This is a genomic window from Pseudomonas sp. FG47 (assembly GCF_057809115.1).
In genome coordinates this window covers 1-41,281 of sequence record NZ_JBMDJI010000038.1, presented here as the reverse complement: position 1 = coordinate 41,281, position 41,281 = coordinate 1, and the positions used below count along the sequence as shown (strand labels likewise).

The 41,281-nt window shown below is 63.8% G+C and carries 35 protein-coding genes, 2 tRNA genes and 1 pseudogene; 11 read left to right on the top strand and 27 right to left on the bottom strand.

The features are described from left to right. The 3 genes and pseudogenes from ACODS5_RS20920 to ACODS5_RS20910 all read left to right on the top strand — a co-directional run. A pseudogene (locus ACODS5_RS20920) lies at positions 1–83 on the top strand (phage infection protein); the annotation flags it as partial. 122 nt (positions 84–205) lie between these two features. Then, entirely contained in the window at positions 206–838 is a 633-nt protein-coding gene (locus ACODS5_RS20915) for a TetR family transcriptional regulator (protein WP_134690265.1), read from the top strand. An 86-nt stretch (positions 839–924) separates the two neighbouring features. Continuing rightward, a complete protein-coding gene (locus ACODS5_RS20910) occupies positions 925–2,013 on the top strand; it encodes an AGE family epimerase/isomerase (protein ID WP_489109570.1) in 1,089 nt (362 codons plus the stop codon). Between the two features lie 117 nt (positions 2,014–2,130). On the opposite strand, the gene ACODS5_RS20905 is transcribed toward ACODS5_RS20910, so the two are convergent. The 6 genes from ACODS5_RS20905 to ACODS5_RS20880 form a co-directional block, all read right to left on the bottom strand. Then, the gene (locus tag ACODS5_RS20905; RefSeq protein WP_094012220.1) at positions 2,131–2,898 is read right to left on the bottom strand and encodes an SDR family oxidoreductase; all 768 of its coding nucleotides are present in this window, start codon (positions 2,896–2,898) and stop codon (positions 2,131–2,133) included. A 654-nt stretch (positions 2,899–3,552) separates the two neighbouring features. Further along, complete coding sequence (locus tag ACODS5_RS20900; protein ID WP_134690268.1) at positions 3,553–4,269, bottom strand: ABC transporter ATP-binding protein; 717 nt, start codon at positions 4,267–4,269, stop codon at positions 3,553–3,555. After that, the gene (locus ACODS5_RS20895; protein ID WP_489109569.1) at positions 4,266–5,141 is read right to left on the bottom strand and encodes an ABC transporter ATP-binding protein; all 876 of its coding nucleotides are present in this window, start codon (positions 5,139–5,141) and stop codon (positions 4,266–4,268) included. The genes ACODS5_RS20900 and ACODS5_RS20895 overlap by 4 nt, the downstream gene beginning before the upstream one ends. Next, on the bottom strand, positions 5,138–6,439 hold the full coding sequence (livM, locus tag ACODS5_RS20890; protein WP_134690270.1) for a high-affinity branched-chain amino acid ABC transporter permease LivM: 1,302 nt from the start codon (positions 6,437–6,439) through the stop codon (positions 5,138–5,140). Before livM ends, ACODS5_RS20895 begins: the two co-directional genes overlap by 4 nt. A 2-nt stretch (positions 6,440–6,441) precedes the next feature. After that, a complete protein-coding gene (locus ACODS5_RS20885) occupies positions 6,442–7,356 on the bottom strand; it encodes an ABC transporter permease subunit (protein WP_134690271.1) in 915 nt (304 codons plus the stop codon). Positions 7,357–7,512: 156 nt separating this feature from the next. Beyond that, entirely contained in the window at positions 7,513–8,649 is a 1,137-nt protein-coding gene (locus tag ACODS5_RS20880) for a branched-chain amino acid ABC transporter substrate-binding protein (RefSeq protein WP_134690272.1), read from the bottom strand. A gap of 465 nt (positions 8,650–9,114) precedes the next feature. Here ACODS5_RS20880 and pncB point away from each other — a divergent pair, with 465 nt between their 5' ends. Beyond that, complete coding sequence (pncB, locus tag ACODS5_RS20875) at positions 9,115–10,320, top strand: nicotinate phosphoribosyltransferase (RefSeq protein WP_489109568.1); 1,206 nt, start codon at positions 9,115–9,117, stop codon at positions 10,318–10,320. A 3-nt stretch (positions 10,321–10,323) separates the two neighbouring features. After that, entirely contained in the window at positions 10,324–11,151 is an 828-nt protein-coding gene (nadE, locus tag ACODS5_RS20870; protein ID WP_489109567.1) for an NAD(+) synthase, read from the top strand. A 70-nt stretch (positions 11,152–11,221) separates the two neighbouring features. On the opposite strand, the gene azu is transcribed toward nadE, so the two are convergent. Next, a complete protein-coding gene (gene azu, locus ACODS5_RS20865) occupies positions 11,222–11,668 on the bottom strand; it encodes an azurin (protein WP_134690276.1) in 447 nt (148 codons plus the stop codon). A gap of 345 nt (positions 11,669–12,013) precedes the next feature. Between azu and ACODS5_RS20860 the strand changes: the two genes are divergently transcribed. Continuing rightward, complete coding sequence (locus ACODS5_RS20860) at positions 12,014–12,601, top strand: cytokinin riboside 5'-monophosphate phosphoribohydrolase (protein ID WP_134690277.1); 588 nt, start codon at positions 12,014–12,016, stop codon at positions 12,599–12,601. Between the two features lie 35 nt (positions 12,602–12,636). On the opposite strand, the gene ACODS5_RS20855 is transcribed toward ACODS5_RS20860, so the two are convergent. The 8 genes from ACODS5_RS20855 to rnr form a co-directional block, all read right to left on the bottom strand. Beyond that, positions 12,637–14,940 carry a YgiQ family radical SAM protein gene (locus ACODS5_RS20855; protein ID WP_134690278.1) on the bottom strand — a complete coding sequence of 768 codons (2,304 nt, stop codon included), beginning with the start codon at positions 14,938–14,940 and terminating at the stop codon, positions 12,637–12,639. A 176-nt stretch (positions 14,941–15,116) separates the two neighbouring features. Continuing rightward, a complete protein-coding gene (dnaB, locus tag ACODS5_RS20850; RefSeq protein ID WP_134690279.1) occupies positions 15,117–16,514 on the bottom strand; it encodes a replicative DNA helicase in 1,398 nt (465 codons plus the stop codon). A gap of 113 nt (positions 16,515–16,627) precedes the next feature. Continuing rightward, positions 16,628–17,074: a 50S ribosomal protein L9 gene (gene rplI, locus ACODS5_RS20845; RefSeq protein ID WP_134690280.1), complete on the bottom strand. Its 447-nt coding sequence runs from the start codon at positions 17,072–17,074 to the stop codon at positions 16,628–16,630. A gap of 20 nt (positions 17,075–17,094) precedes the next feature. Next, positions 17,095–17,961 carry a hypothetical protein gene (locus ACODS5_RS20840; protein ID WP_134690281.1) on the bottom strand — a complete coding sequence of 289 codons (867 nt, stop codon included), beginning with the start codon at positions 17,959–17,961 and terminating at the stop codon, positions 17,095–17,097. A gap of 34 nt (positions 17,962–17,995) precedes the next feature. Further along, a complete protein-coding gene (gene rpsR / locus ACODS5_RS20835) occupies positions 17,996–18,226 on the bottom strand; it encodes a 30S ribosomal protein S18 (protein ID WP_003249563.1) in 231 nt (76 codons plus the stop codon). A gap of 29 nt (positions 18,227–18,255) precedes the next feature. Beyond that, complete coding sequence (rpsF, locus tag ACODS5_RS20830) at positions 18,256–18,681, bottom strand: 30S ribosomal protein S6 (protein WP_134690282.1); 426 nt, start codon at positions 18,679–18,681, stop codon at positions 18,256–18,258. Positions 18,682–18,974: 293 nt separating this feature from the next. Then, the gene (gene rlmB / locus ACODS5_RS20825) at positions 18,975–19,718 is read right to left on the bottom strand and encodes a 23S rRNA (guanosine(2251)-2'-O)-methyltransferase RlmB (RefSeq protein ID WP_134690283.1); all 744 of its coding nucleotides are present in this window, start codon (positions 19,716–19,718) and stop codon (positions 18,975–18,977) included. After that, positions 19,715–22,294: a ribonuclease R gene (gene rnr / locus ACODS5_RS20820; RefSeq protein ID WP_489109566.1), complete on the bottom strand. Its 2,580-nt coding sequence runs from the start codon at positions 22,292–22,294 to the stop codon at positions 19,715–19,717. Before rnr ends, rlmB begins: the two co-directional genes overlap by 4 nt. A gap of 270 nt (positions 22,295–22,564) precedes the next feature. On the opposite strand from rnr, the gene ACODS5_RS20815 reads away from it, so the two are divergent. The 4 genes from ACODS5_RS20815 (at position 22,565) to ACODS5_RS20800 (ending at position 25,574) form a co-directional block, all read left to right on the top strand. Continuing rightward, a tRNA-Leu gene (locus ACODS5_RS20815) sits at positions 22,565–22,651 on the top strand. A gap of 88 nt (positions 22,652–22,739) precedes the next feature. Then, positions 22,740–22,826: transfer RNA gene (locus ACODS5_RS20810), tRNA-Leu, on the top strand. A gap of 169 nt (positions 22,827–22,995) precedes the next feature. Further along, on the top strand, positions 22,996–24,009 hold the full coding sequence (locus tag ACODS5_RS20805; protein WP_489109565.1) for an extracellular solute-binding protein: 1,014 nt from the start codon (positions 22,996–22,998) through the stop codon (positions 24,007–24,009). After that, a complete protein-coding gene (locus ACODS5_RS20800; RefSeq protein ID WP_489109564.1) occupies positions 24,009–25,574 on the top strand; it encodes an ABC transporter permease in 1,566 nt (521 codons plus the stop codon). The genes ACODS5_RS20805 and ACODS5_RS20800 overlap by 1 nt, the downstream gene beginning before the upstream one ends. Positions 25,575–25,638: 64 nt before the next feature. On the opposite strand, the gene ACODS5_RS20795 is transcribed toward ACODS5_RS20800, so the two are convergent. The 12 genes from ACODS5_RS20795 to ACODS5_RS20740 all read right to left on the bottom strand — a co-directional run bounded on the left by ACODS5_RS20795 (position 25,639) and on the right by ACODS5_RS20740 (position 40,056). After that, on the bottom strand, positions 25,639–27,573 hold the full coding sequence (locus ACODS5_RS20795; protein ID WP_489109563.1) for a methyl-accepting chemotaxis protein: 1,935 nt from the start codon (positions 27,571–27,573) through the stop codon (positions 25,639–25,641). Between the two features lie 205 nt (positions 27,574–27,778). Continuing rightward, on the bottom strand, positions 27,779–29,071 hold the full coding sequence (locus ACODS5_RS20790; RefSeq protein ID WP_134690288.1) for an adenylosuccinate synthase: 1,293 nt from the start codon (positions 29,069–29,071) through the stop codon (positions 27,779–27,781). Between the two features lie 56 nt (positions 29,072–29,127). Further along, the gene (locus ACODS5_RS20785) at positions 29,128–30,315 is read right to left on the bottom strand and encodes an ATP phosphoribosyltransferase regulatory subunit (protein ID WP_134690289.1); all 1,188 of its coding nucleotides are present in this window, start codon (positions 30,313–30,315) and stop codon (positions 29,128–29,130) included. A gap of 292 nt (positions 30,316–30,607) precedes the next feature. After that, positions 30,608–31,477: a protease modulator HflC gene (gene hflC / locus ACODS5_RS20780; protein WP_134690290.1), complete on the bottom strand. Its 870-nt coding sequence runs from the start codon at positions 31,475–31,477 to the stop codon at positions 30,608–30,610. Then, entirely contained in the window at positions 31,477–32,661 is a 1,185-nt protein-coding gene (gene hflK / locus ACODS5_RS20775) for an FtsH protease activity modulator HflK (protein WP_134690291.1), read from the bottom strand. Before hflK ends, hflC begins: the two co-directional genes overlap by 1 nt. A gap of 96 nt (positions 32,662–32,757) precedes the next feature. Next, positions 32,758–34,059, bottom strand: a complete 1,302-nt coding sequence (gene hflX / locus ACODS5_RS20770) for a ribosome rescue GTPase HflX (protein ID WP_134690292.1) — start codon at positions 34,057–34,059, stop codon at positions 32,758–32,760. Positions 34,060–34,074: 15 nt separating this feature from the next. After that, complete coding sequence (hfq, locus tag ACODS5_RS20765) at positions 34,075–34,335, bottom strand: RNA chaperone Hfq (RefSeq protein WP_134690293.1); 261 nt, start codon at positions 34,333–34,335, stop codon at positions 34,075–34,077. Positions 34,336–34,429: 94 nt separating this feature from the next. Then, entirely contained in the window at positions 34,430–35,401 is a 972-nt protein-coding gene (gene miaA, locus ACODS5_RS20760; RefSeq protein WP_134690294.1) for a tRNA (adenosine(37)-N6)-dimethylallyltransferase MiaA, read from the bottom strand. A 1-nt stretch (position 35,402) separates the two neighbouring features. Then, complete coding sequence (gene mutL, locus ACODS5_RS20755) at positions 35,403–37,304, bottom strand: DNA mismatch repair endonuclease MutL (protein WP_489109562.1); 1,902 nt, start codon at positions 37,302–37,304, stop codon at positions 35,403–35,405. After that, positions 37,304–38,731, bottom strand: coding sequence for an N-acetylmuramoyl-L-alanine amidase (locus tag ACODS5_RS20750; RefSeq protein WP_489109561.1), 1,428 nt, complete (start codon positions 38,729–38,731; stop codon positions 37,304–37,306). Before ACODS5_RS20750 ends, mutL begins: the two co-directional genes overlap by 1 nt. Before the next feature lie 12 nt (positions 38,732–38,743). Continuing rightward, complete coding sequence (tsaE, locus tag ACODS5_RS20745) at positions 38,744–39,217, bottom strand: tRNA (adenosine(37)-N6)-threonylcarbamoyltransferase complex ATPase subunit type 1 TsaE (RefSeq protein ID WP_134690297.1); 474 nt, start codon at positions 39,215–39,217, stop codon at positions 38,744–38,746. Beyond that, positions 39,205–40,056: an NAD(P)H-hydrate dehydratase gene (locus tag ACODS5_RS20740; RefSeq protein ID WP_134690298.1), complete on the bottom strand. Its 852-nt coding sequence runs from the start codon at positions 40,054–40,056 to the stop codon at positions 39,205–39,207. The genes tsaE and ACODS5_RS20740 overlap by 13 nt, the downstream gene beginning before the upstream one ends. 64 nt (positions 40,057–40,120) lie before the next feature. Between ACODS5_RS20740 and queG the strand changes: the two genes are divergently transcribed. Beyond that, positions 40,121–41,185 carry a tRNA epoxyqueuosine(34) reductase QueG gene (gene queG, locus ACODS5_RS20735; protein WP_134690299.1) on the top strand — a complete coding sequence of 355 codons (1,065 nt, stop codon included), beginning with the start codon at positions 40,121–40,123 and terminating at the stop codon, positions 41,183–41,185. Positions 41,186–41,281 lie beyond the last annotated feature (96 nt).

Below are 41,281 nucleotides of genomic sequence, written 5' to 3'. Positions count from 1 at the left end.
GCTCGGATCGCCTGATCGAACGCAACAACCGTGTCGCCGAAGGTGGCTCGGATCGTCTGGTCGAACTCAGCCGTGTGAGCTGATCGTCATGGCCGAAAACAACAGCCCTGCGCACAGCAACTGCTCCCCTCCAAGCCCGGTCCATTGACCGGGCTTCGTTTTTCTATCCAGAATGCCCAGCCGTACCGTCATAGAAGCCTGCCCCATGCTGCCGCGCGCCGAACAGAAGCTACAAACCCGCCAGGCCCTGCTGGATGCCGCCTGCCAGCTCATGGAGAGCGGCCGAGGCTTTGGCAGTATCAGCCTGCGTGAGGTGGCCAAGGCCGCCGGTATCGTGCCCACCGGTTTCTATCGCCACTTCCCCGACATGGACGCCTTGGGCCTGGCCCTGGTGGCCGAGGTCGATACCACGTTCCGCCAGACCATCCGCCTGGTGCGGCACAACGAATTCGAGCTGGGTGGCATCACCGACGCCTCGGTGCGCATCTTCCTCGATGTAGTCACCGCCCACCGCGCGCAGTTCCTGTTCCTCGCCCGCGAGCAATACGGCGGTTCGCAAGCGGTGCGCCAAGCCATCGCCCGCCTGCGCCAGGACATCAGCAGCGACCTGGCCACCGACCTTGCGCGCATGCCGCGCTGGCGACACCTGGACGGCGCCGCCCTGGCGGTGATGGCCGACCTGGTGGTCAAGACCGTGTTCGCCACGTTGCCCGAGCTGATCGACAGCCCCGAACCGGGCCATGCACAGGCGCTGACGGCACAGGAAAAGATCACCCAGCAACTGCGCTTCATATTCGTCGGTGCGCGGCACTGGCAGGGCCTGGGCAATCCTGGTTGACGCTTTTGCCCAAACCGGATCGTGGGAACGAACCCCTTGTCACTTCTGCTACCATGACGCCCTGCCCGACCGTCACGAGCGTCACCATGTCCAACCCCTGCCTTGCATTGACCCGTTTCCGCCAGCATTTCGCCGAGCGCATCGTGCCGCTGTGGCAGGGGCCTGGCTGGAACGCCGACATGGCCCTGCCGTACGAAGCCCTGGACACCCTGCACCGGCCACTGCCAGTGCAACGCTATCGGGCCATGGCCTGCGCCCGCCAGCTGTACCTGTTCAGCAGCCGCATCGAACAACCTGGCGCGGCCGAACGCGCCGCGGCATTGTTCCGTTCGTTGCAGAAGCATTTCCACGACGCCGAGCACGGCGGCTGGTTCTATAGCATCGACGCCCAAGGCAAGCCGCTGGATCGGCGTAAGGACCTCTACACCCATGCCTTCATCGTCTTCGCCTGCGCCCATTACCTGGGCAAGGTCGGCGAAGGGCTGGTGCAAGCCACGCTCAATGGCGCCCTCGAGGTGATCCACGAACAGTTCGCCCGCGACGATGGCCTGTACGAGGCCAGCCTGGGTGAGGATTGGTCGAACCTGGGCAGCGGCCCGCTGCAGAACCCGCAGATGCACCTGGCCGAAGCCTTCCTGCAGGTGCTGGCCGTCCGTGAGGACGAAGACGTTCGCGATTCGCTGCTGCGGCTGTGCGAAGCGCTGCAGGCGCAGTTCATCGAACCGGCCCATGGCCTGATGCTGGAGAAGCCGCGCGGGGCTGTGGATAACTGGTTCGAGCCGGGCCACCAGTTCGAGTGGTTCTACTTGCTGGACACCTCGCCGCTGCTGCGCGGGACAGCGCTGCACGCCTCCATCACCCGCGCCTTCGACTACGCCGAGCAGTGCGGAGTGAAGGATACGGCGGTGCTGGCAATGCTGGATGTGGACGGCAAGGTCATCGATGCCACTCAACGGATCTGGGCCCAGGCCGAGTACCTGCGGGCGCTGGCCTTGCGGCCAGGAAGCGAGGTGAGGTTGCTGGCGCAACTAGAGGCGCTGGAATCGCGATTCCTGCATGACGGTGGCTGGCATGAGTGCCGTGATGGCAATGGCGCGGTCAGCCGCCACGACATGCCATCGACGACGCCGTATCACCTGGCGACCTGCCTGGAAGGCTTGCAGCGCCTGAACTGACGCTTTCGCGGGTAAACCCGCTCCTACAGGGACCGCGTCACGTTCTAGATCGGCGCCATGCCTGTAGGAGCCGGCCTTGCCGGCGAATGGCCCGCAAAGCGGGCCCCATCACAAGATTCAGCCCTTGACCGAGCGGTCGATGGAGAACCCTGCCCAGTCCTGGCTCACCGGCATCAGCTCAAGGCTGTTGATATTGATGTGCGCCGGCTGGTTAAGGATCCAGAAGATGGTCTCGGCGATGTCCTGCGGCTGGATCGGCTCGGCACCGGCGTAGGTGGCGTCGTACTTGGCCTGGTCGCCGCCGAAGCGCACCAGCGAGAACTCGCTTTCGCACAACCCCGGCTCGATGTTGCTCACCCGTACCCCGGTGCCACGCAGGTCGCAGCGCAGGCTCAGCGAGAACTGACCGACGAAAGCCTTGGTGCCACCATAGACGTTGGCGCCCGGGTACGGATAGTTACCCGCCACCGAGCCGACGTTGAGGATCGACGCGCCGCGCCCATGGGCGATCAGCCGCGGCAGCAGCAGGCGGGTGGTGTACATCAGGCCCTTGATGTTGGTGTCGACCATGGTTTCCCAGTCGTCCAGGCTGCAGTTCTGCGCGGCATCCACGCCCAGCGCCAGGCCGGCGTTGTTGACCAGCCCCTGGAGCTTGTCGAAGCTTGGCGGCAGGCTGGCGATGGCGGCCTCCATCGCCTGGCGATCACGCACATCGACCACCAGGCCGTGCACTTCGGTCTTGGCCGACAATTCCTGGCACAGCGCATCCAGACGCTCCTTGCGTCGACCGGTGAGCACCAGTTTCCAGCCGGCGTCGGCGAACCGGCGGGCGGTGGCCTCACCGAAACCGGAAGTCGCGCCAGTGATGAATACGGTGGACGTCATGCTCTTCTCCTTTCCTTAGCGGTGGGTTGCCTTTTGCAGGCCTCGCAGCATGCCCAACGCGCGGCTTGCCGACAACCGTTTCCAGCACTGTGCAAAAAACCAACAGATGCACCAAGCCCCCGCAACAGATGGCTTTGCCAAGGCTATGCGCATCTTATCCACAAGGCTTTCCCCATGGATTGGGGGCAACTCGTCGGGTCAGGGGAACCCAGGGCTGCCGCGGAAATCCGCCCATGATGGCTCAAGGCTTTCAAGCATGCTGCCTGTGGCGGTCTGTCCAAGGTTTTTGCACAGAGTTATCCACAACATTGAGCAAGGCTGGGCAGCAATGCCGAATGGTCGAAAATACGCTGTGGAATCAGCCAGCAAGGGGGCTGATCAAAAAACAAACAACTCGCTACAGGCTTTGAGAATCAAGGGATAGCGAGAGATGCCACCATGTTTTCCACAGGCGGTTCCACATAATCCGTGGAAAGTTTTCCACCTGTGGAAACAAGGGCTTGCAGCGGGGTTGTGGAGTGCTTCAAGAAAGATATGCGACAAGTTGTCCACATTTGCCGTCTGGCATAAAACGCATCGCGGGGCAAGCCCGCTGCCACGTAGCCAATAGGCACCCGTGGCAGCGGGCTTGCCCCGCGATCTTTGCAAACTCGATCAGTGCCCGCCTAGATAGGCGCTGCGCACCTCCTCGTTGACCAACAGCTCCTGCCCGGTGCCCGTCATGCGGATCTGTCCGTTGACCATCACGTAGGCGCGGTCCGACAGCTTCAGCGCATGGTTGGCGTTCTGCTCGACCAGGAAGATGGTCATGCCGGTCTGCGCCAGCTCGCGCAGGGTCGCGAAGATCTGCTTGACCACGATCGGCGCCAGCCCCAGCGACGGCTCGTCAAGCAGCAGCAGCTTGGGCCGACTCATCAACGCCCGGGCAATCGCCAGCATCTGCTGCTCACCGCCGGACATGGTCATCGCGCGCTGGTTGCGCCGCTCCTTGAGCCGCGGGAACAGCTCGTACATGCGCTGCATGTCGGCATCGGCGTGCTTGTCGCCAATGGGAATGGTACCCATCATCAGGTTTTCCTCGACGGTCATGTCGGGGAACACCCGGCGCCCTTCCGGGGACTGGGCGATGCCGTTGGAGGCGATGTAGTGCGACGACTTGCGGGTGATGTCGGTGCCGCGGTAGACGATCTGCCCGGACGCCGCCCGCGGCTGGCCGAAGATCGACATCAGCAGCGTCGACTTGCCCGCGCCGTTGGCGCCGATCAGGCTCACCGTCTCGCCCTCGTCGATGTGCATCGAGACCTTTTTCAGCGCCTGGATCGGCCCGTAGAACACGTCCAGGTCCTTCAGCTCGAGAATGGGTGCACTCATACCAGTTCCTCTTCATCGGCACCCAGGTAGGCGGCGATCACCGTCGGGTTGTTGCGGATATCCTGCGGCGCGCCCTCGGCGATCACGTTGCCGTGATCGAGCACGACGATATGGTCGGAGATGCTCATGACCATGCCCATGTCGTGTTCGATCAGCACCACGGTGATGTCGTGCTCGTCGCGCAGCACGCGGATCATGCGGCTCAGCGCCTCGGTTTCCTGAGGGTTGAGGCCAGCGGCCGGTTCATCCAGGCAGATTATCTTCGGCCGCGTGCACATTGCCCGGGCGATTTCCAGACGCCGCTGCTGGCCGTACGACAGCTCGCCGGCCAGGCGGTTGGCGCAATCCACCAGGTCGACCACCTCCAGCCAGTAGAAGGCATGGTCCAGCGCGTCGCTCTCGGCCTTGCGATAACCGGGAGTGTTGAGCACCCCGGCCAGCAGGTTACGGTTGACCCACATGTGCTGGGCCACCAGCAGGTTTTCCACCACCGACATTTCCTTGAACAGGCGAATGTTCTGGAACGTTCGCGCCAGGCCTGCGCGGTTCACCAGATGGGTACCGCCGAACATCTTGTAGTACAGGCGGTTGGCGAAGCGCGCCGGGGAGACGAAGTCCGCCGCCTGGAAGCGTTCGCCCAGCAGCTGGATGACATTGGTGGTGCTGCCGCGCACGTTCAGCTCGATGCGCCCGCCACTGGCCTTGTAGAAGCCGGTCAGGCAGTTGAACACAGTGGTCTTGCCGGCACCGTTGGGGCCGATCAGGGCGAAGATCTGGTTGCGCCGGACCTTCAGGCTGACATCGCTGAGCGCCTTGATCCCACCGAACTGCATCATCAGGTTGTCGACCGACAGAATGATATCGTCGCTCATGGCGCCACTCCTTTACGCGGGACCACGCCGGTACGGCTGATGCGGATCAGCCCTCGCGGTCGCCAGATCATCATCAGCACCATCAGCACGCCAAACAGCAGCACCCGGTATTCCGAGAAGCTGCGCAGCAGCTCCGGCGCCACGGTCAGCACGAAGGCGGCGATTACCACGCCCACGGTCGACCCCATGCCGCCAAGCACGACGATGGCGAGGATCAGCGCCGACTCGAAGAAGGTGAACGACGACGGGTTGACGAAGCCCTGGTAGGTGGCGAAGAACACCCCGGCCAGGCCGGCGGTGGAAGCCCCCAGGGTGAACGCCGAGAGCTTGACCAACACATGGTTCAGGCCCATCGAGCGGCAGGCGATCTCGTCTTCGCGCAACGCTTCCCAGGCGCGCCCGACCGGCATGCGGGTCAACCGGTGCTTGATGTACAGCACCGCCAGCACCACCAGGAACAGCACCGCGTAGATGAACACGAACTTGAGGTTGGCGTTGTATTCGAAGCCGAAGAACTCATGGATCGGCACCCCGCCGTCCTTGGCCCGGCGGCCGAACTCCAGGCCCAGGAAGGTCGGCGCCGGCGCTGGCATGCCGTTGGGGCCGCCGGTGAACGACAGCCAGTTGTTCAGCACCAGGCGGATGATCTCGCCAAAGCCCAGGGTGACGATGGCCAGGTAGTCGCCGTGCATCCGTAGCACCGGGAAGCCGAGTATGCACCCGGCCAGCGCCGCGGCGATGGCCGCCAGTGGCAGCACGCTCCAGAAGCCCAGGCCCAGGTACTGGTAGCCCAGCGCCAGGCCGTAGGCGCCGATGGCGTAGAACGCCACGTAGCCGAGGTCGAGCAGGCCGGCCAGGCCCACCACGATGTTCAGCCCCAGGCCCAGCAGCACGTAGATCAGGCCGAGGATGACCACCGTCAGCAGGTACTTGTTGGCGAAGATAGGGAACACGATGGCGATCACGATCAACGCCGGGATGATGTAGCGCAGCCGCGTCTTGTAGTTGGGCGCCAGCACATGCACGCCGGAGCCGCCGCTGTCGAAGCCTTGCTGGATGCGCTGGCCGGCGGCGGTCTGCAGGAACAGGCTGAGCACGAAGCGCCCCAGCATCACCGCGCCGACCAGCCAGGCCACGCGGGAGGGTTGGGCATTGAAGCTATAGCCGTCGAGCACCACGCCGACCACCGGGCCGAACACGATCAGCGCCAGCAGGCCGGCGACCAGCGTTTCGATCAGGCTGCGCTTGAGGTCGAAACCTTTGCTTTGTATAGCTTGGGCAGTATTGGCAACAGACATGTTCACACCTTAGCCACGAGTGGGCGGCCCAGCAGGCCTTGTGGACGGAAGATGAGGATGATCACCAGCAGCGAGAAGCTGAACACGTCCTTGTAGTCGGAGTTGATCATGCCCGAGAACAGCGACTCGGAGATCCCCAGGATAATCCCGCCGAGCATGGCCCCCGGCAGCGAGCCGATACCGCCGAGCACCGCGGCGGTGAAGGCCTTGATGCCGATGATGAAGCCGGCGTAGAAGTCGAAGGTGCCGTAGTTCATGGTGATCAGCACGCCGGCCAGCGCGGCCATCACCGCACCGATGACGAACACGTAGGAAATCACCCGGTCGGTGTTGATGCCGAGGATCGAGGCCATCTTGCGGTCTTGCTGGGTGGCCCGGCACATGCGTCCGAGCTTGGTGTACTTGATCACGTAGGTGAGCAGGCCCATGCCGACGAAGGCGGCCACGAGAATGAAGATCTTGGTGTAGGTCAGTTGCACGAAGCCTGTGCCCACCTCCACGCGCATGGCCCCTTCGAGCAGGGTCGGCACGCCTTGCTGGCGGGCGCCCTGGCTGATCTGCGCGTAGTTCTGCAGGATCAGCGAAATACCGATGGCGCTGATCAAGGGCGCCAGCCGTGTGGAGTTGCGCAGGGGTTTGTAGGCGATGCGTTCGATGGTGAAACCATAGACCCCGGTGACCACGACGGTGAACAACAGCGTGCCGAGCATCAGCAGCGGGAACGACTCGATGCCGAAATAGGCCAGCAATGCCAGGCTGATCGCCGCCAGGTACGCGGAGATCATGTACACCTCGCCGTGCGCGAAGTTGATCATGCCGATGATGCCATAGACCATTGTGTAGCCGATGGCGATCAGGCCGTAGACCGACCCGAGGGTCAGGCCGTTGACCAGTTGCTGCAGGAAAATACCATCCATAACGCAATCTCACCTGATTGAGATTGCACGAGCGCCGACCACGCAGGGCCCGGATGCAGCGGCCCTCGCAGCGCAGAACTGTGCACATCTACTGACAATGACAGGTACCGCGGGGCAGCGGCCCGGGGCGTCGCGCGCCCGGGCCGGAGGCCGTTGTTATTGTTGTTTTTCCAGCTGGTGGTACTTGCCGTTGGCATCCCACTGGTAGACCACGTAGTCGGAGACGGTCAGGTCGCCCTTGCTGTCCCACTTCTTCTCGCCCATGACGGTCTTGACCGGGTTGGCCTTGAGCCACTTGGCGGCGTCCTCGCCCTTGTTCGACTTGGCGCCGTTGAACGCGGCGGCCAGGGCCTGGACCGAGGCGTAGGCATACAGGGTGTAGCCTTCTGGCTCGGTGCCGTTCTTGCGGAACTCCTCGACCACCGCCTTGCTGTCGGGCAGCAGGCGCGGGTCGGCGCCGAAGGTCATGTACACGCCGTTGGTGTACTGGGCGCCGCCGGCGGTGGCCACCAGTTCGTCGGTGACGATGCCATCGTCGGACATGAACGCCACGTCCTTCAGGCCCTGCTCGCGCAGCTGGCGTACCAGCGGGCCGGCCTCCGGGTGCAGGCCGCCGAAGTAGACGACATCGGCACCTGCGGCGCGGATCTTGGTGACCACGGCGCTGAAGTCTTTCTCGCCGCGGGTCAGGCCCTCGTACAGCACCGGGGTGACGCCGCGCTTGACCAGCTGCGCCTTGGTCGCGTCAGCCAGGCCCTGGCCATAGGTGTCCTTGTCGTGCAGCACCACCACCTTCTTGCCCTTGAGCACGTCGACGATGTAGTTGCCGGCGACGATGCCCTGCTGGTCGTCACGGCCGCACATGCGGAACATGGCGTTCAGGCCGCGCTCGGTGACCTGTGGGTTGGTTGAACCTGGAGTGATGGCGATCACCCCGGCCTCGTCGTAGACCTCGGAGGCCGGGATGGTGTTGGAGGAGCAGAAGTGGCCGACCACGCCGATCACCTTGTCCTGGTCGACCAGGCGGTTGGCCACGGCCACGGCCTGCTTGGGCTCGCAGGCGTCATCGCCCTTGACCAGGACGATCTTCTCGCCGTTGACGCCGCCGGCCTTGTTGATCACGTCGGCCGCGGCCTGCGCACCTTTCATGTACTGCTCGCCAAACGCTGCGTTGGCTCCGGTCATCGGGCCCGCGACGCCGATCTTGATGTCGGCCTGAACATACGAAGAAACACCCAGTGCGGTGGCTACAGCCAGTGCCAGGAAACCTTTCTTGTAAAACGTCTGCGACATGAGGTGGTGCTCCTAGAATATTTTTTTTGGTTGGCACTACAACTTCTCAGCCATCTGCTCCGAGCAAGGGCCGTGCCATTGGATTTGTCTTCTGGGAAAACACACTGTGAAGGGCGCGGGGATGCGACCGACGGCCTTTTCTTTATTGAGCGTGCAACCGTCTGCCATGAGGCAAGCGCCACCGACACGCCTAGACAAGGAGCAACCGTCGAGTGCCATCATTGCAACCCTGGCAAGTGTTAACGTGCAACCACGCTGTAACAGCGGACGTCACCGAACTGCACACCACTGGTGCGCGACTGCTACAGGGAGCACTGTTTGAAGGCTAGCTGGCGCACGGAAAATTACCTGCTCGGCCACCAGCTGTAGGTTGCCTGTAGGAGCCGGCTTGCCGGCGAAGAGGCACATCAAAGCCGCAAAGGCTGGCACAATACCCAGCATTGCCCGCCCTGGAGCTTCCCCCTGATGAGCGAGAGCGCATTCGCCGAGCGCATCGTGCACAACCTGCTCGACACCGACTTCTACAAACTGACGATGATGCAGGCCGTGCTGCACAACTACCCGGACGCCGATGTCGAATGGGAGTTTCGTTGCCGCAATGGCGAGGACCTGCGCCCCTACCTGGGCGAGATCCGCCACCAGCTCGATCTGCTCGCCGAGCTCACCCTGGATGACAGCCAGCTGGCCTTCCTCGAGCGCATCAGCTTCCTCAAGCCGGACTTCCTGCGCTTTCTGCGCCTGTTCCGCTTCAACCTGCGCTATGTGCGCATCGGCATCGACAACGACCAGCTGTTCCTGCGCCTGAAAGGCCCATGGCTGCACGTGATCCTGTTCGAGGTGCCGCTGTTGGCGATCATCAGCGAAGTGCGCAACCGCCACCTGCATCCGCGCATGCGCCTGAGCGAAGCCCGCGACCAGCTGCACCGCAAGTTCGACTGGCTGCGCGCCCACGCCAGCGCCGACGAGCTGGCCGAACTGCAGGTGGCCGACTTCGGCACCCGCCGGCGCTTCTCCAGCCGGGTGCAGGCCGAGGTGGTGCAGGTGTTGCGCGATGACTTCCCGGGGCGCTTCGTCGGCACCAGCAACGTCGACCTGGCCTGGAAACTGGACATCAAGCCGCTGGGCACCATGGCCCACGAATGGATCATGGCCCACCAGCAGCTCGGCCCACGGCTGATCGATAGCCAGATCGCCGCGCTGGACTGCTGGGTCCGCGAGTACCGCGGCCTGCTCGGCATCGCCCTGACCGACTGCATCACCATGGATGCCTTCCTGCGCGACTTCGACCTGTACTTCGCCAAGCTGTTCGACGGCCTGCGCCACGACTCGGGCGACCCAGTACAGTGGGCGGAAAAAGCCATCGCCCATTACCAGAAGCTCGGCATCGACCCGATGACCAAGACCCTGGTGTTCTCCGACGGCCTGAACCTGACCCGTTCGCTGGAAATCTTCCGCGCCTTGCGCGGGCGCATCAACGTCAGCTTCGGCATCGGCACCAACCTGACCTGCGATATTCCGGGCGTGGCGCCAATGAACATCGTGCTTAAAATGACCGACTGCAACGGCTCGCCGGTGGCGAAGATCTCCGACGAAGCCGCCAAGACCCAGTGCCGTGACGAAAACTTCGTCGCCTATATGCGCCACGTATTCAAAGTCCCCAGCAAGGAGTAACCCATGCAAGCCGTACAGCAAGAGATTGCCCAGGCACTGAAGGTGCAGCCGCCGTTCGCCGATGCCGCCGCGCTGGAGACGGAAGTCGCCCGGCGCGTGGCGTTCATCAAGGACTGTCTGGCCAATGCCCGGCTCAAGACCTTGGTGCTGGGCATCAGTGGCGGTGTCGACTCGCTGACCGCCGCCCTGCTCGCCCAGCGCGCCATCAACGAACTGCGCGCCGAAACCGGCGACAATGCCTATACCTTCATCGCCGTGCGTCTGCCGTACCATGTGCAGCACGACGAGCACGACGCCCAGGCCTGCCTGGACGTGATCAAGGCCGACGAGGTGCACACCATCGACATCGCCCCAGCCGTAAAGGCCTTGGCGGCGGAGGTCGAGGAACTGAAAAACGGCTCGCCGACCCTGGTCGACTTCGTCGTCGGCAACGTCAAGGCGCGCACGCGCATGGTCGCCCAGTACACCGTCGCCGGTGCCCGTGCTGGCCTGGTGATCGGCACGGACCATGCGGCCGAAGCGGTAATGGGCTTCTTTACCAAGTTTGGTGATGGTGCCTGCGACCTGGCGCCGCTGAGCGGGCTGGTGAAGAAGCAGGTGCGGGACATCGCGCGCAGCTTTGGCGCACCGGAATCGCTGGTGGAGAAAGTACCGACCGCAGACCTGGAAGATCTCGAACCGGGCAAGCCGGACGAAGCGTCCCACGGCGTGACCTACCAGCAGATCGACGCCTTCCTGCACGGTGAGTCGGTGAGCCAGGAGGCGTTCGACATCATCGTCGCCACCTATCGCAAGACCCAGCACAAGCGCGAACTGCCGTTCGCCCCTTGATCAGGTGTAGAAACAATTGTGGGAGCGGCGGTGCGCCGCCGCTCCCACAGGGCATTGCGTCAGGTTTTGATTACTTGACGACGACCTTGCCCTTCATCATCGAGATGTGGCCCGGGAAGGTGCAGAAGAAGCTGTAGTCGCCGCCGGCTTCCAGCTTGGCGGTGTCGAGCTTGATGGTGTCTTTTTCGCCGGCGCCGATCATCTTGGTGTGGCCGATGATCGCGGCGTTGTCGGCCTTGATGTAGTCCTTGTCCAGGCCTTGCGACATGCCTTCGGTCGCGATGGCCTGCATATCAGCGGTCTTGCTGATGACCAGGTTGTGGCCCATGACGTTCTTCGGCAGGCTGCCACCGTGGGTCAGTTCGATCTCGACGGTCTTGCAGCTCTTGTCGATGGTGAATTCCTTGGTGTTGAACGACATCTGGTCGGTCGAGTCGACAGTCACCTTGCAGTCGGCGGCAAAGACGGAGGCGCTGGCGAGGGTCAGCAGGGATACCGCTACAGCTTTCGCAAACATCATGAATCTCCTTGGCAGGGTTTTATCAATTGCGAGATTGCCTGAAACCGGAACGCCCGTCCCTGATATGGGTCAAGAGCCGTCAAGTGGCCAGGCAGTAAATTTGTTCAATAGATTGTATACAACCAATCAAAGTGCACATCATGCCCTCTTGATAGACGATGGGACAACCTCTCATTTAGGAGTTGAATGAAATGTCCTTTGCCAGTTTCATGAACAGCCTGCTCGCCGCCTATGCCCACGGTGCCAGTGGCGCCATCTGCGAGTTCGCCCGCCCCGAATGATCTGCTTGGAAGCGACAGGCATGCGCCTTACCCTGTGCGCGCATGTAAAGGGAGATAAGCAATGCCTGTACGTTCCGTTTGTGTCTTCTGTGGCGCCAGTATCGGTGCCAACCCTGCCTACCGTGAAGCGGCCATCGCTCTCGGCCAGGCCATCGCCCGCCGCGGCCTGACCCTGGTCTACGGCGGTGGCGCGGTCGGCCTGATGGGCACCGTCGCCGACGCCGCGCTGGCCGCCGGTGGCGAAGTCATCGGCATCATTCCGCAGAGCCTGATGAACGCCGAGATTGGCCACAAGGGCCTGACCCGCCTGGAAGTGGTGGACGGCATGCATGCGCGCAAGGCGCGCATGGCCGAGCTCAGCGACGCCTTCATCGCCCTGCCCGGTGGCCTGGGCACGCTGGAGGAATTGTTCGAGGTATGGACCTGGGGGCAACTGGGCTATCACGCCAAGCCGCTGGGGCTACTGGATGTGAATGGCTTCTATGAAAAGCTCAGTGGTTTCCTCGACCATATCGTCGAAGAGGGCTTCGTGCGCCCACAGCACCGGGCGATGCTGTTGCTCGGGGAGCAACCAAATGAACTGCTGGACGGGATGGAGCAATTCGTCGCGCCGGTGGCGCCGAAGTGGGTCGACAAGAAACCGGATTGAACGCTGAGGGGACCGCTTTGCGGCCCCGTGCATGATCAGCGCGGAATGACCGGCTGACGCGGCTTCTTGCCCTTGCCGCCACCACCCTTGGCCGCTTCCTTGCGCTCCTTGGCCGCCTGCTGGTTGCGGGCGAACGCCTCGGCCTTGGCCTTCTCGCGCTTGTCCCACGGCTTGCTGCCATCGCTGGCGCGTGGCGGCAGGCCGCTGTGCTGGGTGAGGATCTTCTGGTCCTTGCCCACCTTGTGGCTGCCGGCCGGGGTCGAGTTCTTGCGCCGGGCACTTTGGTAGCTATCGGTCTGCGGCTGGTGCAGCGGGATCAGCTGGTGCTTGCCCGGCCCGATCAGGTCGGCACGGCCCATGCGCTGTAGCGCTTCACGCAGCATCGGCCAACCTTTCGGGTCGTGGTAGCGCAGGAACGCCTTGTGCAGGCGACGCTGCTCCTCGCTCTTGACGATCTCAACCCCTTCGCTCTTGTAGGTGACCTTGCGCAGCGGGTTCTTGCCCGAGTGGTACATGGCCGTGGCCGAGGCCATGGGCGAGGGATAGAACGCCTGCACCTGGTCGGCGCGGAAGCCGTTGCCCTTGAGCCACAAGGCCAGGTTCATCATGTCTTCGTCGGTGGTGCCCGGGTGGGCGGCGATGAAGTACGGGATCAGGTACTGCTCCTTGCCCGCCTCTTTCGAGAACTTCTCGAACATGCGCTTGAAGCGGTCGTAGGTGCCGATCCCCGGCTTCATCATCTTGTCCAACGGACCACGCTCGGTATGCTCCGGGGCGATCTTCAGGTAGCCACCGACATGGTGGGTGACCAGCTCGCGCACGTACTCCGGCGATTCCACCGCCAGGTCGTAGCGCAGGCCCGAGGCGATCAGGATCTTCTTCACCCCCGGCAGTGCGCGAGCCTTGCGGTACAGCTCGATCAACGAGCTGTGGTCGGTGTTGAGGTTCTCGCAGATGCCCGGGAACACGCACGACGGCTTGCGGCAGTGCTTCTCGATGTCATGGCTCTTGCAGGCGATGCGGTACATGTTGGCGGTCGGCCCGCCAAGGTCGGAGACCACGCCGGTGAAGCCCGGCACCTTGTCGCGCATTTCCTCGATCTCGTGCAGGATCGACTCGTGCGAGCGGTTCTGGATGATCCGCCCTTCGTGCTCGGTGATCGAGCAGAAGGTGCAGCCACCGAAGCAGCCACGCATGATGTTGACCGAGAAGCGGATCATCTCGTAGGCCGGGATGCGCTCCTTGCCATAGGCCGGGTGCGGGATGCGCGCGTACGGCATGCCGAACACGTAGTCCATTTCCTCGGTGGTCATGGGAATGGGTGGCGGGTTGAACCACACATCCACCTCGCCATGCTTCTGCACCAGGGCGCGGGCGTTACCCGGGTTGGTCTCCAGGTGCAGCACGCGGTTGGCGTGGGCATAGAGCACCGGGTCATTGCGCACCTTCTCGAACGACGGCAGGCGGATGACCGATTTCTCGCGGGTCACGCTCGGGCTGTCGAGGATCTGCACCACCTTGGCTTCGTTCGGGTCTTGCTGGTCGCCCTTGGCCTGTTCGATGGCGCAGGCCTGGGTGTCCTGGGTGTTCACATAGGGGTTGATGATCTTGTCGACCCGGCCCGGGCGGTCGATGCGGGTGGAGTCGATCTCGAACCAACCCTCGGGGGTGTCACGGCGCACGAAGGCGGTGCCGCGAATATCGGTGATGCTTTCGATACGCTCGCCCTGGGACAGGCGCTGGGCCACCTCGACGATGGCGCGCTCGGCGTTGCCGTACAGCAAGATGTCGGCGCTGGCGTCGATCAGGATCGAATGGCGGACCTTGTCCTGCCAGTAGTCATAGTGGGCGATGCGGCGCAGCGAGGCCTCGATGCCGCCGAGCACGATCGGCACATGCTTGTAGGCTTCCTTGCAGCGCTGGCTGTACACCAGGCTGGCGCGGTCCGGGCGTTTGCCGGCCAGGCCGCCAGGGGTGTAGGCGTCGTCGGAGCGGATCTTCTTGTCCGCGGTGTAGCGGTTGATCATCGAGTCCATGTTGCCCGCGGCCACGCCGAAGAACAGGTTCGGCTCGCCGAGCTTCATGAAGTCGTCTTTGGACTGCCAGTTGGGCTGGGCGATGATGCCTACACGAAAGCCCTGGGCTTCGAGCAGGCGGCCGATGATGGCCATGCCGAACGAGGCATGGTCGACGTAGGCATCCCCGGTCACGATGATGATGTCGCAGGAATCCCAGCCGAGCTGATCCATCTCCTCCCTGCTCATGGGCAGGAAAGGCGCCGGCCCGAAGCATTCGGCCCAGTACTTGGGATAGTCGTAGAGTGGTTTGGCTGCTTGCATGTCAGTGACCGGTTCTGGTGTGCAGGAAAATCGCGGGCGCGGAATATAGCACAAATTTTGACCAAATCCGACGGTGATGGTCGGATTCATGGGCGAGCGATACCAGCCTGCTCGCCGGCAAGCCGGCTCCTGCATCCACCCATAGGAGCCGGCTTGCCGGCGAAGCGGCCAGTGGCTTATTCGTCGTCGTCGAAGTTGTACATGCCCGGCGCGAGATTCTCGAAGCGGGTGTACTTGCCGATGAACGCCAGGCGGATAAAGCCGATGGGGCCGTTACGCTGCTTGCCGATGATGATCTCGGCCACGCCCTTGTGCTCGGTCTCGGGGTGATACACCTCGTCGCGGTAGACGAACATGATCACGTCGGCGTCCTGCTCGATCGCACCGGATTCACGCAAGTCGGAGTTCACCGGGCGTTTGTTCGGGCGCTGCTCCAGGGAGCGGTTGAGCTGCGACAGGGCGATCACCGGGCAGTTGAATTCCTTGGCCAGGGCTTTCAACGAGCGGGAGATCTCGGAAATCTCGTTGGTCCGGTTGTCGCCGGCAGAGCCTGGAATCTGCATCAACTGCAGGTAGTCGACCATGATCATGGCGATCTCGCCGTGTTCACGGGCCAGGCGCCGGGTACGCGCGCGCATTTCCGACGGGCTGATGCCGGCGGTATCGTCGATGAACAACTTGCGATCGTTGAGCAGGTTCACCGCCGAGGTCAGGCGTGGCCAGTCGTCGTCGTCCAGCTGGCCGGAACGCACCTTGGTCTGGTCGATGCGCCCAAGCGAGGAGAGCATACGCATGACCAGCGACTCACCTGGCATCTCGAGGGAAAACACCAGCACCACCTTGTCGCTGCGCAGCACGGCGTTTTCCACCAGGTTCATGGCGAAGGTGGTCTTGCCCATCGACGGACGGCCGGCAACGATGATCAGGTCGGCCGGCTGCAGGCCGCTGGTCTTCTCGTCCAGGTCGGTGTAGCCGGTGGAGATGCCGGTAATGTCGCTGTCGGAGTTGAACAGCGTGTCGATGCGGTCGATGGCCATGGTCAACAGCTCGTTGACCCCCACCGGGCCGCCGGTCTTCGGCCGCGCTTCGGCGATCTGGAAGATCTGCCGCTCGGCGTCGTCGAGGATCTCCTCGGCATTGCGCCCTTGCGGGTTGAAGGCGTTGTCGGCGATGTCGGTACTGATGCTGATCAGCTGGCGCAGCGTGGCCCGCTCGCGAATGATCGCGGCGTAGGCCTTGATGTTGGCCACCGACGGGGTGTTCTTGGCCAGCTCGGCCAGGTAGGCCAACCCGCCGACCTGGGTCGACAGGCCTTCCTTGTCCAACTGCTCGTGCAACGTGACCACGTCGAACGGCTGGTTCTGGTCCGCCAGCTTGTGGATGGCGCGGAAGATCAGGCGATGGTCATGCCGGTAGAAGTCACCGTCCGAAACCTGGTCCAGCACCCGCTCCCAGGCGCTGTTCTCCAGCATCAGGCCACCGAGCACGGCCTGTTCGGCCTCGATGGAATGCGGCGGCACCTTCAGCGCAGCGGTTTGCAGGTCGAGCTGTTCGGAGGTAGTGATCTCGTTCATGGCCACGAAAAAATTCTGGAAGATGAAAAAGACAAAGGGCACGGCCTGTAGGAAACAGGACCGTGCCCGATGTTAACCGCCTGACCCACCAGGGGCCAGTCGATTAAAGCCGCTTAGGCAGCTACGACGACCACGCGTACGGTGGCTTCGACGTCGCTGTGCAGGTGCACGGCTACGTCGTATTCGCCAACCTGACGGATGGTGCCGTTCGGCAGACGAACTTCAGCCTTGGCCACTTCAACGCCGGAGGCGGTCAGGGCGTCAGCGATGTCGTGGGTGCCGATCGAACCGAACAGCTTGCCTTCGTCGCCAGCGGTGGCAGTGATGGTCACTTCCAGCTCGGCCAGTTGGGCAGCGCGGCTTTCAGCCGAAGCTTTCTTGTCTGCTGCAGCTTTTTCCAGCTCGGCGCGGCGCTCTTCGAACGCGGCCAGGTTGGCGGCGTTGGCAACGGTGGCCTTGCCGAACGGCAGCAGGTAGTTACGGCCGTAACCAGCCTTAACGTTTACTTTGTCGCCCAGGTTGCCCAGGTTGGCGACTTTTTCCAGCAGGATCAGTTCCATTTGGTAAAACCTCTTAACTTTTAACCTTCACCGTTCGCGGAGTCATCACCCTGTGAAGGGGACTTGCGACCGCGAAAATCAATCAGGCTGTCGACAATGGCCAGAACCACGAGCAACGGATAAATCAGCTGCATGAGCAGCGGTAGCGTCACGTACAGCCCCACCAGCCAGAAGCCGGCGAGTCGCCCCTGCGCCACCAACCCATGAACCAGGGCGATGGCTGCCAGCAGCAGCACCAGGCTGGAGGCCGATGCCAGCACGATGAACTGCGGCCCGAGAAACGGACCCAGTACCATCAGCGACACCAGTGCCAGCATGGGCACTTTCGGCAACCGCAGTTCGCGAAATTCGCGACCGAAGCCACCGGGGTTGTACAACGCCGCTTGCCAGTAACGCGCCAGCATCAACGCCAGCACACTGAACAACTGCAGCATTACCGCACTGGAGGCGATCAGCAACGGACTGATCAGCTCACCGGGCAGCACCGGCTTGCCTTCGAACTGCGGCAGGGCTTTTTCAAGCGCCTGGGCCAGCATTGCGAAGGTGTCACGCAGTACCACATCAAGGACCAGGCCATACAGCAATGCCAGCACGATGCTCGACAACAGTATCCGGGCCCAGCTGTGCTCGGCGCGCAATAGCGCGGCCAGCCCCAACGTTCCCAGAAACACCAGCAAGGTGCTTGGCTCGCCGAATACCCACATCGCCACGCCAGGCAAAAGGCCCCAGGCAATGACCGATGATGCATCCTTGAACCCGCGCCGCAGGAACACCAGGCTCCCGGCGGCGGCACTCAACCAGAACAGCAGCGGCAGTACCGCGCTGATGACCACCACGAGGGTGGCCTGCACACGACCGCGCATGATGAAACTAGCTAACGCTCGCATGCGTATCCCTTGCTACCTAGTCGACGACCCGGTCTCAGCGGCCGTGGCTGTCGGTGTAGGGCAGCAGGGCCAGGAAGCGGGCGCGCTTGATAGCGGTAGCCAGCTGACGCTGATAACGAGCTTTGGTACCGGTGATGCGGCTTGGAACGATCTTGCCGGTTTCGGATACGTAAGCTTTCAGGGTGTTGAGATCTTTGAAGTCGATCTCTTTCACGTCTTCAGCAGTGAAGCGGCAGAATTTACGACGACGGAAGAAACGTGCCATGTGATTGGCTCCTCAAGAAGGTCCGTGGATTACTCGTCAGCGTTGTCGCTGTTGTCGCTGTCATTGCTGTCGTCGCCATCGGCGCCATCAGCATTTTCAGGACGTTCACGACGCTCACGGCGCTCGCTGCGGTTCTCTTCGGCCTTGAGCATCTCGGACGGGCCGGTGACGGCTTCGTCGCGACGGATGACCAGGTTACGGATCACGGCATCGTTGTAGCGGAAGTTGTCTTCCAGCTCGGCCAGGGCCTTGCCGGTGCACTCAACGTTCAGCATCACGTAGTGAGCCTTGTGAACATTGTTGATTGCGTAGGCCAGCTGACGGCGGCCCCAGTCTTCCAGGCGGTGGATCTTGCCACCATCTTCTTCGATCAGCTTGGTGTAACGCTCAACCATGCCGCCGACTTGCTCGCTCTGGTCCGGGTGAACCAGGAAGATGATTTCGTAATGACGCATGAATGCTCCTTACGGGTTAGTAGTCTGCCAGCAACCTGGTCAGACAAGGAGTGAATGACACTGTATGTCTTGCCCTGAGCGAAGGCGCATGCGCGCCTGCCAACTCGGCAAGGGGCGCAATTGTAGAGAAGGCCGCAGGGACAAGCAAGGTGATTGGCGATTATTTGAACAACCCGGCATCGATCGTTCTTGTAGGAGCCAGCCTTGCTGGCGAAACAGGCACCACAGTGCATGGCACCGGCTACGCCGGTGTTCGCCGGCAAGCCCGGCTCCTACAGAGATAACGCCAGCTTTCAGGTTTTCTGACGCTGACGCACGGCCTCGAACAGACACACCCCGGTGGCCACCGAGACGTTCAGGCTGCTGACACTGCCGCCCATCGGCAGCTTCACCAGGAAGTCGCAGTGCTCGCGGGTCAGGCGGCGCATGCCCTTGCCTTCGGCGCCCATGATCATCACCAGCGGGCCGGTCAAGTCCTGCTGGTAGATCTCCTGCTCGGCCTCACCGGCGGTGCCGACCACCCACAACCCGCGCTGCTGGAGTTTCTCCAGGGTACGGGCGAGGTTGGTCACGGCCACCAGCGGCATCACCTCGGCAGCGCCGCAAGCGACCTTGCGCACCACGCCGGTGAGCGTGGCCGACTTGTCCTTGGGAATCACCACCGCGGTGGCGCCGGCAGCATCGGCGGTGCGCAGGCAGGCGCCAAGGTTGTGCGGATCGGTGACACCATCGAGCACCAGGATCAGCGGCGGGGTTTCGCTGCGCTCGAGCAACTCGTCAAGCATCGCTTCGCCCCACACCTGGCTCGGGCTCACCTCGGCGACCACGCCCTGGTGCACACCCTCGACCCAGGCATCGAGCTCGCGGCGCTCGGCCTGGCCGACCTGCACGCGGTTCTGCGCGGCCAGCTCCAGCAACGCCTGGATACGCGGTTCGCTACGCCCCTCGGAGAGCCAGATCTGCTTGACCCGCTTGGGGTGGTGTTGCAGCAGCGCCTGGACGGCGTGCACGCCGTAGATCTTTTCCAGCTGACTCATGGCTTGCTCTTGCCCTTACGTGGCGCGCCGGATTTCGACGGCCCCTTGCGATGCTTGGTCTTGCCCGACGCCTTGGCGCCCTTCTCCGGCTTGCTGCCGGCATGGCGCGCTTCGCCCATCAGGGCCTTTTTCATTTCGCGGCTCTTGCGCACTTCGGCGTTGCGCTGCACGGCGTCTTTCGGGAAGTACGCCTCGGCGGCCTCGCTCTTGCGGCTGCGCGGCTTGGGCGAAATCTTCGCCTCGGACGCTGGGGCAGGCTCGGACACAGCCTTGCCGGCTGCAGCAGCCTTGCCTGCGGCGGCGGGCTTGCGGCCGACCGGCGCGTTGACCGTGGCTTCGGACATTTCGAAGTCGATCTTGCGCTGCTCGAGGTCGACGCGCATGACCTTGACTTCCACGGTGTCGCCCAGGCGGAAGCTGCGGCCACTGCGCTCACCCGACAGGCGGTGGTGCACCGGGTCGAAGTGGTAGTAGTCGCCCGGCAAGGCGCTGACGTGGACCAGGCCCTCGACATAGATATCGGTCAGCTCGATGAACAGGCCAAAACCGGTCACCGCGGTGATCACCCCGGGGAAGGTCTCGCCCACGCGGTCGCGCATGTATTCGCACTTGAGCCAGTTGACCACGTCGCGGGTGGCCTCGTCGGCGCGACGCTCGGTCATCGAGCACTGCTCGCCCATCTGCTCCAGGCTGTTCTCGTCGTACGGGTAGATACGCGCCTTGGGGATGCTCATGGCGCCGGCACGCTTGACGTGCGGGGTGTCGACCTTGGAGCGGATCACGCTGCGAATGGCACGGTGCACCAACAGGTCCGGGTAGCGGCGGATCGGCGAGGTGAAGTGGGTGTAGGCCTCGTAGTTCAGGCCGAAGTGGCCGTTGTTCTCGACGCTGTACACCGCCTGGCTCAGCGAGCGCAGCATGACGGTCTGGATCAGGTGGAAGTCCGGGCGTCCGGCGATGCTCGCCAGCAGGGCCTGGTAATCCTTGGGCGACGGGTCCTTGCCCTTGTGCAGGGTCAGGCCCAGCTCGCCGAGGAAGGCGCGCAGTTTTTCCAGGCGCTCCGGCGGCGGGCCGTCGTGCACGCGGTACAGCGCTGGCACATTGTGCTTTTGCAGGAACTCGGCGGTGGCGACGTTGGCCGCCAGCATGCACTCCTCGATCAGCTTGTGGGCGTCGTTGCGCACGGTCGGACGAATTTCGTCGATCTTGCGGTCATCGCCGAAGATGATCCGGGTTTCCTGGGTTTCGAAATCGATCGCACCGCGGGTATGGCGGGCATCGACCAACACCTTGTAGAGGTTGTACAGGTTCTTCAGGTCCGGCAGGACCTCCTTGTACTCCTCGCGCAGCGCCTTGCCCTCACGGGTACGAGCATGCTCGAGCATGCTGCTGACCTTGTTGTAGGTCAGGCGCGCATGGGAGTGGATGACGCCTTCGTAGAACTGGTAGTCGACCATCTGACCGGCCTTGTTCATGGTCATTTCGCAAACCATGGCCAGACGATCGACGTGCGGGTTCAGCGAGCACAGGCCGTTGGACAGTTCCTCGGGCAACATCGGGATCACCCGCTCGGGGAAGTACACCGAGTTGCCGCGCTGCTGGGCCTCGACGTCCAGGGCCGAACCCAGGCGCACGTAGCTGGACACGTCGGCGATCGCCACGTACAGGCGCCAGCCACCGGAGAACAGGCGCAGCTTGCCCAGGGGTTCGCAGTAGACGGCGTCGTCGAAGTCGCGGGCGTCCTCGCCATCGATGGTGACGAACGGCAGGTGGCGCAGGTCGACGCGCCTCTCCTTGTCCTTCTCCTCGACCTCGGAGCGGAACTTGCGCGCTTCCTTGATCACGTCCTTGGGCCAGACATGCGGGATGTCGTAGCTGCGCAGGGCGATGTCGATCTCCATGCCCGGGGCCATGTAGTTGCCGATCACCTCGACCACGTCACCCTGCGGCTGGAAACGCGGGGTTGGCCAGTGGGTGATCTTGATCGAAACGAACTGACCGATCTTCGCCCCACCGTTGCGCCCGGCGGTGACCAGCACTTCCTGCTGGATCTTCGGGTTGTCCGGGGTCACGTAGCCGATACCGCCTTCTTCGAAGTAGCGGCCGACCACGCTTTCGTGGGCACGGGAGATGACTTCGACCAGCACGCCTTCGCGCCGGCCACGACGGTCGACGCCAGAGACGCGGGCCAGGCCACGGTCGCCGTCGAACACCAGGCGCATTTGCGCCGGGCTGAGGAACAGGTCCTCGCTGCCGTCGTCGGGGATCAGGAAGCCAAAGCCATCGCGGTGGCCGGAGACACGGCCGCAGATCAGGTCGAGCTTGTCCACCGGGGCATAGGTGCCGCGCCGGGTATAGATGAGCTGACCGTCACGCTCCATCGCGCGCAGGCGGCGACGCAGGGCTTCAATTTGGTCTTCTTCATAAAGACCGAATTCTTCGGCCAGCTGTTCGCGGGCTGCCGGTTCGCCGCGGTCGGCGAGGCGCTGCAGGATCAGCTCACGGCTAGGAATAGGATTGTCGTATTTTTCCGCTTCGCGAGCGGCCTCGGGATCGAGGGATTGCCAATCGGCCATCAGAAGGGGTTCACCTTGGGGTATATAGATAGGAATTCTGGCATAGGCGTATTGAAACCGGAAATCTCAGCCTTGGACAGCCCCGACACGGTGCTTGGCGAGCGACAATAGGCCTGCGGAATCAACAAGTTGAATTTTTTGAGATTTTTTTTGATCGGGGGCTTTACAGGCATCAGGAGCGTCCGTATAGTGCGCACCACAACGACGGACAACCCCGAAGTTGTAGTAGAGATCAACGACGCTGTAAAGCTTCTTTAATCTCGAATGTGTGCCCAGGTGGCGGAATTGGTAGACGCGCTGGTTTCAGGTATCAGTGGCTTAACGGCCGTGGAAGTTCGAGTCTTCTCCTGGGCACCAAAATTTTTCAAGTAACAGATGACCAAGGATCTGTTACTACTGTGTGAAAGCGTACGATAGTCGCCTTCGACAGATGATGCAAAGCTTTGCCCAGGTGGCGGAATTGGTAGACGCGCTGGTTTCAGGTATCAGTGACTTAACGGTCGTGGAAGTTCGAGTCTTCTCCTGGGCACCATACAAAAACCCACTAGCTTGCTAGTGGGTTTTTTCTTGCCTGCGTTTTTTTGCAGGCAACCAAAGCCCTCTCCTACAAACTCATGAATTTCCCGTCATGCGCCCATTTGAGAAACGATTTCGTTTACCATTGTTTCCAAATATGTAGCCGTAAGCGAGGAAGTACCCGCATGACGATCCGCCCGCAACCGCTGATGCGCACCCTGGCCGCTGCAGTTCTGAGCCTGGTGATCGGCACTCCGGCCGCCCTGGCAGACGACCCCGTCACGTTGACGATGTACAACGGCCAGCACAAGGAAATCGGCGAAGCCATCGCCAAGGCCTACGAGGCCAAGACCGGCATCCACATCAATATCCGCAAGGGCAGCAGCAACCAGCTGGCCAGCCAGATCATCGAGGAAGGCGCGCGCTCGCCGGCCGACATCATCTACACCGAGGAATCCCCGCCCCTGAACAACCTGGGCGAGCTGGGCCTGCTGGCGAAGATCGATGACGCCACCGCGAACATGATGCCCAAGGAATATGTAGGCGCCAACGGCACCTGGATGGGCATCACCGCCCGCACCCGCATCGTGGTGTTCAACCCGAAGAAGATCGACGAGAAAGACCTGCCGACGACGGTGATGGACTTCGCCGGCCCTGAATGGGACGGACGCGTCGGCTATGTCCCCACCAGCGGCGCCTTCCAGGAACAGGCCGTGGCCATCCTGAAGATGCACGGGCGCGAAGCCACCGAGGAATGGCTGACCGGCCTGAAAGCCTTCGGCAAGACCTACACCAACAATATGGTTGCCCTCAAGGCCGTGGAAAAAGGCGAAGTGGCCGCGGTACTGGTGAACAACTACTACTGGTATGCCCTTGAGCGCGAGCGCGGCAAGCTGGACTCCAAGCTTTACTACTTGGCCGATGGCGATGCCGGCAACCTGGTCACCGTTTCCGGCGCCGCGGTGGTCAAGGCCAGCAAACACCCCAAGCAAGCCCAGGCCCTGCTCAACTGGATGGCCAGTGAAGAAGGCCAGCGCGTGATCACCCAGACCACCGCCGAGTATCCACTGCACAAGGGCATGGTCTCCGATCGTGGCCTGAAGCCATTCGACGAACTGCGCCCACCGCAGATCTCGCCAGCCGACCTGGGCAACGCCGAGGAGGCCATCGAGCTCGAACGTGAGGTTGGCCTGCTCTGATGACCGCCGCCCTGCCCTCGCCCGCCCTGGCCCGCTTCGTTCCACGGCGCAAGCGCCCATCCGTCTGGGTGGTACTGCCCGTGCTGTTCCTGGTGGCCATGAGCGTGCTGCCCTTGCTGTACGTCGGGCTCAAGGCCTGGGATGCCGGCTGGCACGAGGCGCTGCGCCTACTGTGGCGCCCGTTCGTCTGGGGCCTGCTGCGCAATACCCTGCTGCTGATGGTCGGCGTCACCGCGCTGTGCCTGGTGGTCGGCGTGGCCCTGGCCTGGCTGCTGGAGCGCAGCGACCTGCCGGGCCGTCGCCTGTGGGGCGTGGTGCTGTGCCTGCCGTTCGCCGTGCCGTCGTTCGTCAGCAGCTTCACCTGGGTGTCGCTGAGCTCGGACTTCGAAGGCCTCGGCGGGGCGATCCTGGTGATGGCGCTGTCCAAGTACCCGCTGGTGTTCCTGCCGGTGGCCGCCACCCTGCGCAACCTCGACACCGCGCTGGAAGAGTCTGCGCGCACCCTGGGCTGCAGCCGCTGGGGCGTATTCCACAAGATCACCCTGCCGCTGCTGTGGCCATCGATGCTCGGCGGCGCGCTGCTGATCGCCCTGCACATGCTGGTGGAGTTCGGCGCGCTGTCGATCCTCGGCTTGCAGACCTTCACCACGGCGATCTACCAGCAGTTCGAGCTGGAGTTCAGCAACGCCAATGCCGCGATGCTTTCGGCCGTGCTGCTGGCGCTGTGCCTGGCGATGCTGTGGCTGGAGCTGCGGGTGCGCGGCAAGGCCCGCCACGTGCGCATCGGCCAGGGCGTGGCGCGCCGCGCCCAGCCGCTGCGCCTGCGTGGCTGGATGCCCCTGGGGCAGCTGTTCTGCCTGGCGCTGGCGGTACTGGGCAGCGGCATTCCGCTGGCGATGCTCGGCTACTGGCTGAGCGTCGGCTCGTCGGCGGCGTTCCCGATTGCGGCCATCAGCAAAGCCCTGGTCACTTCGTTGTCGGTGTCGCTGGGTGGCGCCGGCTTCTGCGTGCTGCTGGCATTGCCGATCAGCTTCCTGGTGGTGCGCTACAAGGGGCGCCTGGCGATCTGGGCCGAACGCCTGCCATACCTGTTGCACGCCCTGCCCGGGCTGGTGATCGCGCTAACCCTGGTGTTCTTCGCCTTGCACTATGTACCGGCGCTGTACCAGACCACCGCCTTGCTGATCCTGGCCTACGCGCTGCTATTCCTGCCGCTGGCCCAGTCGCCGGTGCGCACGGCGCTGAACAAGGCCTCGCCGACCCTGGAAGAGGCGGCGCGAACCCTGGGCGCGAGCAGCTTCGCGGCGTTCTGTCGGGTCACCCTGCCGATCATCTTCCCGGCGATGGCGGCGGCGTTCGCCTTGGTGTTCCTGGATGCGATGAAGGAACTGACCGCGACCTTGCTGCTCAGCCCCACCGGCATGACCACCTTGGCCACCGAGGTATGGGCGCATACCGCCAACGTCGAGTTCGCGGCGGCGGCGCCTTATGCGGCGTTGCTGATCGTGGTGTCGGGGCTGCCGGTGTACCTGCTGACTACGCGGATGTATCTGAACAAGGCGTGAGCCCCTGTTCGCCGGCAAGCCGGCTCCTACGGGTTTCGTGTAGGAGCCGGCTTGCCGGCGAACCTCAGGCCCTGAACTGCCCCAGGCTGGCGCGCAACTGCGCGGCCAGGTCATCCAGCACCTTGCTGCTGGCGGTGGTCTGCATCACCACCTCGGCCGAACGCTCGGCCTGAGCGTGGATGGTTTCCACTCGCCCGCGCACCGCCTGCGCGCCATTGGCCTGCTGCTCCGCCGCGCGGGTGGCCAGGCCGATCGCCGCATGCACCTGCTCCACCGCAGCCTGCACCGATTGCTGACGCCGCTCGTTGTCGCGCAGCACCAGCAAGCCTTCGCTGGCCTGGCGCCCTGCCTGGCTGATGGTCGCCACCGCCTCCTTGGCGCCCTGCTGCAGGGCAGCGATGTGCGACTGGATGTCCCCGGTCGAACTCTGCGTCTTGCTCGCCAAGGCACGTACCTCATCGGCCACCACGGCGAAGCCACGCCCGGTCTCCCCCGCCCGCGCCGCCTCGATGGCCGCATTGAGCGCCAGCAAGTTGGTCTGCTCGGCGATGCCGTGGATCACCGTCAGCACCACCTCGATCTGCTCGCTCTGCTGGGCCAGCCGCTCGATCACCTGGGAACCGGTCTGCACCTCGCCGGCCAGGTTCTCGATCAGCCGCGCCAGCTGCGTGGTCGCCTGGCTGTTCTCATCGGTGGCCTGGCGAATGTCCACCACCTGCTGCAATGCCGCCTGCATGGCATGGCTCTCGGCCTGGGCCTCGTCAGCCATGCTCGACAGGTCGCGCAGGCTGGCAGCCACTTCGTCGCGCTGCAACGCGGCGGCGGCATCGGCCCCGGCGTTGCGCTGGGCCATGCTGTCGATCTCCACGCCAGTACGCTGGGCCACCTCGCCAGCTTCGCGGACGATGGGCTGCAGCTTGTCGACGAAGCGGTTGACCGCCGAGGCCATGTCGCCGATCTCGTCGCGGCTGTCGAGCTTGACGCGCTTGGTCAGGTCGCCCTCGCCGGCGGCCAGGTCGTTCAACGCGGCGATCAGCAGGCCAAGCTTGCTGAGTACACGGCGCCCGAGCACCACGGCCACCACCAGCAACACACCCAACCCTACCAGCACCAGGCCCAGGCCGATGCGCCAGCGTAGCTCGGCGGCGGCATCACGCACGGTCTGCGCGGTATTGGCCTGCATCGCCGTGGCGCTGTGCTGTGCTGTCTCCAGGCGCGCACGCAAGGCCTTGCCGCTGTCGGCGGCGGCGGCCACCAGGCTGTCCCCGACCAGTTGCTCGCCACTGGCGATCAAGGCCGCGAAGCGCTGATCGAGGGCCTTCAGTTCCTGGTCGATGCCCGCAGTGGACACGCCCATCAGCACCTTGCCGATCTCTGCGCCGTTGGGGTTGATCGACGCTTCGACGAAGTACACCGACGGATCCTTGCGCGCGGCATCCAGCACCTTGTCCAACGCGCGCTCACCCTGGCCCTTTTCCATCAATGCCTGGTTGATCGGGTTCTGCCGGTTGAGGTAGCGGGTCAGGTGCTGGCCCTGGACATCGTCGTAGATCACGAACAGCACATTGGGATTGCGCTGGGCACGGCGAGCGAAGTCCGAGAGCATCGGCACGTCGTTGTCCCAGATCGCCCGTGGCGCGACCGAGGCCAACAGATCGGCCATTTCATGGGCCGAGTCCCTGAGATTTTCCTCCAGCGTTGCGCGCAGCTGCTGCTGCTCATCCTGCAGACGGCTGGACAGGCCCGCACTCAAACGCTGGCGCGTACTGACCGAAAGGCTGTCGAGCCCAGCCCGGACATCCTCCCCGGCCTGTTCCAGTTCGCCAGCCAGTTTCTGGCTGTCATTGCCCAGGCGCGCCCCCAAATCGGCCTCCAAGGCGGTGACCGTGCTCCGCGTCAGTGCGACGGCAACCAGCACCTGCACCAGAAGAGCGATACCAAGCGCAACAAACACAGGCCGCAACAGGCGGCTTCGTAACAGTGAAAGGATGGCGGACACGTTGTAACCCTCGTGTTTCTGGGGCCATTACTTTGATGGCATTTACAGAAACTTCTTACAGCAAGGGTTGTGCCGGAGGCAGCAGGCATAAACGCCAAAGGGAAGCGCGAGGCAAGGCATTTGTGCGCGCACGCGGGCTGCCCACATGAAAACGCCGCGCCTCCTTGCGGGGGCGCGGCGTTCAGTCGGCTAGCGGGGTAGCTGATCAGGCGAACGGATGACGCAGCACGATGGTCTCGTTGCGATCCGGGCCGGTCGAGATGATATCGATCGGCGCACCCACCAGTTCCTCGATGCGCTTGATGTAAGCGCGCGCGGCGGCTGGCAGTTGCTCCAGGGTTTTCACGCCCAGGGTCGACTCGCTCCAGCCTGGCATCTCTTCGTACACCGGCTCCAGGCCGATGTAGCTGTCGGCGTCGGAAGGCGCGTCGATGACGGTACCGTTCTCGTTCTTGTAGCCCACGCAGATGTTGATGGTCTCCAGGCCGTCCAGCACGTCCAGCTTGGTCAGGCAGATGCCCGAGATGCTGTTGACGTCGATGGCGCGACGCAGGATCACGGCATCGAACCAGCCGCAGCGACGGGCACGGCCGGTGGTCGAACCGAACTCGTGGCCACGCTTGGCCAGGGTGGCGCCGGTCTCGTCGAACAGTTCGGTCGGGAACGGGCCGGAACCGACGCGGGTGGTGTAGGCCTTGGTGATGCCGAGGATGTAGTCCAGGTACATCGGGCCAACGCCGGAACCGGTGGAGATGCCGCCGGCGGTGGTGTTGGAGCTGGTGACGTACGGGTAGGTGCCGTGGTCGATGTCCAGCAGCGAGCCCTGGGCGCCTTCGAACATGATGTCCTTGCCGGCGCGGCGCAGGTTGTGCAGCTCGGCGGTGACGTCGAGCATCATCGGCTTGAGCTGCTCGGCGTAGGCCATGCACTCGTCCAGGGTCTGCTGGAAGTCGATGGCCGGCTCTTTGTAATAATTGACCAGCTGGAAGTTGTGGTAGTCCAGCAGCTCACCGAGCTTGGCGGCGAAACGTTCGCGGTGGAACAGATCGCCGACGCGCAGGCCACGGCGAGCGACCTTGTCTTCGTAGGCTGGGCCGATGCCACGGCCGGTGGTGCCGATCTTGGCTTCGCCACGGGCCTTCTCACGGGCCTGGTCCAGCGCCACGTGGTAGGACAGGATCAGCGGCGCGGCCGGGCTGATGCGCAGGCGCTCACGCACCGGTACGCCCTTCTCTTCGAGCTTGGTGATTTCACGCATCAGGGCGTCCGGTGCAACGACCACGCCGTTGCCGATCAGGCACTGTACGCCTTCACGCAAGATGCCCGAAGGAATCAGGTGCAGAACGGTCTTCTCACCGTTGATCACCAGGGTGTGACCCGCGTTGTGGCCACCTTGGTAGCGCACTACGGCGGCAGCATGTTCGGTCAGCAGATCGACGATCTTGCCTTTGCCCTCATCACCCCACTGGGTGCCCAGGACGACGACATTCTTACCCATAACACTTGTCCTCATTCACGCAAACTTGGTTGCCGGCCCATTGCCGGCGCAGAATCTCAATGGGTCAGCGGCAGAACCTGCCAGCGCCCGTCTTGCTGAATCAATTGCCGATCACAATCCGCCTCGAGAGCAGCACTCAGCGGCTGGCCAGGCAGAGCCTGGACCACACGCTGGCCCTCGTTGCGCAACTGGCAGACCATCTGCCAGAGGGCCGCATCGCTGCTGTCGGGCATCCAGATGCCGCCAGTTGGCAATACGACCTCCGCTCGCCCCAGTGTGACCAGGGTCTTCAAATCCGTGGAGAAACCGGTGGCCGGGCGGGCCCGGCCGAAATCGGCGCCGATGTCGTCGTAGCGCCCGCCCTGGGCGATCGATTGACCCTCGCCCGGGACGAACACGGCGAACACCACGCCGGTGTGGTAGTGGTAACCGCGCAACTCGCCGAGGTCAAAGTACAGCGGCAACTGCGGGTAGCGCGCGGCCAGGCGGTCGGCGATCGCCAACAGGTCGTCCAGCGCCGCCAGCACGCTGGCTGGGGCGCGGCCCAGACGCACGCGGGCCTCGGCCAGCACTTCACGGCCACCACACAGCTCGCACAGGGCGCGCAGCATGTTGCCCAGGTCCTTGGGCAGGTCGGCGGTCAGCGCCTGCACTTCATCGACGGCCTTGCGCTGCAAGGCGTCGAACAGCTGCTGCTCGACCGCGCCGGACAGGTTGGCGGCACGGGCCAGGCCACGGTAGATACCGACGTGGCCGAGGTCCATGTGCACATCCGCCACGTCGGTCAGCTGCAGCGTGGCGAGCATCAGGCTGATGATCTCGACATCGCTGGTCGGGCTGGCGTCGCCGTACAGCTCGGCGCCCAGCTGGATCGGGCTGCGCGAGGTGGACAAAGCACGTGGCTGGGCGTGCAGCACGCTGCCGGCGTAGCACAGGCGGCTCGGGCCTTCACGGCGCAGGGTGTGGGCGTCGATGCGCGCCACCTGCGGGGTGAAGTCGGCGCGGAAGCCCATCAGGCGGCCCGATTGCGGGTCGACCACCTTGAAGGTGCGCTGGTCCAGGTCCTGGCCGGCGCCGGTAAGCAGCGACTCCAGGTACTCGATATGCGGCGTGACGACCAGTTCGTAACCCCAACTCTGGAACAGGTCCAACACCTGGCGACGCGCGATTTCGATGCGCGCGGCTTCAGGTGGCAGTACTTCCTCGATGCCATCTGGCAGCAGCCAGCGGTCTACCGTTGCCATTACGCCATTTCCCCTCTGGTCCGGGCGGCCTGCCAGCTGGCGAGCCGTGAGTAAAGCAGGCATTGGCGCACAATAGCGGGCAGCACCGATCCCAGCGCAACCACCGTAGCCAATACCCTCGAATTGCCTTGCGTCCTGACCAAACCGTCAACAGGCCAGCGGCCAATCAACCTTGCAGACGCAAAAAAGCCGGGAATTTCCCGGCTGCCGCATCATACACCCCTTTTCATTCAGGATGCACCCCGCCTGGCATTTTAGCTGCCAGACGGGGCGTTCCCTCATGCGGGCGCCATCAGGGCTTGCTCTTGTCCAGGTAGCGGAAGAACTCGTTCTTCGCGTCCAGGACCAGCACGTCGCTCTTGCTGGAGAAGCTTTCGCGATAGGCCTTGAGGCTACGGTAGAACGCGTAGAAATCGGCGTCCTGGGTGTAGGCCTTGGCATAGATGGCCGCCGCCTGGGCGTCGCCATCACCGCGGGTCTCTTCCGCTTCACGGTACGCTTCGGCCAGCAGCACGCGGCGCTGACGGTCGGCGTCGGCACGAATACCTTCGGCCAGTTCGTTACCCTTGGCGCGGTGCTCGCGGGCCTCACGCTCACGCTCGGTGCTCATGCGGTCGAACACGCTGCGGTTGACTTCCTTCGGCAAGTCGATGGCCTTGACGCGCACGTCGACCACCTCGATGCCCAGCTCCTTGCTGGCCATGCGGTTCAGCGAAGCGGTGATGTCGGCCATCAGCGCGTCACGTTCACCGGAAACCACCTCGTGCAGGGTACGTTTACCGAACTGGTCACGCAGGCCGCTTTCCAGACGACGCGACAAGCGTTCGTCGGCGATCTGCTTCATGCCCGAGGTCGCGGTGTAGAAACGCTCGGCGTCCTTCACCCGCCACTTGGCATAGGCATCGACCATCACCGCTTTCTTCTCCAGCGTCAGGAAACGCTGGGTCGGGGCGTCGAGGGTCATCAGGCGGGCGTCGAACTTGCGCACCTGGTTCACGTAAGGAACCTTCACATGCAGGCCAGGCTGGACATCGGCCTTGACCACGCGACCGAACTGCAGCAGTACCGCGCGTTCAGTTTGCGAGACGATGTAGAAGCAGTTCCAGGCGACGATCGCCAGCACCACGGCGCCGATCAGGGCGAACAGCGATTTATTGCTCATCAGCGGCTCTCCCTGGAACGCAGCGGCGGTTGTGGTTGCAGGTCCTGGGCGGCGCGCGCGGCGGCGTCATTGACCGACGGCGAAACGCTGCTGACCGGCGCTGCAGGGTTGCTGCGGCTGCCTTCGACCATCTTGTCCAACGGCAGGTAGAGCAGGTTGTTCTGCCCGTCCTTGGCCGTGACCAGGACCTTGCTGGAGTTGCTGTAGACCTCCTGCATGGTGTCCAGGTACAGGCGCTGACGCGTGACTTCCGGCGCCTTGCGGTACTCGGTGACCAGCTTGCTGAAGCGATCGGCCTCACCCTTGGCGCGGGCGATGACTTCGTCGCGGTAGCCGTTGGCGTCCTCAATGATGCGCTGCGCCTGGCCACGGGCCTCCGGCACCACGCCATTGGCGTAGGACTCGGCCTGGTTGCGCGCACGCTGCTCGTCCTCACGGGCACGGATCACGTCGTCGAAGGCTTCCTGCACTTCACGCGGGGCTGCCGCGCTCTGTACGTTGACCTGGGTGACGGTGATACCGGTACGGTAGGTGTCGAGGAAACGCTGCAGACGCTCGCGGATGTCCACGGCCATCTGCTCGCGGCCTTCGGTCAGCACCTGGTCCATCGAGGTGGAACCCACCACGTGGCGCAGGGCGCTGTCGGTCGCATGCTGCAGGCTGACTTCCGGCTGGTCGACGTTGAGCACGAAGTCCTGCAGGTTGCTGATGCGGTACTGCACGGTCAGCGGCACTTCGACGATGTTCTCGTCTTCCGTGAGCATCTGCCCCTGCTTGGTGTAGGCCCGCTCGCGGGTCACGTTTTCCATGTACTTGCGGTCGATCGGCGGGAAATAGATATTCAGGCCGGGACCGACGGTCTCGTAGTACTTGCCGAAGCGCAGCACCACGGCCTGCTCCTGCTCGTCCACCACGTACACGGCGTTGTACAGCCAGATTGCCGCCAGAGCCGCCAGGCCGATGCCCAGCAGGCCGTAGCCGCCACCCTTGCCGATATTGCGGTCACCGCCGCCGCCACGTTTCTTGCCACTGCCGAACATGCCGTTCAGGCTGTCCTGCAGCTTGCGGAAGGCCTCGTCCAGATCCGGTGGACCTTTCTTGTCGCCACCACCGCCGCCGCCATTACGGCGACCGCCCCAGGGATCCTGATTGTTCGAGTTGCCACCCGGCTCGTTCCAAGCCATAGCGCTCTCCATCTGATAAAGCAAAGACGCGCCCACGGCGCGCCGTCCAATGCTACAGAATGCCTGTCACCGCTGCCCGCCGACCTCGACGGGCATTTATTGCAAAGTGTGTTGCTCGACAAACACTTGCGGCTCCATGCCTTCGCGGCTGACCAGGCGATTCAGCTCGACCCTGGGCAGTCGCACGCTCAGCAGGCTGCGCCCTTCTTCATCATGCTCTTCACTCTGCACGGCACCCAGGGCAAAGAATTGCGCGCGCAAGCGGGCAAATCGCTGCTCCAGGCACAGGGTGCCGACATACAAGTCGTCCCCCAGCAACTCGGCCACCGCCTGGCCAACCAGCTCCAGGCCACGTCCATCGCGTGCCGATACCCAGACCCGTTGCGGCTTGCCATCGGCATCGCGCTGAATCTGCGGCTCGACATCTTCGAGCAGGTCGAGTTTGTTATACACCTCGAGGATCGGCAAGCTCTCGGCGCCGATCTCGCCCAGCACCGCCAGCACCTGCTCGATCTGTTCCATGCGCTCGGGCTCATGGGCGTCGATCACGTGCAACAGCAGGTCGGAGTTGCTCGACTCTTCGAGCGTAGCCCGAAATGCCTCGACCAGCTTGTGCGGCAGGTGGCGAATGAAGCCCACGGTGTCGGCCAGCACGATCGGCCCCAGGTCGGCCAGCTCGAGCCGGCGCAAGGTCGGGTCGAGGGTGGCGAACAGCTGGTCCGCGGCATACACCTCGGATTGGGTGAGGGCGTTGAACAGGGTCGACTTGCCGGCGTTGGTGTAGCCCACCAGCGACACCGATGGAATGTCCGCGCGCTTGCGCCCGCGACGGGCCTGTTCGCGCTGGCTGCGCACTTTTTCAAGGCGTGCCTTGATCTGGCGCAGGCGCACCCGCAGCAGACGGCGGTCGGTTTCCAGCTGGGTCTCACCCGGGCCGCGCAGGCCGATACCACCTTTCTGTCGCTCAAGGTGGGTCCAGCCGCGCACCAGCCGCGTGCTCATGTGCTCGAGCTGGGCCAGTTCGACCTGCAGCTTGCCTTCGTGAGTACGCGCCCGTTGGGCGAAGATATCGAGAATCAGCCCGGTACGGTCCAGCACGCGACACTCGAAGACACGTTCGAGGTTGCGTTCCTGGCTGGGCGTGAGGGTGTGATTGAAAATCACCAGGTCGGCTTCGGCTGAATGGACCAGGTCGCGTAGCTCCTCGACCTTGCCGCTGCCGATCAGAAACTTGGCGGTGGGCTGATGCCGCGCCACTGTTACCAGCGAGACGATATCGGCTCCGGCCGACAGCGCCAGCTCCTGAAACTCCTGCGGGTCTTCGCGCGCCTCAGGGTTCTGACCTTCCAAGTGAACGAGCAGCGCTCGCTCACCACCACCGTGGCGCTCAAAGAACAATGCAGGCTCCTACTTTCAAGCGTTGCCTGGCTCGCTATCGCCGTGATCGGCATCAGTCGGGCTTGGCAGGCGAACCGGACGGGCAGGGACGACAGTCGAAATGGCGTGCTTGTAAACCATCTGGCTGACGGTGTTCTTCAGCAGCACAACGAACTGGTCGAAGGATTCGATCTGGCCCTGCAGCTTGATCCCGTTGACCAGATAGATCGAAACCGGGACTTTTTCTTTTCTCAAGGTGTTCAAGTAAGGGTCTTGTAGCGAATGCCCTTTTGACATATGCCGCACTCCTGTAAGGATCAATAGTAGAAAATCAAGAAAATCGATAAATTATGCCGCCCCTTCGCAAGAATAGACGGCATTTGGCAGGGACTCAGCTCAATATGGAGACGGTCCCCAGGTATTTCAAGGTGCGGGACAGATTGTCGCAGGCCAGGCTATCCAGCCAGTGCACGCCTTCCCAGCCGCGCAACCAGGTGAATTGGCGCTTGGCCAGCTGGCGCGTGGCAATGATACCGCGTTCACGCATCTCATTCTCAGACAGCTTGCCGTCGAGATAGTCCCAGACCTGTCGATATCCCACTGCCCGTATAGACGGCAGTTCCGCGTGCAAGTCACTTCTGGCCCGCAGCGTTCGGACCTCGTCGACGAAGCCCTGTTCCAGCATCTGCGAAAATCGTAACGCAATTCGCTCATGCAAAATGTGACGATCTGTAGGCGCTATCGCCAGGCTGGCGACAGTATAGGGCAAATGCTCGCCCGCGCTTGCGTCTGCGCCGCGACTTTCCGCGAATTGACGCTGGCGGTGGGCGGTCATTGTCTGGCCGCTCACACGGTACACTTCAAGCGCGCGAACCAGCCGTTGCGGGTCATTCGGATGGATACGCGCGGCCGATTCCGGGTCGACCTCGGCCAGTTGCCGATGCAATTCGGCCAGGCCCAACGTGCCGGCCTGGGCCTCGAGCTCGGCGCGCACTGACGGATCGGCGGCCGGCATGTCGGCCAGGCCCTCTACCAGCGCCTTGTAATAAAGCATGGTGCCGCCGACCAGCAACGGGATCTTGCCGCGCGCGGTGATCTCGGCCATGGCCTCGTGGGCATCAGTGCAGAAGCGCTTGGCCGAATAGCTTTCGGCAGGGTCGATGATGTCGATCAGCCGATGCGGGTGGGCGGCCAGCACTGCTTTGGAGGGCTTCGCGGTGCCGATGTCCATGCCGCGATAGACCAGGGCCGAGTCGACGCTGATCAGCTCACAGGGCAGCACCTTGGTCAGCTCGATGGCGAGGTCGGTCTTGCCGGCCGCGGTCGGGCCCATCAGGAATATCGCCGGGGGTTTCGCGCTCATCTCATCGACCCCGCAGGAACAGCTTGTCCAGGTCGTCCAGGCCCATCTGGGTCCAGGTCGGCCGGCCGTGGTTGCACTGGCCGCTGCGCTCGGTGTTTTCCATGTCGCGCAGCAAGGCGTTCATTTCCGGGATGGCCAGGCGCCGGTTGGCGCGCACCGCGCCATGGCAGGCCATGGTCCCCAACAGCTCGTTGAGGTGCGCCTGGATACGGTCGCTGGTGCCGTACTCCATGAGGTCGGCGAGCACATCCTGCACCAGGCGGTTGGCCTCGGCCTGCTTGAGTAACGCCGGAATCTGCCGGATCGCCAGGGTCTCGGGGCCCAGGCGCTGCAGTTCGAAGCCCAGCCGCTGGAACCACTGGGCATGCTCCTCGGCGCAGTCGGCTTCGCGCTGGCTCATTGCCAGCGACTCCGGCACCAGCAGCGGTTGGCCGCTCAGGCCTTCACTGGCCATGGCCACCTTGAGGCGCTCGTACATGATGCGTTCATGGGCCGCGTGCATGTCCACCAGCACCAGGCCGACGGCGTTTTCAGCCAGGATGTAGATACCCTTGAGCTGAGCCAGGGCGTAGCCCAGCGGCGGAATGTCGCCCTGGCTATCCGGCAGGCTGCTGGGCGCGGCGCTGGCGGTATCCAGCGGCGCGTAGAATTCGCGATAGGCCGCCTGGGCCTCGCCGACATGCAAAGGCTGCGAAGGTCGCGGCGTGTACTGGTACTGATAGCCCGCACCCGAGCCACCGCCGGAGAACGTCGGGCGTTGCTCGGCCTGGGGCTGCTCGAGCACCGGCGAAGCCAGGCGCATCTCGCCCTGGGGGCCGAACTCGCCAGCTTGCTGGCCGCTGGGACGGACCATTTCGCTCGCCGCCGCCGGGGCCGCGAGCTGGTCTTCCGGGCGCACATCGGCCAGGGCCCGGTGCAAGGTGCCATAGAGGAAGTCGTGGACCATGCGCCCTTCACGAAAGCGCACTTCGTGCTTGGTGGGGTGGACGTTGACGTCCACCCCGGTCGGGTCGCACTCGAGGAACAGCACGAAGGTCGGGTGCCGGCCATTGAACAGCACGTCGCGATAGGCCTGGCGCACCGCGTGGGCGACCAGCTTGTCGCGCACAGCGCGGCCATTTACGAAGAAGTACTGCAAGTCGGCCTGGCTGCGCGAGAAGGTCGGCAAGCCCACCCACCCCCAAAGGCGCAGGCCGTTGCGCTCGACATCGATCGGCAGCGCCTGTTCGAGGAAGCCCGGACCGCAGATGGTGCCGACCCGCCGAGCCCGGGCCATCTCATCGCCAGCCTCATGCAGGCTGAAGATGGTCTTGCCGTTGTGGCGCAGGTGGAAGCCTACGTCGAAACGCGCCAGCGCCAGGCGTCGAATCACTTCTTGCAGGTGATCGAATTCGGTCTTCTCAGCCTTGAGGAACTTGCGCCGGGCCGGGGTATTGAAGAACAGGTCGCGGACCTCGACCGAGGTGCCGACCGGGTGCGCCGCGGGCTGCACCCGTGGGAGCATGTCACGGCCTTCGGTCTCCACCTGCCAGGCCTCGCTGGCCTCGGCGGTGCGCGAGGTCAGGGTCAGCCGGGCGACCGAACTGATCGATGCCAGGGCCTCGCCGCGAAACCCAAGGCTAAGTACGCCTTCGAGATCTTCCAGTTCGCGGATCTTGCTGGTGGCGTGACGCGCCAGGGCCAGCGGCAGGTCATCGGGGGCGATGCCACTGCCATTGTCACGCACCCGCAGCAGCTTCACGCCGCCCTGTTCTACCTCGACTTCGATGCGCCGGGCCCCGGAGTCCAGGCTGTTCTCCAACAACTCCTTGGCCACCGAGGCGGGGCGCTCGACCACCTCGCCGGCGGCGATCTGGTTGGCCAGCCGTGGGCTGAGCAGCTGGATACGCGAACCACCACTCATTATTGCGACGCCAAGGCAGTGGTGGGGATATCCAGGTGCTGGCCGACTTTCAGCTCGTCGCTCTTGAGGCTGTTGCTGCTGCGCAGGGCAGCAACGCTCACCTGGTAGCGCACGGCGATCATCGCCAGGGTCTCGCCGGGACGCACGGTGTGCTCGCGCGGGCCCTGGGCGATCTTGCCGCTGTCACGCAGCCAGGCGATGTAGGTGCCTGGCGGCGGGTTCTGCTGGAAGAACTGCCGAACCCCGGTGTGGATCGAGCGAGCCAGGGCCTGCTGGTGGCCACGGGTGGCCAGCTTGGCGGCCTCGTTGGCGTTAGAGATGAACCCGGTTTCGACCAGGATCGACGGGATATCCGGCGACTTCAGCACCATGAATCCGGCTTGTTCCACGCGCTGTTTGTGCAACGGCGTGACCCGGCCCATGTTGCCCAGCACCTTCTGCCCGACATTGAGGCTGGAGCTCAAGGTGGCGGTCATCGACAGGTCGAGCAGCACGCCTGCAAGCATGCGGTCCTTGTCGTCGAGGCTGACGTTGCCGGCACCGCCGATCAGGTCGGAACGGTTTTCCGTGTCGGCCAGCCAGCGCGCGGTCTCGGAGGTGGCACCACGGTCGGACAGGGCAAATACCGAGGCACCGAAGGCGGCCTTGGACGGCGCGGCGTCGGCGTGGATCGAGACGAACAGGTCGGCACCTTTCTTGCGAGCGATCTCGGTGCGTTTGCGCAGCGGGATGAAGTAGTCGCCGGTACGGGTCAGTTCGGCGCGGTAGCCCTTCTCGGTGTTGATCTGGCGCTGCAGCTCCTTGGCGATCTGCAGCACGATGTCTTTCTCGTGCTGGCCACGCGAGCCGGACGCGCCTGGGTCTTCACCGCCGTGACCTGCATCGATGGCGACGACGATGTCACGCTTGCCACTCGGTGGCGGTGGCAACTTGATCGCCGGCTGCGCCGGAGTGACGGGCACCGCCGGCGTGGTGGCCGGTGGCTGCGGTGTCGGCGGCGGCGTCGGGTTGCTGGCGGCGATGGCGTCGGCCTCCAGGTCGTACAGATCGACCACCAGGCGATTGCCGTACTGGGCATTCGGCGCCAGGGTGAAGCTCTTCGGCGACACGGCCTTTTTCAGGTCGACCACCACCCGCAGGTCGGTAGGCGTGCGCTGCGCCGAACGCACGCTGGTGATCGGCGTGTTCGAGGTGGAGACGTTCAGCGGCGCGCCCAGGGTGGCGCCGTTGATGTCGATCACCAGGCGATCGGGAGCGGTCAGGGTGAAGACGCTGTGCTGCACAGGCCCGGACAGGTCGAAGACCAGCCGCGTGTTGTCCGGAGCGCGCCACAGGCGCATGCTCTTGACTTGAGTGACGGCCAGAGCGTCAACGGTCACCGCGGTCAGCAGCAGCCCAACGACAGCGACCAGTGCGCGTATGCGCATACCTTTCCCCACTTACTGTATGAATTCTTTGGCCAGAACGGCACACCAGGCTTCGCCGCGAGCCCCCTGCGGCGACAGGTTCAGCGAACGTCCGCCCGCTTGCGGGCTTATGGTAATGGTCAGGTCAGGCTTTGGCAAAACGCCCGCGCCTTTATCGGGCCATTCGAACAGGCACAATGCATCGCCCTCGAAATAATCGCGAATGCCCATGAACTCGAGCTCTTCCGGGTCGACCAAACGATAGAGGTCGAAATGGAAGGCGCGAACCTCGCCAATCTCGTAGGGTTCAACCACGGTAAATGTCGGACTTTTTACCGGCCCGATATGGCCCAGGCCACGAATCAGCCCTCGGGACAGGGTAGTTTTGCCGGCCCCCAGGTCGCCCTCGAGAAAAATCACACCATGACCTTTGGTCACTTCGGCCAGTTTCGCGCCAAAGGCGACGGTGGCGTCCTCGTCGCCCAGAAACAGGGTTATGCCTGACACGCTGAATGCTCCTCCAATAACGCTCTTATGACCGGCACCAGATCACTGGCCGCCAGCCCTCTACCTTTGACACCCAACCGCTCGCCGGCACACGCATGCAGCCACACCCCCAGGCACGCGGCCTGCCAGGCATCCAGCCCCTGGGCCAGCAAGGCTGCCAGCACGCCGGTCAACACATCGCCCAATCCGGCACCGGCCATGGCTGGGTGCCCACGGCCGCAAAACGCCAACTGCCCGCCAGGGTCGGCCACCAACGTGCCGGCGCCCTTGAGCACGCAGACGCTGGCGTAGCGACGCGCCAGCTTGCGTGCCGCACCCGGCCGGTCGGCCTGCACCGCCTCGGTGGAAATCCCCAGCAGGCGCGCGGCCTCGCCGGGGTGCGGGGTGAGGATGCTGCCGCTGGGCAGTGCCAGTGGCGTGCGTGCCAGCAAGTTGAGCGCATCGGCGTCCCACACCTGTGGCCGGTGGGCATTGGCCACCGCCGACAACAGGCTGCGCCCCCACCCGGCCTGGCCGAGACCAGGGCCGACCACCAGCACCGTGGCACGCTCGAGCAACGCCATCAGCTGGTTGGCCGAGCTCACGCCCAACCACATGGTCTCGGGCAGGCGTGTCAGCCCCGCAGCTACGTGCTCGGGGCGGGTAGCCACGCTGACCAGGCCGGCGCCGCAACGCAACGCCGCCTCGCCACTGAGCATGACCGCGCCGCCTGTGCCGAGGTCGCCACCGACCACCAGCACATGGCCGAAATCGCCCTTGTGGGCATCAGCGGCACGTGGCGGCAACCTGGCCAAGGTCAGGCTGCTGAGCGGTAATGGGGGGTGTTTGGTCTGAGGCATGGGGTCAAAGGCTCCGATGTCTGGCAGAATTATACGCACCTCCGCTTGTAATGCTTGTTCATCCATGTCCGCCGACCTTCCAGACATCGCCACACTGGCCCAATCGATCAAGGATTGGGGCCGCGAACTCGGTTTTGCCCATGTCGGCATCGCCGGTGTCGACCTTGGCGAGCACGAACAGCACCTGCAGCGTTGGCTGGCCGCCGGCCACAACGGTGAGATGGAGTACATGGGCGAGCATGGCAGCAAGCGCTCGCGCCCGGCCGAGCTTATCCCCGGTACGTTGCGGGTGATCTCGCTGCGCATGGACTACCTGCCCGGCGACACGCAGATGGCCAAGCGCCTGGCGGACCCTGAAAAAGCCTACATCTCGCGTTACGCTCTGGGCCGCGACTACCACAAGCTGGTGCGCAAGCGCGTGCAGCACTTCGCCGACCGCATCCAGGAGGCCATCGGCCCGTTCGGCTACCGCGCCTTCGTCGACAGCGCCCCGGTACTGGAGAAGGCCCTGGCCCAAGAGGCTGGCCTTGGCTGGATCGGCAAGAACACCCTGCTGCTCAACCGCAAGGCGGGCAGCTATTTCTTCCTCGCCGAACTGTTCGTCGACTTGCCGCTGCCGATCGACGGTGTGCAGGGCAGCGATCATTGCGGGCGTTGCCAGGCCTGCCTGGACATCTGTCCGACCCAGGCGTTCGTCGGGCCCTATCAGCTCGATGCCCGACGCTGCATCTCGTACCTGACCATCGAGTTGCGCGGGGCCATTCCACTGGAACTGCGCTCATTGATCGGTAACCGGGTGTTCGGTTGCGACGACTGCCAGATCGTCTGCCCGTGGAACCGTTTCGCCAAGACCACTACAGAAGACGACTTCATGCCGCGCCGGGGGCTGGACAATATCGAGCTGGCCGAGCTGTTCCTGTGGGATGAAAAGCGCTTTCTCGGCTGCACCGAAGGCTCGCCATTGCGCCGGGCGGGGTATGAACGATTCCTGCGTAACCTTGCGGTGGGGCTTGGTAATGCGCCCTCGACCATCCCGGTACTGGAGGCGCTCAATGCCCGACGGGATGATCCTTCGGAGCTGGTACGCGAGCATGTGGAATGGGCGCTGGCCCGCCACAACGCCCTTTAACGTAGCCCGCAGCCTACTACCCACTCACCCCTCTCGCTTTGGCTTTGGCTTTGGCTTTGGCTTTGGCTTTGGCTTTGGCTTTGGCTTTGGCTTTGG

Coding starts and splice junctions, on each gene's coding strand:
- ACODS5_RS20915 (WP_134690265.1), top strand. CDS start 206: ATGCTGCCGCGCGCCGAACAGAAGCTACAAACCCGCCAGGCCCTGCTG.
- ACODS5_RS20910 (WP_489109570.1), top strand. CDS start 925: ATGTCCAACCCCTGCCTTGCATTGACCCGTTTCCGCCAGCATTTCGCC.
- ACODS5_RS20905 (WP_094012220.1), bottom strand. CDS start 2,898: ATGACGTCCACCGTATTCATCACTGGCGCGACTTCCGGTTTCGGTGAG.
- ACODS5_RS20900 (WP_134690268.1), bottom strand. CDS start 4,269: ATGAGTGCACCCATTCTCGAGCTGAAGGACCTGGACGTGTTCTACGGG.
- ACODS5_RS20895 (WP_489109569.1), bottom strand. CDS start 5,141: ATGAGCGACGATATCATTCTGTCGGTCGACAACCTGATGATGCAGTTC.
- livM (WP_134690270.1), bottom strand. CDS start 6,439: ATGTCTGTTGCCAATACTGCCCAAGCTATACAAAGCAAAGGTTTCGAC.
- ACODS5_RS20885 (WP_134690271.1), bottom strand. CDS start 7,356: ATGGATGGTATTTTCCTGCAGCAACTGGTCAACGGCCTGACCCTCGGG.
- ACODS5_RS20880 (WP_134690272.1), bottom strand. CDS start 8,649: ATGTCGCAGACGTTTTACAAGAAAGGTTTCCTGGCACTGGCTGTAGCC.
- pncB (WP_489109568.1), top strand. CDS start 9,115: ATGAGCGAGAGCGCATTCGCCGAGCGCATCGTGCACAACCTGCTCGAC.
- nadE (WP_489109567.1), top strand. CDS start 10,324: ATGCAAGCCGTACAGCAAGAGATTGCCCAGGCACTGAAGGTGCAGCCG.
- azu (WP_134690276.1), bottom strand. CDS start 11,668: ATGTTTGCGAAAGCTGTAGCGGTATCCCTGCTGACCCTCGCCAGCGCC.
- ACODS5_RS20860 (WP_134690277.1), top strand. CDS start 12,014: ATGCCTGTACGTTCCGTTTGTGTCTTCTGTGGCGCCAGTATCGGTGCC.
- ACODS5_RS20855 (WP_134690278.1), bottom strand. CDS start 14,940: ATGCAAGCAGCCAAACCACTCTACGACTATCCCAAGTACTGGGCCGAA.
- dnaB (WP_134690279.1), bottom strand. CDS start 16,514: ATGAACGAGATCACTACCTCCGAACAGCTCGACCTGCAAACCGCTGCG.
- rplI (WP_134690280.1), bottom strand. CDS start 17,074: ATGGAACTGATCCTGCTGGAAAAAGTCGCCAACCTGGGCAACCTGGGC.
- ACODS5_RS20840 (WP_134690281.1), bottom strand. CDS start 17,961: ATGCGAGCGTTAGCTAGTTTCATCATGCGCGGTCGTGTGCAGGCCACC.
- rpsR (WP_003249563.1), bottom strand. CDS start 18,226: ATGGCACGTTTCTTCCGTCGTCGTAAATTCTGCCGCTTCACTGCTGAA.
- rpsF (WP_134690282.1), bottom strand. CDS start 18,681: ATGCGTCATTACGAAATCATCTTCCTGGTTCACCCGGACCAGAGCGAG.
- rlmB (WP_134690283.1), bottom strand. CDS start 19,718: ATGAGTCAGCTGGAAAAGATCTACGGCGTGCACGCCGTCCAGGCGCTG.
- rnr (WP_489109566.1), bottom strand. CDS start 22,294: ATGGCCGATTGGCAATCCCTCGATCCCGAGGCCGCTCGCGAAGCGGAA.
- ACODS5_RS20805 (WP_489109565.1), top strand. CDS start 22,996: ATGACGATCCGCCCGCAACCGCTGATGCGCACCCTGGCCGCTGCAGTT.
- ACODS5_RS20800 (WP_489109564.1), top strand. CDS start 24,009: ATGACCGCCGCCCTGCCCTCGCCCGCCCTGGCCCGCTTCGTTCCACGG.
- ACODS5_RS20790 (WP_134690288.1), bottom strand. CDS start 29,071: ATGGGTAAGAATGTCGTCGTCCTGGGCACCCAGTGGGGTGATGAGGGC.
- ACODS5_RS20785 (WP_134690289.1), bottom strand. CDS start 30,315: ATGGCAACGGTAGACCGCTGGCTGCTGCCAGATGGCATCGAGGAAGTA.
- hflC (WP_134690290.1), bottom strand. CDS start 31,477: ATGAGCAATAAATCGCTGTTCGCCCTGATCGGCGCCGTGGTGCTGGCG.
- hflK (WP_134690291.1), bottom strand. CDS start 32,661: ATGGCTTGGAACGAGCCGGGTGGCAACTCGAACAATCAGGATCCCTGG.
- hfq (WP_134690293.1), bottom strand. CDS start 34,335: ATGTCAAAAGGGCATTCGCTACAAGACCCTTACTTGAACACCTTGAGA.
- miaA (WP_134690294.1), bottom strand. CDS start 35,401: ATGAGCGCGAAACCCCCGGCGATATTCCTGATGGGCCCGACCGCGGCC.
- mutL (WP_489109562.1), bottom strand. CDS start 37,304: ATGAGTGGTGGTTCGCGTATCCAGCTGCTCAGCCCACGGCTGGCCAAC.
- ACODS5_RS20750 (WP_489109561.1), bottom strand. CDS start 38,731: ATGCGCATACGCGCACTGGTCGCTGTCGTTGGGCTGCTGCTGACCGCG.
- ACODS5_RS20740 (WP_134690298.1), bottom strand. CDS start 40,056: ATGCCTCAGACCAAACACCCCCCATTACCGCTCAGCAGCCTGACCTTG.
- queG (WP_134690299.1), top strand. CDS start 40,121: ATGTCCGCCGACCTTCCAGACATCGCCACACTGGCCCAATCGATCAAG.